This window comes from Thalassotalea agarivorans, from assembly GCF_030295955.1.
Classification (GTDB): Bacteria; Pseudomonadota; Gammaproteobacteria; order Enterobacterales; family Alteromonadaceae; genus Thalassotalea_D; species Thalassotalea_D agarivorans.
The window spans coordinates 692,057-749,727 of record NZ_AP027363.1; the positions used below are offsets into that span (position 1 = coordinate 692,057).

The 57,671-nt window shown below is 41.6% G+C and carries 46 protein-coding genes (2 of these 46 running past the window's edge); 23 read left to right on the top strand and 23 right to left on the bottom strand.

Annotated features, from left to right (window positions below):
* The 14 genes from QUD85_RS03230 to QUD85_RS03295 all read right to left on the bottom strand — a co-directional run.
* A protein-coding gene (locus tag QUD85_RS03230; protein WP_245732056.1) for a trimeric intracellular cation channel family protein crosses the window boundary here: on the bottom strand, positions 1–99 show its 5' portion. Its footprint begins 531 nt before the window's first position; the window shows 99 of its 630 coding nt (coding positions 1–99); it begins with the start codon at positions 97–99; its stop codon lies off the left edge, out of view.
* Positions 100–112: 13 nt separating this feature from the next.
* On the bottom strand, positions 113–490 hold the full coding sequence (locus tag QUD85_RS03235) for a rhodanese-like domain-containing protein (RefSeq protein WP_093327943.1): 378 nt from the start codon (positions 488–490) through the stop codon (positions 113–115).
* Positions 491–518: 28 nt separating this feature from the next.
* A complete protein-coding gene (gene mtnN / locus QUD85_RS03240; protein ID WP_093327941.1) occupies positions 519–1,229 on the bottom strand; it encodes a 5'-methylthioadenosine/S-adenosylhomocysteine nucleosidase in 711 nt (236 codons plus the stop codon).
* A gap of 133 nt (positions 1,230–1,362) precedes the next feature.
* Positions 1,363–1,893 carry a type II secretion system protein gene (locus tag QUD85_RS03245; protein WP_093327940.1) on the bottom strand — a complete coding sequence of 177 codons (531 nt, stop codon included), beginning with the start codon at positions 1,891–1,893 and terminating at the stop codon, positions 1,363–1,365.
* 2 nt (positions 1,894–1,895) lie between these two features.
* Positions 1,896–2,432 (bottom strand): prepilin-type N-terminal cleavage/methylation domain-containing protein, encoded by a 537-nt coding sequence (locus QUD85_RS03250; RefSeq protein WP_093327938.1) that lies wholly within the window; start codon positions 2,430–2,432, stop codon positions 1,896–1,898.
* Between the two features lie 122 nt (positions 2,433–2,554).
* On the bottom strand, positions 2,555–3,985 hold the full coding sequence (lpdA, locus tag QUD85_RS03255) for a dihydrolipoyl dehydrogenase (RefSeq protein ID WP_093327937.1): 1,431 nt from the start codon (positions 3,983–3,985) through the stop codon (positions 2,555–2,557).
* 165 nt (positions 3,986–4,150) lie between these two features.
* A complete protein-coding gene (aceF, locus tag QUD85_RS03260; protein ID WP_093327935.1) occupies positions 4,151–6,139 on the bottom strand; it encodes a dihydrolipoyllysine-residue acetyltransferase in 1,989 nt (662 codons plus the stop codon).
* A gap of 24 nt (positions 6,140–6,163) precedes the next feature.
* Positions 6,164–8,839, bottom strand: a complete 2,676-nt coding sequence (gene aceE, locus QUD85_RS03265) for a pyruvate dehydrogenase (acetyl-transferring), homodimeric type (RefSeq protein WP_093327934.1) — start codon at positions 8,837–8,839, stop codon at positions 6,164–6,166.
* Positions 8,840–8,941: 102 nt separating this feature from the next.
* On the bottom strand, positions 8,942–9,712 hold the full coding sequence (pdhR, locus tag QUD85_RS03270) for a pyruvate dehydrogenase complex transcriptional repressor PdhR (protein ID WP_093327932.1): 771 nt from the start codon (positions 9,710–9,712) through the stop codon (positions 8,942–8,944).
* Between the two features lie 601 nt (positions 9,713–10,313).
* On the bottom strand, positions 10,314–10,934 hold the full coding sequence (locus QUD85_RS03275; RefSeq protein WP_093327931.1) for a dUTP diphosphatase: 621 nt from the start codon (positions 10,932–10,934) through the stop codon (positions 10,314–10,316).
* A 91-nt stretch (positions 10,935–11,025) separates the two neighbouring features.
* A complete protein-coding gene (locus tag QUD85_RS03280; protein ID WP_093327929.1) occupies positions 11,026–11,247 on the bottom strand; it encodes a YgaP family membrane protein in 222 nt (73 codons plus the stop codon).
* Between the two features lie 10 nt (positions 11,248–11,257).
* Positions 11,258–12,541, bottom strand: coding sequence for a hypothetical protein (locus QUD85_RS03285; RefSeq protein WP_093327928.1), 1,284 nt, complete (start codon positions 12,539–12,541; stop codon positions 11,258–11,260).
* A gap of 29 nt (positions 12,542–12,570) precedes the next feature.
* The gene (locus tag QUD85_RS03290; RefSeq protein ID WP_093327926.1) at positions 12,571–13,368 is read right to left on the bottom strand and encodes an outer membrane lipoprotein-sorting protein; all 798 of its coding nucleotides are present in this window, start codon (positions 13,366–13,368) and stop codon (positions 12,571–12,573) included.
* Positions 13,369–13,377: 9 nt separating this feature from the next.
* Positions 13,378–15,915, bottom strand: a complete 2,538-nt coding sequence (locus tag QUD85_RS03295; RefSeq protein ID WP_093327925.1) for an efflux RND transporter permease subunit — start codon at positions 15,913–15,915, stop codon at positions 13,378–13,380.
* A gap of 110 nt (positions 15,916–16,025) precedes the next feature.
* Here QUD85_RS03295 and QUD85_RS03300 point away from each other — a divergent pair, with 110 nt between their 5' ends.
* Positions 16,026–16,337, top strand: a complete 312-nt coding sequence (locus QUD85_RS03300; protein ID WP_093327923.1) for an ArsR/SmtB family transcription factor — start codon at positions 16,026–16,028, stop codon at positions 16,335–16,337.
* A gap of 67 nt (positions 16,338–16,404) precedes the next feature.
* Here the strand turns inward: QUD85_RS03300 and QUD85_RS03305 are convergent, their stop codons facing one another.
* Both QUD85_RS03305 and QUD85_RS03310 read right to left on the bottom strand, forming a co-directional pair.
* Complete coding sequence (locus QUD85_RS03305; protein WP_093327921.1) at positions 16,405–17,523, bottom strand: beta-ketoacyl-ACP synthase III; 1,119 nt, start codon at positions 17,521–17,523, stop codon at positions 16,405–16,407.
* 151 nt (positions 17,524–17,674) lie between these two features.
* Positions 17,675–18,667, bottom strand: coding sequence for a GlxA family transcriptional regulator (locus QUD85_RS03310; protein ID WP_093327920.1), 993 nt, complete (start codon positions 18,665–18,667; stop codon positions 17,675–17,677).
* Between the two features lie 107 nt (positions 18,668–18,774).
* On the opposite strand from QUD85_RS03310, the gene QUD85_RS03315 reads away from it, so the two are divergent.
* The gene (locus QUD85_RS03315; protein ID WP_093327917.1) at positions 18,775–20,670 is read left to right on the top strand and encodes a beta-ketoacyl synthase; all 1,896 of its coding nucleotides are present in this window, start codon (positions 18,775–18,777) and stop codon (positions 20,668–20,670) included.
* A 206-nt stretch (positions 20,671–20,876) separates the two neighbouring features.
* Complete coding sequence (locus QUD85_RS03320; protein WP_093327915.1) at positions 20,877–21,242, top strand: hypothetical protein; 366 nt, start codon at positions 20,877–20,879, stop codon at positions 21,240–21,242.
* 143 nt (positions 21,243–21,385) lie between these two features.
* On the opposite strand, the gene QUD85_RS03325 is transcribed toward QUD85_RS03320, so the two are convergent.
* The 3 genes from QUD85_RS03325 to folE2 form a co-directional block, all read right to left on the bottom strand.
* Positions 21,386–22,801 (bottom strand): FAD-dependent oxidoreductase, encoded by a 1,416-nt coding sequence (locus tag QUD85_RS03325; RefSeq protein WP_093327913.1) that lies wholly within the window; start codon positions 22,799–22,801, stop codon positions 21,386–21,388.
* Positions 22,802–22,824: 23 nt separating this feature from the next.
* The gene (gene gltB / locus QUD85_RS03330) at positions 22,825–27,285 is read right to left on the bottom strand and encodes a glutamate synthase large subunit (protein ID WP_093327911.1); all 4,461 of its coding nucleotides are present in this window, start codon (positions 27,283–27,285) and stop codon (positions 22,825–22,827) included.
* Positions 27,286–27,767: 482 nt separating this feature from the next.
* Complete coding sequence (folE2, locus tag QUD85_RS03335; RefSeq protein WP_093327910.1) at positions 27,768–28,691, bottom strand: GTP cyclohydrolase FolE2; 924 nt, start codon at positions 28,689–28,691, stop codon at positions 27,768–27,770.
* A gap of 370 nt (positions 28,692–29,061) precedes the next feature.
* Here folE2 and QUD85_RS03340 point away from each other — a divergent pair, with 370 nt between their 5' ends.
* Positions 29,062–29,406 carry an Hpt domain-containing protein gene (locus QUD85_RS03340; protein ID WP_093327909.1) on the top strand — a complete coding sequence of 115 codons (345 nt, stop codon included), beginning with the start codon at positions 29,062–29,064 and terminating at the stop codon, positions 29,404–29,406.
* Between the two features lies 1 nt (position 29,407).
* Here the strand turns inward: QUD85_RS03340 and arcA are convergent, their stop codons facing one another.
* Together arcA and QUD85_RS03350 are read right to left on the bottom strand one after the other, a co-directional pair.
* The gene (gene arcA, locus QUD85_RS03345) at positions 29,408–30,115 is read right to left on the bottom strand and encodes a two-component system response regulator ArcA (protein WP_093327907.1); all 708 of its coding nucleotides are present in this window, start codon (positions 30,113–30,115) and stop codon (positions 29,408–29,410) included.
* Between the two features lie 276 nt (positions 30,116–30,391).
* Positions 30,392–31,435: a methyltransferase gene (locus QUD85_RS03350; protein WP_093327905.1), complete on the bottom strand. Its 1,044-nt coding sequence runs from the start codon at positions 31,433–31,435 to the stop codon at positions 30,392–30,394.
* 163 nt (positions 31,436–31,598) lie between these two features.
* Between QUD85_RS03350 and QUD85_RS03355 the strand changes: the two genes are divergently transcribed.
* From QUD85_RS03355 to QUD85_RS03415, 13 genes are all read left to right on the top strand, one after another.
* Positions 31,599–32,684 (top strand): succinylglutamate desuccinylase/aspartoacylase family protein, encoded by a 1,086-nt coding sequence (locus QUD85_RS03355; RefSeq protein WP_093328057.1) that lies wholly within the window; start codon positions 31,599–31,601, stop codon positions 32,682–32,684.
* 87 nt (positions 32,685–32,771) lie between these two features.
* Entirely contained in the window at positions 32,772–34,226 is a 1,455-nt protein-coding gene (locus tag QUD85_RS03360; protein WP_093327903.1) for a M16 family metallopeptidase, read from the top strand.
* Positions 34,216–35,577 (top strand): M16 family metallopeptidase, encoded by a 1,362-nt coding sequence (locus QUD85_RS03365; RefSeq protein ID WP_177168840.1) that lies wholly within the window; start codon positions 34,216–34,218, stop codon positions 35,575–35,577. The genes QUD85_RS03360 and QUD85_RS03365 overlap by 11 nt, the downstream gene beginning before the upstream one ends.
* Positions 35,578–35,618: 41 nt before the next feature.
* Complete coding sequence (locus QUD85_RS03370) at positions 35,619–35,921, top strand: hypothetical protein (protein WP_093327900.1); 303 nt, start codon at positions 35,619–35,621, stop codon at positions 35,919–35,921.
* Positions 35,922–36,007: 86 nt separating this feature from the next.
* On the top strand, positions 36,008–38,527 hold the full coding sequence (locus QUD85_RS03375; protein ID WP_093327898.1) for a TonB-dependent receptor: 2,520 nt from the start codon (positions 36,008–36,010) through the stop codon (positions 38,525–38,527).
* A 192-nt stretch (positions 38,528–38,719) separates the two neighbouring features.
* Positions 38,720–41,053, top strand: coding sequence for a beta-galactosidase (locus tag QUD85_RS03380; RefSeq protein WP_093327896.1), 2,334 nt, complete (start codon positions 38,720–38,722; stop codon positions 41,051–41,053).
* A 24-nt stretch (positions 41,054–41,077) separates the two neighbouring features.
* Complete coding sequence (locus tag QUD85_RS03385) at positions 41,078–42,232, top strand: mandelate racemase/muconate lactonizing enzyme family protein (RefSeq protein ID WP_093327894.1); 1,155 nt, start codon at positions 41,078–41,080, stop codon at positions 42,230–42,232.
* A gap of 5 nt (positions 42,233–42,237) precedes the next feature.
* Positions 42,238–43,533, top strand: coding sequence for an MFS transporter (locus QUD85_RS03390; protein WP_245732055.1), 1,296 nt, complete (start codon positions 42,238–42,240; stop codon positions 43,531–43,533).
* A gap of 36 nt (positions 43,534–43,569) precedes the next feature.
* Positions 43,570–45,879, top strand: coding sequence for an agarase (locus tag QUD85_RS03395; protein WP_093327892.1), 2,310 nt, complete (start codon positions 43,570–43,572; stop codon positions 45,877–45,879).
* Complete coding sequence (locus QUD85_RS03400; protein WP_093327889.1) at positions 45,872–46,852, top strand: SMP-30/gluconolactonase/LRE family protein; 981 nt, start codon at positions 45,872–45,874, stop codon at positions 46,850–46,852. Before QUD85_RS03395 ends, QUD85_RS03400 begins: the two co-directional genes overlap by 8 nt.
* 219 nt (positions 46,853–47,071) lie before the next feature.
* Positions 47,072–49,834 carry a TonB-dependent receptor gene (locus QUD85_RS03405; RefSeq protein ID WP_093327887.1) on the top strand — a complete coding sequence of 921 codons (2,763 nt, stop codon included), beginning with the start codon at positions 47,072–47,074 and terminating at the stop codon, positions 49,832–49,834.
* Positions 49,835–49,907: 73 nt separating this feature from the next.
* Positions 49,908–51,458, top strand: coding sequence for a tryptophan halogenase family protein (locus tag QUD85_RS03410; protein ID WP_093327885.1), 1,551 nt, complete (start codon positions 49,908–49,910; stop codon positions 51,456–51,458).
* A gap of 18 nt (positions 51,459–51,476) precedes the next feature.
* Complete coding sequence (locus QUD85_RS03415) at positions 51,477–52,217, top strand: SapC family protein (protein WP_093327883.1); 741 nt, start codon at positions 51,477–51,479, stop codon at positions 52,215–52,217.
* Here the strand turns inward: QUD85_RS03415 and QUD85_RS03420 are convergent.
* Positions 52,198–52,464 carry a hypothetical protein gene (locus tag QUD85_RS03420; protein ID WP_093327882.1) on the bottom strand — a complete coding sequence of 89 codons (267 nt, stop codon included), beginning with the start codon at positions 52,462–52,464 and terminating at the stop codon, positions 52,198–52,200. The genes QUD85_RS03415 and QUD85_RS03420 overlap by 20 nt on opposite strands.
* A gap of 25 nt (positions 52,465–52,489) precedes the next feature.
* Positions 52,490–53,089: a glycerol-3-phosphate 1-O-acyltransferase PlsY gene (gene plsY / locus QUD85_RS03425; RefSeq protein WP_218139577.1), complete on the bottom strand. Its 600-nt coding sequence runs from the start codon at positions 53,087–53,089 to the stop codon at positions 52,490–52,492.
* A 178-nt stretch (positions 53,090–53,267) separates the two neighbouring features.
* On the opposite strand from plsY, the gene folB reads away from it, so the two are divergent.
* The 6 genes from folB to msrA form a co-directional block, all read left to right on the top strand.
* Positions 53,268–53,624, top strand: a complete 357-nt coding sequence (gene folB / locus QUD85_RS03430) for a dihydroneopterin aldolase (protein WP_093327880.1) — start codon at positions 53,268–53,270, stop codon at positions 53,622–53,624.
* A complete protein-coding gene (gene folK, locus QUD85_RS03435) occupies positions 53,624–54,115 on the top strand; it encodes a 2-amino-4-hydroxy-6-hydroxymethyldihydropteridine diphosphokinase (protein ID WP_093327878.1) in 492 nt (163 codons plus the stop codon). The genes folB and folK overlap by 1 nt, the downstream gene beginning before the upstream one ends.
* 2 nt (positions 54,116–54,117) lie before the next feature.
* A complete protein-coding gene (locus QUD85_RS03440; RefSeq protein ID WP_093327876.1) occupies positions 54,118–54,921 on the top strand; it encodes an undecaprenyl-diphosphate phosphatase in 804 nt (267 codons plus the stop codon).
* A gap of 9 nt (positions 54,922–54,930) precedes the next feature.
* The gene (locus QUD85_RS03445; protein ID WP_093327875.1) at positions 54,931–55,767 is read left to right on the top strand and encodes a tetratricopeptide repeat protein; all 837 of its coding nucleotides are present in this window, start codon (positions 54,931–54,933) and stop codon (positions 55,765–55,767) included.
* Positions 55,768–55,777: 10 nt separating this feature from the next.
* On the top strand, positions 55,778–57,550 hold the full coding sequence (locus tag QUD85_RS03450) for a DUF885 domain-containing protein (protein WP_093327873.1): 1,773 nt from the start codon (positions 55,778–55,780) through the stop codon (positions 57,548–57,550).
* A 112-nt stretch (positions 57,551–57,662) separates the two neighbouring features.
* Positions 57,663–57,671, top strand: partial view of a peptide-methionine (S)-S-oxide reductase MsrA gene (msrA, locus tag QUD85_RS03455; RefSeq protein WP_093327872.1) — the 5' end (the start) only. 519 nt of this gene lie beyond the right edge of the window; the window shows 9 of its 528 coding nt (coding positions 1–9); it begins with the start codon at positions 57,663–57,665; its stop codon lies beyond the right edge, outside the window.

The window sequence follows — 57,671 nt, forward strand, 5'->3', positions numbered from 1 at the left end:
ATCAAGCTTATATCTGCCTGCCATTAATGCGCCAGACAACGCAAATACGGCTGTACCGAAAAGATCTAACCAATAAATAAATGAGGAAAAATATATCACTCGTTACCTTGCTTTAATGTAATAAACTCGTCGTTGGACGTTTTTGTTTGTTCCATTCAAGCATGTCGCCGGAAAGATGTCTAACATCAGTAAAGCCAGCATCTTGCAAGGCCTTTTCAGCTATTGCAGCACGGCGGCCAGAGCGGCAGTAAACAATAACAGGTAAGTCTTTGTATTCCGATATTTCGTTTATGCGATTGGGCAGGGTTTCATAATCGATATTGATTGCCTTTGGAATATGTTGCTCTGCATATTCCTGTTCAGATCTGACATCTAACAGCAAGATGTGTTGCTGTTGCAAATCAAGTAACTCTTGTTGCGAAACTACAGGTGTTTGCGCCAATACCAAGGTGCTTACAAAAAGCGAAAAAATTACTAAAAATCTTGTCATATTATTATAAACACCTTTATCTGTTTGATTAGTTTAGTGTAGTCGATGCCAATTGATTTAACATGTTGATCACTAATTGTGAACTATTTACTGACGCTGTCTCTAGGTATGCTTCAAAAGAGGTTGGCGATTCTTTACCAGCAATATCAGACATTGAGCGAATCACTACAAACGGCACATTGAATTGGTGACATGTATGTGCAATGGCTGCCCCTTCCATTTCTACAGCAGCCATAGTAGGGAAGTTTTTGCGAGCTTTTGCAATATCCTCATCGGCTGTCATAAAGGTGTCGCCAGTGGTAATAAGACCAACTAAGGTATTGATATCATTGAGCTCTGCGATGCCAGCTTTCGCCGCATCAACAAGCTTTGAATGAGGAATATAAGCGGGAGGATTGCCGGGTAACTGTCCTATTTCATAGCCAAAGGCAGTCACATTAACATCGTGGTATCTAACTTCACTACTAACGACAATATCACCTACTTTGAGGCTTGGATCGAAGCCACCGGCAGAGCCAGTATTGACGACATAATCAGGTGAATACTTGTCTATCAGTAGGGCGGTTGCAAGCGCTGCCGCTACTTTGCCGATACCTGATTGTACGAGCACAACCTCGCTACCATCAATTTCACCTTGATAAAAAGTAAAACCAGCGTGAGTGGTTGTTTGAACGTTAGACAGTTTAGATTTTAAAATGGCGACTTCTGGCTCCATCGCGCCAATAATTCCAGCTTTCATGTAATGCTCTGAATAGGGGTAAATATGAAGCGTATTATATATCTATCGAGAAGCAAGGACAAAGGAGAGAAAAGTTAATAATAGCTTCATAGCTCGAGCAACGAGTCAGCGTATTACTCTACATTTCTACAGATCAACAACCGCTGTCGACAATACCGGTTTTGGGCGCACTGCCATCTTCCGCATTGAAATAATAAACGTAACATCTATCTCTTAAACGGTAACCTTGAGGCCAAATAGCAACGACACCGCGTATACGGCTTGGGTTTACATCACTGGGCAATCCTGGGGCGTTTCTGCGGTTACCAGCGCCACAAAAGCGATCTTCTTCACAGACACTGTTAGCACGATCTTGGCGAAACTCCTCTCCCAGATCGATGGCATATCGCCACGCGCGATTCCAATGGCCTGCTATATAACCGCCGCGCACACGCACATTATTGCCATTAAGCCTCAAGTTACCGGTCGTGAGATTACTTATTAATGCTTTTTTGGCAACGAGTGCAGAAGTACTTTTTACTGAAGTTAACATGTTGCGCAACACAATGTCATTTGCATCATCTTTAATATTGATGAATTTAGGTAGTGCTACACTCGCCAGCAGACCAATAATGACAACCGCCACCAATAATTCTATTGTGGTAAAAGCTCTGATATTTTTCACGATTAACAACCTTCGTTTACAGACCCAATAAGCGGTGCGCTGCCGTCGCCGGCATTGAAGTAATAGGAATAACAGCGGTCACTGAGGCGGGTACCTTTTGCCCATATCAAAACGAGCCCTCGTTGACCACCCGTGCTGAAAGGAAGCCCAGGTGCATTACGTTGATTACCCACGCCACATAATTCATTAATGGTGCATTCTTGATTTGTTCGAGTAAAAGAAATTTCTTGTCCAACATTAAGCGCATAACGCCAAGCATTGTTCCAATGCCCAGCAATGTAGCCACCTTCGACATCAATATCCTCATCGCCAATTTCGATTTCACCATCGACAATATTAGCGATTAACGCTTTTTTGGCGACTAAAGCTGACGTGCCTTTAAGTGCGGCAACCACCTGCTTGTTAACAGCATCGCGAGCGTCATCTTGAATATTTATGAATTTAGGTAAGGCAACTACCGCCAATACACCTAATACGACAATGACGACGATTAGCTCTATTAACGTGAATCCTTTTGTGGGGGCATTTTGATACTTCATTCAACGATCTTAACAACTGAATTAAGGCTAGTGTATCAAGCTAGGGTTAAAAATAAAGCAATTATGTTAACAGTTTGTAATAAAAAAGCCGGCAAATGCCGGCTTATTCATTGATATATCTATTATTTTTTCTTTTTAACAGCTTTTGCATTTGGTAGGTCAGTAATTGAACCTTCAAATACTTCAGCGGCTAATCCAATTGACTCGTTCAATGTTGGATGAGCATGGATAGTTAATGCGATATCTTCGGCATCAGCTCCCATTTCAACCGCTAAGCCAATCTCACCAAGCATTTCACCGGCATTGATACCAACAATTGCGCCACCTAAAGTGCGGCCAGTATCTTTGTCGAATATAAGCTTAGTTTTACCTTCCATACGTGCAGAAGCAATTGCACGTCCTGATGCAGCCCAAGGGAAGTTAGCTACTTCATAGTTTAAGCCTTGCTCTTTCGCTTCGCGCTCAGTAACACCTACCCATGCAATCTCTGGATCTGTGTATGCAATTGAAGGAATAGCGCGCGGGTCAAAGATATGTTTCTTGCCAGAAATAACTTCTGCAGCAACATGAGCTTCATGTACTGCTTTGTGCGCTAACATAGGTTGTCCTACAACATCACCAATAGCAAAAATGTGTGGTACGTTTGTACGCATTTCATTTGATACATTGATGAATCCACGCTCATCAACGTTTACGCCTGCTTTGTCAGCATCGATTAATAAACCGTTCGGCTTACGACCAACAGCTACAAGGATTTTGTCATAACGGACAGGTTCTGCTGGTGCGTTTTTACCTTCAAAAGAAACGTATAAACCGTCTTTCTTAGCGTCTACAGCAACAACTTTAGTTGATAACATGATCTCTTTGAAACGAGGCTTGTTGTGCTTAGTGTAAATTTTTACAACGTCAGCATCTGCAGCTGGAACTAACTGATCTGCAAATTCTACAACAGACACGTTGGCACCTAATGAGCTATAAACTGTACCCATTTCTAAACCGATGATACCACCGCCTAGTACAAGCATTTCACCCGGTACATCTTTTAATTCAAGCGCGCCAGTTGAGTCTATAATGCGATCGTCTTCTGGAATGAATGGTAGGTTAACAACAGAAGAGCCTGCAGCGATAATTGCATTGTCGAAATTAACGGTTGTTGCACCATCAGCACCTTCTACAGCGATAGTATTTGGACCAGTAAATTTACCGTAACCGTTTACTACAGTTACTTTACGTTGTTTCGCCATACCAGCGACGCCGCCAGTTAGCTTACCTACAACACTGTCTTTCCACTCGCGAATTTTATCGATATCAATTTGTGGTTCACCAAAAGATACACCGTGTGATGCCATATCTTTTGCATCATCAAGTACCTTAGCAACGTGCAAAAGTGCTTTTGAAGGAATACAACCAACATTTAGACACACGCCACCTAAGTTTGAGTACTTTTCAATTAGTACAACGTCTAACCCTAAATCTGCTGCGCGATATGCAGCTGAGTATCCGCCAGGGCCAGAGCCTAGGACTACCACTTGAGTTTTAATATCGTTACTCATGCTAACCTCATTATATGTGTTTACTTTCTAAACACTAAAAATATGTGTTGTTTGTTTATAGGCCGGCAATTCTACTGAAAGACGGCCTAAAGCGCTATATTTTAATCAATAAATGTCGGTAAAAATGAAAGCTTTTAGCTAATACATCTTTTACCGACGATATTATTACAATACTAATTTACGAATATCAGTCATTACACCCGACAAATGGACAGCGAATCTTGCCGCAACGGCGCCGTCGATAACGCGGTGATCGTAAGAAAGCGACAGTGGCAACATTAACCTTGGTACAAAGTCTTTGCCATTCCACTTTGGTTTCATCTCTGATTTAGACACACCAAGTATTGCTACGTCTGGGGCATTAACGATTGGCGTAAATGCAGTGCCGCCGATACCACCTAAACTAGAAATAGTGAAACAACTACCTTGCATATCAGCTGCTTTTAGCTTGCCTTCACGCGCTTTCGCACTAATTTCTAGCAACTCTTTTGACAGCTCATAAATACCTTTCTTGTCAACATCACGAACGACAGGCACTACCAAACCATTTGGTGTGTCAACAGCTACACCAATGTGATAGTACTTTTTCATCACTAAGTGTTCGCCGTCTTCACTTAAGCTAGAGTTAAATACTGGGTATTCTTGTAAGGCATTGGCAACCGCTTTCATAATGAAAACGAGCGGTGTAATTTTGAAACCAAGCTTTTTCTTCTCACAAACAACATTTTGTTCTTTGCGGAACGCCTCAACTTCGGTGATATCCGCTTCTTCAAATTGCGTAACATGTGGAATCGTTACCCAGTTGCGGTGCAGGTTTGGACCTGAAATCTTTTGAATACGTGTTAACGCTACTTCTTCAACTTCACCAAACTTGCTGAAATCTACTTTTGGTTGGGCGATAACTTGCAAGCCACCTTCACCAGCGCTGACATTGCTACCAGCATTTGCTTTAGGGCGAGATAATTCATACTTAACGTATGATTGCACGTCTTCTTTGCTAATACGGCCTTTTCTACCCGTACCTTTTACCTTGCCTAAATCAACCCCAAATTCGCGCGCAAGGCGACGAATCGATGGCGACGCATAAATTGCGCCTGTTGATTTGATTTCACCTGCCGCAGGGTGGTGTGGCACAGGTGCTGCTTTTTTAGCTGCTTGCGCAGGCGCTTCTGCAGCTGGCGCAGGAGCAGGAGCCGGTGCTGGAGCTGCTTGAGCCGGTTGAGCAGAAGCAGCTGCTGAAGTTTCTAGTTTAATAACAAGTGTGCCTTCTGACACTTTGTCACCAACTTTAATAAAGACTTCTTTAACTGTACCTGACTCTGGACACGGCACGTCCATGGTTGCTTTGTCAGTTTCAAGGGTAATTAAACCATCTTCAGCTTCAACGCTATCACCTGCTGCAACAAGTACATCGATAACATCAACATTTTCGTCGCCACCAATGTCTGGCACAGCCACTTCAATTATTGCTGATGCTGCAGGTGCTGCAGCTGGCGCAGGTGCAGGTGTTTCTGCAGGCGCAGCCGCTGGTTGCTGTGGAGCAGATTCAGCAGCGCTTGTATTGCCGCCTGAAGTTTCTAGTTTGATAACAAGCGTGCCTTCTGACACTTTGTCACCAACTTTGATAAAGACTTCTTTAACTGTACCTGACTCTGGGCATGGCACATCCATGGTCGCTTTGTCAGTTTCAAGGGTAATTAAACCATCTTCTGCATCAACGGTATCACCAACAGCCACTAGCACATCGATAACATCGACATCTTCATCACCGCCAATGTCTGGCACAGCAACATCGATAATCGACGTTGCAGAAGACGCTTGAGGGGGTTGTTCTGCAGGAGCTGCTGCTGGCGCAGGTGCTTCAACAGGTGTTTCAGCAGGCGCTTCTTCAGCCGCCGCTTCAGTGGCAGCACCAGCACCTGTTTTCATTTCAGCAATAACATCGCCTTCAGAAATTTTATCACCTACATTCACTGAAAGTGCAGTTAGTTCTCCAGCGAATGGTGCTGGAATATCCATAGACGCTTTATCAGATTCAACCGTAACAATGGCATCTTCAGCTTCTAAATTGTCACCGATAGCAGCGCAAATCTCGATAACTTCAACTTCTTCGCCACCTACATCAGGGACTAGAACTTTTTGAATATCAGACATGTTTTATCCTCTTCTAATGCCTAGTTACGCGTAAAGCGGGTTGATTTTTTCTGCATCGATATCGAACTTCTTAATTGCTTCAGCTACAACTTTCTTATCAATGTCGCCTCGGTTAGCAAGTTCAAATAATGCGGCCACTACTACGTAGTTTTGATCAACCTCGAAGTGACGGCGCAAGTTTGCACGGCTATCACTGCGTCCAAAGCCATCTGTTCCAAGTACACGGTAGTCTGTATCAATATATGCACGCACTTGATCGGCATAGTTCTTAATGTAATCTGTCGCAGCAATAGCAGGACCAGCATCTGGCGTGATAACACCTGAGATGTATGGCTGCTTTTGTTCTGCTTCTGGATGCAACATGTTCCAACGCGTAGCTTCTTGACCATCACGAGCAAGCTCATTGAAAGAAGTAACCGAGTAAACGTCAGAAGATACGTTGTAATCTTCAGCAAGAATCTTAGCGGCTTCTCTCACTTGTTCTAAGATAGTGCCACTACCCATCAACTGTACATTTGCAACCGCTTTTTTGGGTTTAACAGTATCTAGTTTGTAAATACCTTTAATGATTTGATCGGCAACATCTTTACCTTCAGGCATTGCTGGATGCTGATAGTTTTCATTCATTAGCGTGAGGTAGTAGAACACATTTTTGTTTTCTTCATACATAACGCGCAAACCTTCTTGCACGATGACAGCTACTTCATAACCATATGTTGGATCGTAAGTTACACAGTTAGGAATAAGGCCTGCTTGAACATGTGAATGACCATCTTGATGCTGCAGACCTTCACCATTAAGTGTTGTTCTACCAGCAGTAGCACCTAATAAGAATCCTTTCGCTTGAGAATCACCAGCTGCCCATGCTAAATCGCCAACGCGTTGGAAACCAAACATAGAGTAATAGATGTAAAATGGAATAGTCGTCACATTACTCGTTGAATATGACGTACCAGAGGCAATCCAGGATGCCATTGCACCTAGTTCATTAATACCTTCTTGTAATACTTGACCTTTCTTGTCTTCACGGTAGTAGGCAACTTGGTCAGCATCTTGAGGTACATATTTTTGACCTTCATTGGCGTAAATACCTACTTGACGGAACAAGCCTTCCATACCAAATGTACGAGCTTCGTCAGGAATAATCGGTACAATACGTTTGCCAATTTTCTTGTCTTTTAATAACGCATTTAACACACGAACAAATGTCATTGTTGACGAAATTTGTCTGTCGCCACTGCCTTTTGTAATAGCATCGAATGCTTTTAATGAAGGAACTTCGAGTTGCTCATCAGCTTGTTGGCGACGAGCAGGCAATGAACCACCTAATGCTTCACGTCTTGCCTTCATATATTGTAATTCAGGGCTGTCTTCTGGGAAACGATAGTAAGGTAAATCTTCCAATTGCTCATCGCTTACTGGAATATTGAAACGGTCGCGAACGTATTTAACAGATTCTAAATCCATTTTCTTAACGTTGTGAGCAATGTTCAAACCTTCACCGGCTGAACCAAGACCAAAGCCTTTAACTGTTTTAGCAAGTATAACGGTTGGGCGACCTTTAGTTTTCATCGCTTTGTCGTAAGCTGCGTAAACTTTAACTGGATCATGACCACCACGGTTTAAACGCCAAATGTCTTCGTCAGACATATTGGCAACCATTGCCGCCGTTTCAGGGTACTTGTTAAAGAAGTTTTCGCGCGTATATTTACCGCCTTTTGCTTTACAGTTTTGGTATTCACCATCAACCGTTTCATTCATTAACTGTAAAAGCTTGCCTGACGTATCTCGTGCAAGTAATGGATCCCAGTAGCTACCCCAAATAACTTTGGTCACTTCCCAGCCAGCACCTCTAAATGTACCTTCCAATTCTTGGATAATCTTACCGTTACCACGAACAGGACCATCTAAACGTTGCAGGTTACAGTTGATGATGAAAGTTAAGTTGTCCAAGCTTTCACGAGATGCTAAACCTAATGCACCTAGTGCTTCTGGCTCGTCTGTTTCACCGTCACCAAGGAAACAGTATACGCGTTGATCAGAACAATCTTTGATGCCACGGTCAGTAAGATATTTCAAGAAACGTGCTGTATAGATTGCTTGTAGAGGACCTAAACCCATTGAAACAGTCGGGAATTGCCAAAAGTCTTGCATTAAGTGAGGGTGCGGATATGAAGATAGACCGTCACCATCAACTTCTTGGCGGAACTTGTCCATTTGAGATTCAGTAAGGCGACCTTCTAAGAATGCACGGCTATAGATGCCCGGTGAAATATGACCTTGTGCAAAGATAAAGTCACCGCCACTTGTTTCTGTTGGTGCTTTAAAGAAGTGGTTAAAACCAACATCATAAAGCATTGCAGAAGAAGCGAAACTACCAATATGGCCACCTAGTTCTAAGTCTTTCTTTGATGCTCTAAGTACAAGCATCATTGCATTCCAACGGATAGCAGCACGGATGCGCGCTTCGATTGTTAAATCGCCAGGCATGTTTGGTTCTTGCCCCGGTGGAATTGTATTTACATAAGCGGTGGTTGCATCGAACGGTAAATGAGTACCGCGACGTCTTGCTTGATCGATGAGTTTTTCAAGAATGAAATGAGCACGCTCTGGGCCTTCATTTTCTAATACTGAATCTAAAGATTCGAGCCATTCCTGTGTTTCTAGTGCATCGATATCGATGTTATTTTGCTCAGACATAATAGGTAGTGTCCTCGATAGTTTTTATTAAATTTTTCAAAACTGCTTTTAAGGATAGTTAAACTCTGAAAAATATCCTTAAATCAGCTAAATATTTGTACGCTAGAAGCTTTTACGTTGAATACGGCGAATAGAGCGCTCTAATCGGCTCTTTTCTTCGTTCGACTTTAATAAGGCTTCTTCAATAAATGTTAAATGACGATGACTTGCTCCCCAGGCCTTCTGGGGCTCTTTTGACAAGATCGCATTCAACAATCGTTCTCTGTAGTCGGTCATGCGACTAAACACTTCTGGGTGCTTCGACAACATGGCCAAATTCTTTGCAATGTTTTCTACAAGCAGCGGTGCTATGCTGCGCGCAACCTGCAAAATAACCGCGTTATGGGACGCAGCGCAGATAGCGAGATGGAATCCTAAGATTGCTTCTGCCTCTTTTTGCACATCTTGCTCTAGCTGTGCCGTACCAATAGCATCATGCTTAACTTGAATCTCTTGGTAATCGGCAGCCGTGCCACGCATCGCAGCGTAGTATGCCGACATACCTTCTACACCATGTCGAAACTCCAACAAATCAAACTGGGATTCACCATGATGCGCCATTAATTCAAATAAAGGATCTGATAAACCAGTTAATATGGTGTCTTTAACAAACGTACCACCACCTTGTTTACGTACCACTAATCCTTTTGCTTCCAACTTTTGAATTGCCTCTCGCAATGAAGGTCGTGACACTTCAAATTGTTTTGCAAGCTCTCGCTCTGCCGGCAGTTTTTCACCTGCTTTTAAACTACCTTCGATTATCATTGCTTCTAGCTCAGCTAGAATAACGTCAGATAATTTTGCTTGTTTTACGGGCTTTTTAAGCTGGCTCATGGCTGTACGTTCTTATTTATGGCTTAATTTTACTATTTTTATAATTGGTAAAATGGTAAGACCATTAATCAATTGTGCATACTAAATTAGCAAAATATGCCTTAAAAGTAAAACAAAACTAGTTGAATATTCGATCAATAGCAAAACATTTTTGTTGTTTTTAAACTGGTAGAACCACTAATAAACACAATGGTAAGACCAATATTGAGAGAAAGAATCACGCAATTTATGTAATTGAAAAGATGAGGAAGCACAGTGGGCCTGGTTAGCAATTTTACCCACTGTGCTAGATAGAGTTGTACGGAAAAGCAAATGCTAGAACCGTTGCAACTCTAGCCTGATAATCGAATTAGAGGCTCAATAACTACAGAGCGTAGTCCAAAGAACAACTCAAGCGCGTGTTAGATGCCAATAATGTGCCAAGAAGTTTAACTAGTTGAAATTAAAAGATTAAAAACTAGCGCCGTGAAGCTACTGTAAAATACTTAGACAGTCTTTGTCAGAACCATGACATAAATTAAGCCGTCATGAATAAAAAGTGCCAATTGAACGTTTATTCAATTGGCACTATATAGAACACGTGTTTAGCTATATTTATTAGCTAGTCAGGATAAGCTGACTCTAATGCTTGATAGACTTGCTGTTGAAAATCTTGTGCTGAAGTATCTAAAGTTGCTACAGCGTCGGCAAGGACTTCATTATCTTCTTTACCATGCCAAATTTTAATGTAGCTGCCATCCTTGTAGCCGTGATCTTGACGGAAAAAGTTTAGTGTATTTTTGCCAACGTATTGTCTAAATAACTCATCTAAATCCATATTCATTAGTTGCATACAATTTGCAAACGATGCGCCATCAAATGCCTTATTTGTTACTGCGTTTGATGCTAAAGTTTCTAGCGCTATTTTGAAATCACTTTCTTTATTTGCAGTTTCAAGTTCAATAGCTAACGAGGTTGCAATGCTATCTACGCTTTCACCTGTCATTAAGCGCAGGCTTAAACCAAAATGAAATATATCAACCAATTCAAGTTGAACTTGCGGTACGTCACATTCTTGATGTTTCCACCACTTCCAACCATGGTGATCTAACATTTCGGCACACTCGACCCAAATGGCACGATACCATTCATAACCATTTTCTCGCCATGTGTCGCTTACTCTCGTGTTCATAGCATCCTGCATGGAGAGCATTTGACGGATTTGACTTACAGCGTTAGACATTGACTTTGCTTCTCATAATATAAAAAAATCTATGTCGATAGTTTGCCTTGTTATGGCACGACAAACAACCCGACAAAGATACATTAACGCTTTATTTTTGCATTGCTAACTGTGCATTTGTTTTTAGCCCCAACTTTTTAAAAACAGTTGCTGCTGGGCAAAATCCTGAAAAAGAAAATTGAAACATGTTTAAACCAATAAATGCAGTAAAGTATGCAAAATTAGGGTGAACCCAAGTCGTTAATGCTAATGAGATGAGTACCATAATGCCGGCGAAACGGAACACCGCATTTTCTACAGATAAAGTATTCATTTTGAACCTCCTAATAATTAAATCGTGCTCTTAACCATACATTTGAGTTGTCTTCGTGTTGGCCAAAGAAAGTATGTAATTGTTTGCCTTGAAAAACATTTGCCCCTGCAGACAGGGACACGTTATCGTCATAGCGGTAGGTGACTGATGGTTTAAAGTAAGCATCTTTATCGCTTGGCGAATAGAAGACAAATAAATTAAGGGTCAGCTTTTGTTGCATTGCTGAATAACGCAGTCGAGTTGTCAGCATATGACGGTATTCATCTACGGCTTCAGCAACATTTGGATGGCTTGCAATATAGTTGTCATAATCATGGGTAAATTCGACGTAATATTGCAATCCAAGCGTTAAATTTTTAACAGCTTCAAACTCATAACCAGTTAGGAAGCGGGACTGGCTATTGGCAATGGAAGGATTACTTCCATTGCTATCTTCGACACTGTTATAGAAGGAGTATTCGACATTAAATATGCCACCACCTAGCGGTGATAGTGCACTTGCGCCCCAACTATTCATTTCAGGAAAGTAGGGAATACCTTGCTCATTTACACCAAGGGGTGATGTCCAAAACCCTTTGTAACCATAGAGCGCAACTTCAACGCCACTAATAGATGTAGCAAGTCTTGCACTAAATTGTGGGTCATCCGTTTGATCTACAATAAATGCATCACCTGGCGCTATGTTAGTGCCGTCAGCTGGCGAGTAGAATGCAAATCGCTCGCCATTTAAATATAAATCAGGTGCTAGTTTGTAGGTATATGCAAAGTCTAGTGTAAACGATTTATAGTAGCTTGTTAGGCGCAAGCTATCGGAAGGCGCCTTCAAATATTCGTCGTCACGACCTGCAAAAAAAGACTGCCAATCTTTGGGAAACAAGTCATTTAAAAATAGGTAGTCACCTGTTCCCCAAGTAAGTACTTGACGTCCAAGCTTTACATCAAGCGCTGAAAAAGGACTCGCAGCGAAACTTAACTCGCGCGTTTGCCATAAAGTATCCTCGAGCACGTTGTCGTAAAGTAAATCGCCTTTCGCCGTTAATTCGAAACTATCCCCGCTATAGTTTAGATCCAAGCGCGCTCTCAGTTCACTAAGTGATGATTGCGAAGCCACTATATTGTCGTGGATAAATAGCCCTTGTCCAGCCTCGAGAAAGCCAGAATAAGACCAAGGTGACTGGACCTCATCTTCCCATTGGTCATCACCCCAGTCGTCTTCCCACTTTTCATCCTCACTAAATGCCGTAAAGCTAATTAGCATGGCTAATGCAATTGCGCTTAATTTTCTGATAGTCACGTTCAAAAATCTCCGCGTATATGAAGCTGTTAGTTCAACCACTTTTTAGGAGGGTTTCTTAAGCTTCTTTCAGTGAAAACACTTTCTGGCAAGCCTACGTCATACTTTACATTTCTAAATTGCATTTCTGTGTAACTGTTGTCATTTAAATTGGTTATCTTTGAATGCAACACAGTAGCATGCCCTTGGACTTCTTTTGTTCTAAGCACATCCATTTTGCGTATTGCTTTACCTTGCTCGTTATAATAGGTCACGTGCATAGGGATAAATGTTTGTTTGTTGATGTGTGCGAGGTAATAAGCAAATTCAACCGACTTAGGATCTTTTGGTTTAGCTTCAACCACATAATGTGAATCTGTTGTTTCTTTTAATACAAAGTTATCTTCATTTGGGTTACGACCAGATACATCTTCATAGTAAAAGTGTGCACCAACAAAAGAAGTACGCTTGTCACCAGCAGAAATCCGTTTAACAAGATCTAAAGCGGGTAAATATAACCACCTATCATCGTCACCAACCGTATTTTTTCGTACACGAAATACGGTGCCTTTGACATCTGTAGGACGAGAGAAGAAAACTAACATGTCCTGATTACCCAAATCCTCTACATCTTTTCTCAGAATGGTGAATTGACGCATTTGCTTATTGCCGTTAGCGTCAACGATGATCATACGGGCTTGAGCACTGCCGTCGTCAGCGGCATAGTAAGAGACTAAATTAGACTGTTTTATGATTTCATTCACGTCACTTAGATCAGAAGCTTGAGCACTGAATATAGTGGCGGTCATTAAACCAAAAGTTGCTAGTGTTTTAATAAAAGTATTCATTTTCTACTCCTATAGTGTATTTGATATGTCAGCACGTTTTTTACCTTGTGTTACTACCAATAGTGCTGGCAGCAACACGAGAGTTACCAATGCCGACAACGCCATAATGCTTGCTAAGAAAAAGCCGACTGTGATGTAGGGTACCAATGGCGAAAGTAAAAGAGGGGTAAAGCCTATTGCAATAACAATGGCATTGCGGGAAATAGCTTTACTTGGTTCTTCAAACATTAAAATTAAAGCTTGAGTTAAGCTTCCCGTTTCTCTTTCTAGCTCTCTAGCGCGTTGTAAAAAGTGGATAGCGAAATCTACAGATAGACCAAGCGTTAGCGCAGAAAGTACCGCAATTGGCATGTCATATGCTTTGCCAAACCAGCCAATAAGGCCGTAAATCATAGTGATAGTAAAGGTTAAAGGCATCATCGCTAATAGACCGTACTTAAGCGATCTAAATAGCAGTACCATCATGATAAATACAATCACGAACGACGATAGTAAGCTTTCCATCATGCCGCTCACCATAGCATCTTGCCAGACGATATTAAGGTAAGATTTACCTGCCCAATCATATTCAATAGCCATAGGAGCCGGATTGTTAGCTATGTAACCTTCTACCCAGGCTACGACTTTTGTTGTGTGCTGATTATCACCACTGGTCATTTGAAGCCATAACAAAGATTGCTGATAATCAGTGGTAACAAAGTGCCATAAGTCTTGTGGTCTGTGTGAAGACTGATACTGCAATAAAGTTTGCGCAACTGCATCACTGCTATTGGGGATCACAAAGTCTTTTTGCTCGCCACTATTAAGTTCGCGGTTAACCGTTTTCACAATGTCGCTTAAGCCGTTTGCCTTGCCAATAAGGCCTGTTGCGACTAATTCATTTTGAAGTTGTCCCATCCAATTAAGCATCGCAGGATTTAAGAAGAGTTTGTTTTTACTCATTTCAGCTTCTACTAAATCGTATAATGCCGTTACTTGATCTGCTTGTTCGTCTTCAACTTCAAACGCTAAATCATCGATAGCCACTAATAGGCTCTGACTAAACTGCTTGTTATCCGCTTCAAATTGATTTTGGATAGCCGTTGTATCAACACCATGTTCATTTAGCGCTATTAAAGCTTGATTGAAAGCAGCGAAAGTCTGCTTATTGTCAGCAGGAGGTGCTTGCAGAACTAGCCAGGCATCGTACGTACCGGCAAAGTGCTCGTTAAGCACGCTGTCAGCAACACGAATCTCATGATTTGATTTGAACCAATTCACCGGATTATCGTTTATCTCGATTTTAGTAATACCTTGGATACTTACCGCAAGTAGCGTTAGAAAAACTAAAATAATCGCGACAACCTTGCTGCGAGCAAACTTACCGAGTTTTTCTAGGGCATTAGACAGTAGGCCTTTTTGTTCCATTCTAGTTACCGCTTCCTGCAATTTCGCTAAGTTTGCAGGGCTCAAACGAGAAATGTACGCTGGTAGGTAAGTAATTGTAATGAAAAAAGCTAATAAAATACCGGTACCAATAAATGCACCAAAGACTTTTACTGGTGGAATTGGCGTGAGCAACAGTGAGTAAAACCCGATAGCGGAAGTAATTGAAGTAAAGAGCATTGGGGTGTACAAATGTTTCATCACTTGTGTGACGACAGTTTTGGGATCGTCATCTTTTTTATAGTTATCGGCAAATTCAGACAACACATGCACCGAGTCTACTACCGCTATAGGCATTAAAAATATAGCGATCATTGAAGACATAATATGCACAGTAAAACCCATGCCAATAAGACTACCCATAATAATAAGAACGGTTGCCATGGCGACAACCATAGGCGCAATGATTAGTGGGATATTTCTAAAGAAGTACCAAAGTAAGAAAAAAATTGCGGCGCCAGCCATCGGAGCGGCGACCCCCATTTGTATAAACATTTCAACGCCAAACTGGTCTTCAGCTACCGGTAAACCAGTTATATGAAAGTCTAAATCGGAATTAATCGAAGCCGTAATAGCACGTACTTGTTCAGCAATTTGATAACTTAAATCTTTCGACTCGATAGGCACATATATAGCGATTGCTAAATCGTCACCTGATACTAACGTATTGTCTAGCATAGGCAGGCGCTTTACGAAGCCTTGAATTTCATTACTTGCAGCTTGCGACGTTGGTGCCTCTTTCATCAAGTATTCAAAACGAATACCGCCTCCTTCTTCCTGGCGTATGTTGTCTACTGCGCTAAGCGAAAGTAAATCATCCACAATAACACCATCAAGTTTTTCTATTTCAGCTGATAACGTATGCAATGTTTGTAAGTGCGCAGGAGTGAATATACTTGAATTACTTACCGCACCGACAACAATCATATCGCGCATAGCAAACGTGTTTTTAGTTTCGTTATGGAAAACTCGTGCAGGCGCGTTTTCGCTCAACATGTTCTCTGGATCGGTATCTATATTTAAATTAGGAATCATCGCTACAGCGGTGATGACGGCAATAAGTAAAATGCTATAAACAACTTTTGGTTTGGTCATAACAAATTGAAGAAGGCGGCTATACATGAAATTTTCCTATCCCGTATGCTAATTTTTACATTAGCATTTTCTAATATAAGTTGAATATTAGCACTTTCTAATATAAAATCAAGTCTTGACTTAAAGAGGGTATCAATATGCCAAAGCAATCCAACATAGATATAGCGCAAATGCGGGAGAATGCGACTAATGCAGCTGCCTTACTAAAGGCACTGAGTAATGAAAATAGATTATTGATCCTGTGTTACCTGGGCGAACAAGAGATGTCGGTGAGTCAGTTAAATACAGAAATAGATTTAAGTCAGTCTAGTTTGTCACAACATCTTGCAAGACTGAGACAAGATGGTCTGGTAAAAACTAGGCGAGAATCACAAACGATATATTATTCTATCGCTGATTCAAATGTAGTATCAGTAATAACGCATTTACAGCAGACATTTTGCCCATAAAAAAAGCCAGTTATACATTAACTGGCTTTTTTGTTTGCACGTGGCGGCGTAGGGTAGGTGCCGATTATTAGGTGTGCTCTATCACCAAACAGCCTGCTGAGTAACCTGCGCCAAACGAGCAAATAATGGCTTTGTCACCCCTCACCATATCATCATGGTGTTTATGGAAAGCAACGATAGAACCTGCTGAGGCGGTATTTGCATACTCATCTAAAATTGTTGGTGCTTCATGTGCCTCAGGATCACGCCCGAAAATTTTGCGAGCAACGAAGTTGTTCATATTAATGTTAGCTTGATGCAAAAACACACGCTTTAAGTCTGCAGACGTTAAATTGTTTGCCGCCATTTGGTCGTCAATGAGCTTATAGACCATGGGCAATACTTCTTTAAATACCTTGCGGCCTTGCTGAACAAAATACTTATCGTCGGAAAATTGCGAATCAGGGTCGCATTGGTTGGCAATACCAAAGTTACTTCTAATGTTGTTAGAAAAGGTCGTCATAGGTTGCTGCGACAATATTCTGAAACAGTGTTTACCTTTTGCATCTTCCTCACGTTCTATGACAACAGCTGTGGCGACATCACCGAAAATAAAGTGACTATCTCGATCTTTGTAGTTTAACTGCGCCATGATAAATTCAGGGTTCACTACCAGCACTTTGTTTGCCGTACCGGCGTGAATTGCGCCCATAGCGTTCATAATACCGAAAGTAGCTGAAGAACAAGCGACGAGAGAGTCATAAGCCCAACCATTACAACCTAAAGCTTGTTGTATTTCGATGGCAATTGCCGGATATGCTCGTTCAGTATATGAACAAGCGACAATCACAAGATCGATATCCTCTGCCGCAACATTGGCATTTTCGAGCGCTTGTTTGGCGGCTGCAACCCCCATTTCTGCTTGGTAAGAAATCTCGTCATTTCCACGCTGTGGAATAATTGGGTGCATAATGTTGGTATCAAGTACGCCTTCTTTAAACATAATATGGCGATTTTTAATGCCTGACGCTTTTTCGATGAATTCGCTTGAGGAATGTTTCAGTGCTTCAATGTCGCCGGCTGCAATAGCGTCTTGATTGGTTGCATTGAATTCGTCTACAAACTTGTTAAAGGAGGCAACAAGTTCGTCATTGGATATTTTGTTTGGTGGCGTAAATAAGCCACTTCCACTAATTACTATAGCCATCTAAATTTTTTCTTTTACGCATATAATGAAGTTAAGTATACCGAAATTCGATAAAAAAGCCGATAAAAAGCAGGAATTAAGCCGGTATCAATCTGTAACCTTTGGATTCGTTATAGCTTGATAAAAAAATCATGAGTCATCTGTTTGCTAGTTAGCCAAACAGTTTTTTTCTAACGCGTTTCCTGTATTCACTGGGCGTTTGATCTAGTTGTCTTTTGAATAAGCGGGTAAGGTAACTTTGATCTTGATAACCTACTTCCAAGGCAATTTCCTGAATAGATAGATTAGTAGAGCTGAGCAAGTCTTTAGCAAGCTCTATACGAAGCTGCTGCCAATGAGAGAGCAAAGAATTGCCTGTTGCTTGTTTGAATCTGCGGGACAAAGTTCGAGCGCTGACATTAAATTGAGAAGCCAGTGATTCGATATCTTCGGGGGATGACATATTTTGCTGCATCCAAAATTGAATTTGCGCAATCAATTCATCTGGGTGCCGATCTCCTACCCCTTCAAGATAGCGTTGTTCTTCGTATGGTTTCCTGATCTCGTGAGAAAAATTAAGCTCTACTTGGCGTGCTGCCTTATCGCCATAGATTTGCGCGATTAAGTGCACGATGATATCACCTAATGCATTTAAGCTCGCTGCACAATATATGCGTTGGGATTGCGTGATAAAAAAATCAGGTTTTAAGTCGACCAATGGATAACTGCGTTTAAACTGTTCGACATAATGCCAATGAGTAGTCGCAGCTCTGCCATCGAGTAATCCCGTTTCAGCAATAAAACACACGCCAGTGCCGCCGCCAATGAGTGTTGCCCCTTGTTGCCAACTTTGTTCAAGCCAATGAATCAGTTTAGGGTGCTGCTTAATAAGCGGCCTGGGATTTCGCCATAGGCTTGGTATGAAAATAAAATCAGCCTTTTCACTATGCTCGAAGGTTGTTTCAGGCACTAATCTAATCAGCGCTCTGGTAGATACCGGTGCATCGTTTTCTGCCAGCATTTGCACATTTAATCTTTTAGCGTTTTTATCTGTACGCCTTGCTATCGCTTCTCCTGCGCGCAGCATTTCTACCGGTAAACTTGCGCTTGTGGCTAGCATGTCATCATACAGCACCAATGCGACGTTAATCGTATCTTCGACCATTTTGTGCACTTTTGTCCTTTTTGTCTTAATTTTTGTCTTTTTTGGCTGATAAAGTCAAGATCTCAGCCGTTAGTATTTAGCTGTCTCATCATTCTTTTAGGATTTTTATGAAAGCGTTACCTCTTATTGTTGGCATGGGTGGTATTAATGCCGCCGGTCGCACCTCGTTTAACCAGGCTTTCCGCCGCATTGTTATCGATAAATTAACTGATACGGCAAGACAAGAAACCTTTGTAGGGCTGGCCTGTTTAATGAATTTAGTTAGCTTCGATGGTGAACAATACGTTGATGCGGAGGGTAAGGCATATCAAGCGGATGAAATTGAAGCGGCCTTTAAACAAGATATTTTAGAAGGCACATTAATCCGTCGTATAGAAAAAACACATTTTGATGTTGACGCGACACATTGGCAACGATCAATGGCTTTATCACCAAAAGATGGTGCAATTACTTTTAACGTAAAAGCCAAAGAATTACCGCAGCCAACGCCAAGTAGCTGGGTTGTGAATGACATTGGTGATGGCATGGTTTCTGTTGAGATAACAGAGTCATTGCTTATCAAACACGACAGTTACATGGACAATCCGATCAAAGCCGCAGGGCAATTACCTAGCGGTTTAGATATATCAACAATGTACAACAGTCGTTACCAACCAAGAGGTTTACAAGCGACAATTTTTGCCGCCACAGATGCAATCCGTTCTACAGGTATTGATTGGGACGTTATTGTTGATCAGGTATCACCCGACCATATCGGTGTCTATTCTTCGTCAGTTGCCGGCCAAATGCAGTCAGAAGGTTTTGGTGGTTTAATTAAAAATCGTATGAAGGGCGATCGCGTAACGACCAAAAATTTGGCACTTGGTCTAAACACCATGCCGACAGATTTTATTAATGCCTACGTAACCGGTAATGTCGGTACTACGTTTACGTCTTCTGGAGCGTGCGCTACCTTCCTATACAACCTCAAAGCTGCTGTACAAGATATTCAAGCAGGTCGCGTTCGCGTTGCAATTGCAGGTAGTAGTGAATGTGCTATTACGCAAGAGGTTATCGAAGGCTTTTGCAATATGAGTGCCTTAGCGAATGAAGAGAATCTGAAAAAGCTTGATGGTGCGACAGAAGCAAACTGGCGTAAAACAAGTCGCCCATTTGGTAAAAACTGTGGATTCACTATTGGCGAAGGTGCGCAGTATGTTGTGCTTATGGACGATGCCTTAGCTGTTGAACTAGGTGCACATATTCATGGTGCTATTCCAGACGTGTTTGTTAACGCTGATGGTGTTAAGAAATCAATTACCGCACCGGGACCTGGTAACTACATTACTATGGCTAAATCGGTAGCACTGTCAAAAGCTATGTTAGGTGAAGAATCGATCCAGCAGCGAAGCTTTGTCATGGCCCATGGTTCGAGTACACCGGCAAACCGCGTAACGGAATCACATATATTTCACTTAGTGGCTGAATCATTCGGTATCGAAAATTGGCCCGTAGTAGCGCCAAAAGCATTTGTTGGCCATACCATAGGACCAGCAAGTGGCGATCAGGTAGCGCTTGCAGCTGGCGTGTTTGAAGAAAACATTATGCCAGGCGTTACTACAATCGATGAGGTTGCTTCTGACGTATATGATCAACACCTCAACATTGCATTGGATCATTGGCAGTGTCCTGATATGGATGTTGCGTTTATCAATTCAAAAGGTTTTGGCGGCAATAATGCAACTGCGCCGATGCTATCGGGTAAAGTTGTCTCTCAAATGCTGGCGAAACGTTATAGTGAGCAGGCGTTGTCTGATTATGCAGTTAAATTAGAAAAAACACAGGCGCAGCGCATGGCCTATAAATCAGCAGCTGATAATGCACAATTTGATTTAATTTATCGTTTTGGTAAAGGCATGATTGATGAAGCCGGCATTCAATTAGATCAAAAACAGCTAACGATTCCTGAATTTAAGCATGCAATTGAACTACCTCAGGACAACCCTTACGGCGATATGATGTAGTTGTTATACGCAAGATGACAAAAAGGAAATGGCGTAATGTTAATTTACGCCATTTTTTATTTAGGTTCATATAAATCTATGTTTATTATTGGAAAATTGTTTATAAATTAGGTTTAATAGGTTTTGTTAGTACGAAAAATAACCACCTTTGTGGTGTTAGTTGTACTTGATATGTCTGTATTACTCACATAAGAAAAGGAATAACAATGAGTCAAGAAGCACAAGATGAATTAGTCAATCAAATCTATAACCATGCAGCCGTCCTGATGAAAAATGGCAAATCACGAGATGATATTGTTCATTCATTGGTTGAGCAGGGAGTCGATACTGAATCTGCCAATTTTGTTGTGTCAGATTTAGAAAAAGTGCGCAAGCAACAAAAGTTCGAAGCTAGTAAGAAAAATATTGGTATAGGTGCTTTATGGTGCTTAGGTGGGCTTGCTGTGACTGGAGCGACATATAGCGCAGCTAGTGGCGGTGGTACATACGTTGTGGCCTATGGTGCAGTCGTCATTGGCGCCGTACAATTTTTGATTGGCCTTGTGCAATATTCCGCGAATAAACCTAATTAGTAACAGGTACGAGGAACTTGATATCTTTTATCACGTAGCTCGAACCCCTTGCCCTGTAGCAAACAATCCTTAGTACTTAGTTTCTTTATAAAAAAAGCCCGCAGTGATTAACTAGCGGGCTTTTTCATGAATTAGTGTTAAAACTAACTTAGTAAATAATCGAGGACACCGATTGCTGCTTTTCGACCTTGATCTATGGCTGTGACTACCAGATCAGAGCCTAACACCATATCGCCGCCGGCGAAGATGTTTTTGTTGCTTGTTTGCAACGCAAACTCACTATTATCCACTGCAACAACGCGCCCTTTAGCATCAATTTCTACACCTGCGTCAACCATCCACTGTGGAGGACTCGGTTGGAAACCAAAGGCGATAACAACGGCATCTGCTTCCATAACAAACTCGCTACCTTCAATCGCTTCCGGGCTTCTTCGACCATTTGCATCAGGTTGACCAAGTTGTGTTTTAACAAATTTAACGCCAATCGCATTGCCATTATCATCAACGGCAATATCAAGTGGTTGAATGTTAAATTCAAAATTAACACCTTCTTCTTTAGCGTTTTGTACTTCTCTTGGCGAACCAGGCATGTTGGCTTCGTCACGTCGATAGGCACAAGTCACGCTAGTGGCGCCCTGTCTAATTGAAGAACGCACACAGTCCATCGCTGTATCGCCGCCACCTAGCACAACCACTTTCTTGCCTGAGAAATTAACGTATGGCTTAGCGCCTTCGGTAACGCCCATGATGTGTTGTGTGTTGGCAATTAAAAAGTCTAGTGCGTTATATACGCCAGGCGCTGATTCATGTTCAAATCCACCCGTCATATCTTTGTATGTGCCTAATGCTAGGAAGACAGCATCATATTCATTACTGATTTCTTCAAAGCTAATATCGCTGCCAACATTGGTGTTAAGCACAAATTCAATACCCATGCCTTCAAAAATTTCGCGACGCTTTTTGATCACTTCTTTTTCAAGTTTGAACGAAGGGATACCAAAGGTTAACAGGCCGCCAATTTCGCTATGTCTGTCGTAAACAACACAGTCAACACCGTTTCGTGTTAATACGTCCGCACAAGCAAGCCCCGCTGGACCAGCGCCGATAATGGCTACACGTTTACCGACCTTAACGACGTTAGAAAGATCTGGTTTCCAACCCATCGCCATGGCGGTATCAGTAATGTATTTTTCAATATTACCTATGGTAACCGCACCAAACTCATCGTTTAGCGTACAAGCGGATTCACATAATCTGTCCTGCGGACAAACCCTGCCGCACATTTCTGGCAAAGAGTTTGTTTCGTGACAAAGATCTGCCGCTTCCATAATTTTGTCTTGCGTTACCAGCTCTAACCATTGCGGAATGTAATTGTGTACTGGACATTTCCATTCACAATAAGGGTTACCGCAATCTAAGCAGCGATCAGCCTGACCTTGGCTTTGCTCGCTGCTCATTGGTTCATATATTTCGACGAAATCAATTTTACGTGTATCGATTGGCTTCTTTGGCGGATCGATACGTTTTACGTCTAAAAATTGATAAACATTGTTACTCATATCTGTTTCTTCCTCATTCCGCGTTATTGTGCTTGAACGCGAAGTTCTGCAGATGAACGAACTTGGTGACCTAATAATGCATTAACGTCAGCCGCCTTCGGTTTTACTAATTTAAAGTGAGGCGCGAATGCGTCGAAATTCGCTAAAATTTCTTGTGCACGTAAACTGCCTGTTTCTTCAAAATGTTGATTAATAATGCCGCGTAAATGTTCTTGGTGAATCGCTACATCTGCGACAGGCATCATCTCGATTGATTCATTGTTTAGTCGAATCTCTAAGTCGTCTTGTTCGTCTAGTACGTATGCGAAACCGCCTGTCATACCAGCACCAAAATTCACACCAACTTGACCTAATACGGTAACAATACCGCCTGTCATGTATTCACAAGCATGGTCGCCCGTGCCCTCAATTACGGCATGCACACCCGAGTTACGAACTGCAAATCGTTCACCAGCACGGCCGCAACCAAACAGCTTACCGCCAGTTGCACCGTATAAACAAGTATTACCCATAATCATCGTTTCGTGACTTAGATAATCAACACCTTTTGGTGGCTTGATGGTTAACTTACCACCAGTCATCCCTTTACCGACATAGTCATTGGCATCGCCAGTAAGTGTCATCTCTAGACCACCTGCATTCCATACACCAAAACTTTGTCCGGCCGTGCCTTTTAAGAACACTTTAATTGGGTTAGACGCCATACCTTGGTTGCCATGATGACGAGCAATTTCACCCGACAACGTAGCACCAACACTACGATCAGTATTGCGGATATTAAAGCGATACTCACCACCGGTAGAGTGGCTAACTGCTTCAGAAGCCGCTTTGACCAACTGTTGATTCAACTTGCCTTCGTCAAACGGAGTATTAATCTCTGTTTGATGCAATGCGGTATTCTCGCCTGCTACTACTGGTGCAATAATTGGCGATAAATCTAATTTTTGCTGCTTAGCGCTTATCCCTTGCAGAGGCTTCAACAAGTCTGTTCTACCAATAATGTCAGTTAAGCTAGCGACGCCTAGCTGCGCTAGAATCTCACGTACATCTTGAGCAACAAACTTAAAGTAATTCATCGCTTGCTCTGGTAAGCCTTTAAAATGATTCTCACGCAACACGTCATCTTGCGTAGCAACACCAGTTGCACAGTTGTTTAGATGACATATTCTTAAGAACTTACAGCCTAAGGTCACCATTGGCGCGGTACCAAAACCAAAACTTTCAGCGCCAAGAATGGCTGCTTTAACAATATCTAAGCCCGTTTTTAAACCACCATCTACTTGCAAACGCACCTTGTGGCGTAAGCCATTTTCTACCAATGATTGGTGAGCTTCAGCTAGGCCCAGTTCCCAAGGTAGACCGGCATATTTTACTGACGTTAGTGGGCTAGCACCGGTACCGCCATCGTAGCCAGAAATGGTAATAAAATCAGCGTATGCTTTAGCAACACCAGACGCTATAGTGCCAACACCTGGGCCTGACACAAGCTTAACGGAAATAACCGCTGTTGGATTAATCTGTTTTAAATCGAAAATAAGCTGAGCTAAATCTTCAATTGAGTAGATATCATGATGCGGCGGTGGCGAGATTAAGGTAACACCCGGCACTGAAAAACGCAGTTTTGCGATAAGTGGCGTTACTTTATCACCTGGCAATTGGCCACCTTCACCCGGTTTTGCACCTTGCGCTACTTTAATTTGTAAAACATCTGCATTAACTAGGTAATGTGCGGTAACACCAAAACGGCCCGAGGCAATTTGCTTGATGCGCGAATTTTTCACCGTACCGTAGCGTTTTTCGTCTTCACCACCTTCACCAGAATTTGAATAACCGCCGAGTCTATTCATAGCAATCGCCAGCGCTTCGTGAGCCTCAGGCGATAGGGCACCAATTGACATAGCAGCACTATCAAAACGCTTATAAAGTTCTGTTTCTGGTTCTACTTTTTCGATGGCAATTGCTTCGCCATTGCCTTCAAGCTTTAATAAATCACGAATTGTCGCGATCGGGCGGTTGTTAACTTCGTCACGGTAGGCAATATAATCGTCATATTTTCCGCTTTGTACTGCTGTTTGTAGATACTTAACAACATTCGGGTTGTAGGCATGGTATTCACCACCATGAACGTACTTTAATAGTCCGCCATGTGCCATCTTTTGATGTGGCAACCAAGCTTTGCGAGCAAGGTTAATATTGTCTTGTTCGATATCTTCAAAATTCGCACCTTGAATACGACTTGGCAGATCAGGGAAACACATCGCCATGATATCTTGATGCAAACCAACCACTTCAAATAAGCCCGAACAACGGTAGCTAGCGATGGTTGAAATACCCATTTTAGAAAGTATTTTTAGTAAACCTTTGTTAATACCATTTCGGTAGTTAACAACAGCTTCACGCGCTGACAGATTAATCTGTCCTTGTTCAACTAACTGCTCTACAGTTTCTAATGCTAAGTATGGGTATACAGCGGTTGCACCTAAGCCAAGCAATACTGCAAACTGATGAGAATCCCTAACAGACGCAGTTTCAACAATAATGTTTGAATCACAGCGCAACTGCTCGTCAACTAAACGTTTTTGAATAGCGCCAACAGCCATTGCCGCAGGAATAGGTAATAAGCCTTGCTGTAAATTTCGATCTGAAAGCACCAATACTACGGTGTTTTGATTACGAACAAGATCTTCTGCTTCGTCACATAAACGTGAAATTGCTTGTTGTAACCCTTCGTCAGGATCGTAATTGAGCGTTAACGTATCGCTTCGATAATGCTCAGGATCGAGATCACGCAATTGCTTAAGGTCGGTATACATTAGTACTGGTGTATCAAATAAAATACGGTCAGCTAAACCGGTCGCCTCATTAAACACGTTGTGCTCTCGACCAATACATGTGCCCAACGACATAACATAGCGTTCACGTAACGGGTCAATTGGTGGGTTAGTGACTTGCGCAAATTGCTGGCGGAAATAATCGTATAAACTACGTGGTTGGCTTGAAAGCACCGCAAATGGTGTGTCATCACCCATAGAGCCTGTTGCTTCTTGACCGTTTTCCGCAAGTACCTTAACCACTTGCTGAATTTCTTCATACGAATAGTTAAACAACTTGTGGTATTGCGACATCTCAATATCGCTAAATGCACGCTTACCAATTAATTCGGCATCTAAATCACTAAAAGGTACAAGACGGCGAATATTGCTGTCTAACCATTGGCGATAAGGGTGACGCGATTTAAGGTCATTATCGATATCATTTGAATGAAATACTTTGCCAGTATAGGTATCTATAGCAAGCATTTCACCAGGACCTACACGTCCTTTTGAAATAACTTCATCTTCGCCGTATTCCCAAATACCAACTTCTGACGCTAGCGTGATAAAACCATCACGTGTAATGACATAACGCGCTGGACGCAAACCGTTACGGTCTAGGTTACAGGCAACGTGACGACCATTGGTCATTACGATACCGGCTGGTCCATCCCAAGGCTCCATATGCATAGAGTTAAATTCGTAGAACGCTCTTAAGTCGTCATCCATCAGAGGGCTGTTTTCCCATGCCGGTGGCATCAACAAACGCATTGCACGGAATAAATCCATACCGCCCGCTAAAAATAGCTCAAGCATATTGTCCAATGACGACGAATCTGAACCGGATTCATTGACAAATGGTGCACCGTTTGACAAATCAGGAATTAGCGGCGACTGAAAACGGTAAGTACGAGCTCGTGCCCATTGACGGTTACCTTTAATGGTATTGATTTCACCATTATGTGCTAAGTATCTAAATGGTTGCGCTAAATGCCACTGCGGAGATGTGTTTGTTGAAAAGCGCTGATGGAAAACACAGATTGCACTTTTCATACGAATATCAGCTAGGTCGAGATAGAAGTTTGGCAAATCTACTGGCATAACAAGCCCTTTGTAGATAGTGACTAAACAAGACAAGCTAGCAATATAGAATTTCTCATCGTTAATACGCTTTTCTGCACGACGACGTGCCATATATAAACGTCGTTCTAGGTCACGATTACGCCAACCTGGTGGTGCATTAACGAAAACTTGAGCGATATGCGGCACATTACTTTTTGCAATGTCGCCAAGCATGGATTCGTCCGTTGGCACATCGCGCCAACCAACAACAGTAAGAGTTTCATTGGTAAGCTCTTCTTCTAAAAGAGCTTTGGTTGCAGCCGCAACTTCTGGATCGCGGTTAAGAAAAATCATCCCGACGGCATACTTTCTACCAAGTTGCCATTGGTTTTCTTCGGCAATCGCTCGGAAAAAGGTGTCAGGTTTTTGCATCAATAGTCCGCAACCGTCACCGGTTTTACCGTCGGAGTTTATTCCGCCACGGTGTTGCATGCGGTCAAGGGCAGCAATAGCTGTTTTGATAAGCTTGTGACTTACTTCACCTTCTTGGTGAGCAATAAGGCCGAATCCACAATTATCTTTTTGCACGCTATGGTCATAAAGCTGCATGTTGTTTCTCCTAACTTTGTTCGAACAACTTATTAGCAGGTTGTTACAGGCTGATGACGTTATAATTTGTTTGTGTTCAGCCTAGCTGAGAATAAAATTATGCAATTAATGCATAATTACCCTGCTTTTTTGGAAAAGTGAACCATCTAGACTAAACATTTATACAACAAACGTCAATAAAAATAGAGTATTTGCTCGTAGTTTTATTTCAATTTTTGTAGTTTTTTATAATATCTTGATTTTGTTGGGTTTTATAGCTGTGTAGTTGTTTTTTCGGCCGTCTAGGCCATAAAGAATAACCAATCTGCTATAAGATATAGCAGAGTTGTAGGGCAAAATCGCGTCAGTTCAAACCTTTCAAATGTAATTTTATTACAGAAATAATAGGGGTTAAGTGGTTTTAATGTAAGTGAATGACATTCAAAAAAAGTGAATAAAAAAGCCGGCATTTAGCCGGCTTTTAAACAAGGTATTGTGTCTTATTACGGGGTATAACCGTCAGCAACGCCCTTTGTAGTAATGCTCACGGCATCATGGGCATGCAAGGATTCGTAATGGTTAATACGAACCCAAAAATCTTCAACTGACTTCTGTTGATTCAAACTATGCTGAATTTTTCTAGCGGCATCTTCACAGAACATTAAGTTTTGTCCGTTGAGACGCGCGAACTCTTGCTCATCTTCACGTTTTACTGCCGCTTGCACAGGAGTTTGTAAAGTATTTTCCAGTAAGTCGATTAGTTGTACGATTGGAAAATGCGCTAAGTCGCTTGGTAACTTAACCTTTACTTGCGCCACAGAGCGTTGGCTATGCGGGGTTGCATTAATACCATCGGTCGTGCCTAACCAGGCTAATACATCGTCTTTACTTATCTGTTCATCACTAAATTGTTCTGTAAAAGCATTTTGAATTAATTGACGTGCCAAAGCAGCTGAACACGGGCAAGTTGACGAGTAAGTGACGTCAATAGCAAGTTCAACACTCAAATTACCTTGCATAATCTGACCAACGACAGTGATAGGATAGGCTTTCCATCCTTCTTTACCGCTGATAAGTGATTTACGGCGTAAATGGTAATCAAAGGTAATAGCTACCTTAGCGCTGTCGCTCAAGTCACTGTGGCTCGAAATAAACGCATTTAATACATGTTGAAGCGCTGCTGGGCACAGGATTTGTTCACCAGACATTTCATCAAGTGCCAAGTACAAGCGAGACATATGAATCCCTTTTGCTTGTGGCGGCAATAGATTAACAAAAGCGTCTATAGAGGTGGTAACTACTTGAGGTTGTTGGCCTTCACTGCTCACTTGCAGTGGCATTTCGATATTGCTCATTCCGACCCAGTCTAATGTACCTTCTGATAAGGCTTGGCTATGGTTGGCAATATCTGGCATGGATGATGACATTTAATCTCCGCAATTTTAGCTATTTAAGAGTATCGGTATACTCGGTAGTCGGGTGTTGCAACCGACTCCATTTACTTTCTAGTACCAAGCAAAATACTTGATAAAAACAGTCGGCTATTTTGACTTGTTTCTACGTTAAAAGCAACGAAATAGCTCACTTAGATTGTAATAAAATTAATCACTTCGCACTATTTTATAGCCTTTTAGGGCTGCTCAAATACACTACCGATTAGAAGATTAACGCCATATAAATTTAAAATTCTTGCACAAGAATATGAATAAGCTGATTGATCTCGGTTGCTTTTCGTAGTTTATTTAACGAATATGGGGAAGAGGATAAAACGGTCTCTTGGAGTTGTTAGGGAATATTATGGAAAAACTTCACTTAGATGAAGCCCTACTAGAGGGTTACTTAAGTCGTTTGGGTAAGGATACAGTCGTGAAAATGCTTGATTTGTACCTAAATCAAGTAGAGCAGTATTTATCGGATATCACCAAAGCCGCTACTTCAAGTGATAATTCAGACTGGACAAATGCTTGTCATAAGATGAAAGGGGCAGCGGGTAGTGTAGGGCTGTTGAAAGTTTATCAGTTGTCAGCCGATTGCGAGAAAAGCGCGTTATCTGCAACGCAAAAAGCGCAACTGGTTGAAAAAATGGCGGAAGAAAACAATCAAGCCATCGCTTTTTTCAAACAATGGCTTGAGTCGGTATAAACTACTCTGCGTCTAACGAACCAATAAAACGATAGCCTTCACCGTGAATTGTGTTGATAAATTCAGGGGCACCATCAATTGATTCAAAATGCTTACGTAAACGGCGAATAGTTACGTCTACTGTACGATCGTTTTCACGAAGGTCACGGCCTGTCATTTCTTTAATCAGTTGCTGACGAGTAACGATTTGACCAGCGTTGTTTATTAACAATCTTAACGCACGGTACTCGCCTCTTGGAATCGCAAAAATGTTGCCTTCAGGCGATGTCATTTGGCGAGAGTTTCCATCTAAAACCCAGCCATCGAAACTAATGATAGCTGCTTCTGATTCTGTTTTAGTTTGGTTGATACGATTAAGAATATTGCGCGCACGAATGGTTAACTCACGAGGGTTAAATGGTTTCGTAAGGTAATCATCAGCGCCAATTTCAAGACCTAAAATTTTGTCGATATCGCTGTCGCGACCAGTCAAAAAGATAAGACCTGCATTATTACTAGCAGTTAACTCACGCGCAAGTAACAATCCATTTTTACCAGGTAAGTTAATATCCATGATGACCAATTGAATATTATTATTTTGTAATTGTTGGTCCATCTGCTCGCCATTGGCGGCTTCTAACACATTGTAACCTTCTGCTTCGAACAGATTCTTAAGGTTAAAGCGTGTTACATCTTCATCTTCAACAATTAAAATATTAATTTTTTGCATGTTTAACTCGTTTACTACTGCCTAACGGGTGTCAAAAATAAGTTAATAGAGCAAGGATTTATGTTAAAAAAATATTGCCCTAAAAAAGTTAGTGGGCTATCAAAACATAATTTCGAATAGACTGCAAATAGCAGAACAATCAACTGCCTACGAGCAGTTTTTCGCTAAGAATATGAAATGTTAGCGTTTTTCGAAAAAGTTTCGTAGCAAGTGGTGTTAGTATAATAAAAATATTTTTAACTAACTGTTATAAACTTGTATATAGATACGTCATTTTTATCTATTTGTACAAAAATAGATACTAAAACCTTGTGCTTGATCAAGAATGTCGACGTCACCAAAATGTTGCTTGAGTATGGGCGGATATTTTAAAAAGCTATTGGCGACAATTGTCATCGTTCCTTGCTTATTTAGACATTTTTTAGCGCCATGCAAGAATTGCTCAGTTGCCTGATAATGAGTTTTTATGCCCTGATGAAAAGGAGGGTTTGATACAATATGCTCATATCGCTCTTTGACATTACCTAAACTATTGGAGGCGAAACATCGACCTAGTACACCATTATTAGTCATTGTTTTTTCTGCGCTTGCAAGAGCTAATGCGCTAACATCGAGAAGTTCTACTTGTGTCGCTGGATATTTTAAAGCGATGTAACTTGCAATAACGCCCGCACCACAACCGAAATCCAATGTTTTACCAGCCATTTTCACAGGTAAGTTTTCAAGTAACAATGCGGTGCCTTTGTCCAAGTTCTGTTGACTAAACACCCCTGGCAGAGCCGATACTACAAGTGACACATCATTTAATGTAATACGGTATTGTTCAAACCATTCGTTGATATCAAAGCTTGGCAATTGCGGCTGAAATTTGCCATAGAACATCATGCAGTGTCTAGCCGCGTCTATTTTATTGCACATCGATAGCAACGCATTTGTTAGCTTAGGGGCTGAGGCTACGCCACCTTTTTTCTCACCCACTATGATAATTTCCGCTTCTTCTTCAATGTAGTTGGCTAAAGAAGACAATGTATAAGTAAATTCGCGTTTACTTTTTGGAAAGGCGATAACGATTAAATCGTGTTTTACATCAGCATTGCCTGTATACGCGGCGGCGAAACTTGCATGGCTAATCTTGTTTTGCTTTTGATAGCTTTGATACAAATCGAAGCGTGTCGAATGGCAATGAATACTTGCTTCTGGAAAGTGCTCATTAAATGCAGAGAAGAACCCATCACACTCGATATCAATAAAGAGAGGCGTTTTACTTTCTAAGTAATCAATATTTCGCAACAGGACTTGATTAGTATTTGCAATGCTCATAGGTGCGTCATTGTGTTCGTTTCGGCTATTTTACCTTGTTCTTTCTTGCTCTGACCATATTTTTTTATAAAGGATGAATTATGCCATCGGCTTGGCTACAATGCCCTTTTAATTGCTTGTTTTTTAGGGAAATGGTGTGAGCTTTAGCAAAGAAGTGATTCACATGGGGGAGCTTGCCAGTGGTGCGGCGCTTACCGTGCCTGTTTATAGAATAAAGGGAAATGGTACTGGCCCTAATGTCTACATACAGGCGAATATGCATGGCGCAGAGGTGCAAGGAAATGCTGTTATTTTTCAGTTGCTTGAGCTCCTTAGGGACACACAACTAAAGGGTGATATAACACTCGTTCCTTATGCAAACCCAGTAGGTTGTAACCATAAAAATGGCGAGTACACGCTTGGCAGGTTTGATCCCATTACTGGCGTTAATTGGAATCGTATGTACCATTTTGACGATTCTTATATCGAACAGTTTGCGCAACAAAACCATGCAACTGATGTTGAAAAAATTAAACACCAATTTCAACAACGTATGTTACAGGCAATTGAGCAAAAGTTAGAGCACAATCAGTTTGGCTTAACTACGGGTCAACGCATTGCCTATCAATTGCAATATATGGCGCATCAAGCAGACATTGTATTAGATCTCCACACAGGTCCCATTTCAAGTAAGCACCTTTATTGCCCTGAATATGCGGTTGAAAGTGCAAAATATTTTGATATTCCACATACCATTTTGATTCCCAATAGTTTTGCCGGCGCCATGGATGAAGCAACTTTTTGTCCTTGGTGGACGCTAACTGATGCCTTTGCAGCACAGGGTAGGGCGGTTAACTTTGAAAAGGAAAGTTTTACTGTTGAACTAGGTTCTCAAGAACTGATCGATTTAGAAGTGGCTAAAGAAGATGCAAAAAGCATTCTTAGCTACTTACGCTATAAATCAGTACTGACTGATGAGCAGTATCAGCCAAGCAACATGACACGTTATGCCTGTTGGTTAAAAGACTACAAAGCGTTTTATTCGCCAATGGGTGGCATGGTGGATTATTTAGCTGAGTTTGGCCAACCTTTGCCACCTGGCGAACCGTTAGCAAGAATTCTTAGAATGGATAATTATGGCGATGGCGATCCGTTGCACTATTTGACGTTAGACAAAACAGTGATCCCTATTTTACATTTCGCATCAGCTAGTGTTAACCAAGGAACTGAATTGTATAAGGTATTTACTGAGTACTTCGAATTACAATAATTTGACCTGACAGTCGTATAATTTGTTGTCGCTCAGCGCTAATGTTTATATAGTGCTATATACCTAGTCTTAAGGGCATCAAATCGTTTGAGACAAATTAAGCGGTTAACCTTAGTATTTATCATCTGCATTTTTCAGGGCTGCTCTGAACCTGAGGATGTTGCGCGCGAGCAGTCGCCGTCTGAGCAAGCACCTACACAAGACCTGATCGATTTAATCACACGAGAAACAGCGCTAAAAGCACAAGCCGACCATTTTATTCCAGTAGAGCATTATCAACTGGACAATGGGATGAAGGTTGTTTTGTCCAAGGATCCAAGAGCGTCTGTGGCATCGTTGTCATTCTATTATGGCGTGGGTTATCGCAATGAATCCATTGCCCAAACAGGTGTTTCTTCTTTGGTTCAATCCATAATGATGGATGCAAAGCTCGGCGATGAACAGGTGACGATTGCTGCGTTAGCTCAACAATTAGGTGCAAAAGTCAATGCGTCTGTGCGTGAAGATTTTAGCGCTTACTATGCACAAATGCCGGGTTACAAGATTGAGCCTTTCATTTGGGCACACGCGAAACAACTTAGTCATCTCTATAGCCAAGACTATAACTTGCTGACTCAGAAACTCGCGCTAAAAAAGCAACGTCAATATCATCAGATGAATCCTTTATATGGCTTTCCTTGGCACTATTTAAAAATGCTCGCATATAGAGATGCGGAATCCAAGCGTAGTCTGTTTACGACACCTCAAGAAAAACTTGATAAGCCCTTGATAAACAAGTTTGTGTCAGAGCGCTATCAAATGAACAACGTAACTTTAGTTGTTACCGGTAACTTTGATCCAATTTGGGTAAAATCTTTAGTAAAAAGCTATTTCACTGATTTTAAGCGCGAAAAGTCTCTAGAAGAACTAGTAGAAACGCTAATTTCGCCAACGGTTGCATCTCAAACGAAAACGCTTCCCAGTATACCCAAAAACGCCTATGCCGTTGCATTTCATATGCCCCAAAAAGACAGTAAAGACTATTTAGCGATGTGGGTAGTGAGTCAATGGCTGCTTAGTAAAGAAGGCGACCTTGCAAAAGTGTTTATTGATAAATATCAGATCACCAATCAAATAGAGGGCGGTATTAATTTTCTTAGTGGTTTTCACTTTTTCAATCGAGATCCCGCTTTGCTCACATTTAGCTTTATTGCGGAGAAAGCAGTCTCTTCAGCGCAAGTAACCTCCTATTTTGATGAAGCATTGTCGCCTTTAATGCAGGGCGCTCTAACAAGTGACCTTTTGCGAGAAATGAAAGTTGCATGGCGAGTTGCCTACTATAAAAGGTTGGAGCAAGATGGAGGCTTGTATCGAGGTGAATTGTTGGCGAGTCTACTTGCCATGGGTAAAGAGCCTAGAGTCATCAATGATATTGAAAGTCAGGTCAATGCACTAAACAGCGCCGATATCGCAAATGCGATGCGTCAATATGTTGCAAACAATAAGAGAATCTCTTTAACCGTAACGCAGCAAAGTGATAATGGTGGCGAAAATGAAAACTAGTTTGCTCGTACTCACTTTCCTCATCCAAATCTGTATTTCATGTTTTGCTAATACAAAAGAGCAAGCGCCACTGGGGTTAAAGCCGCAAGATTTTAGATTACCTCCGATTCGCTCTTTAACATTAGCAAATGGATTAAAAGTGAGTTTTATTCAGTGGGGGCGAACACCGCTGGCAAAAGTGGCGCTAGTGTCAAATACTGGGCAGGCTTTCTGGCAACAAAACCCTGCAGTGCCGCTTGTTGCCTATTACTTAATGGCAAACCATAGTTTAAGCAAAATTGATAAACAAAAGTTAGCAAATTATGGCGGACAACTATCGTTTCAGGTAGGTATTGAACAAAGCGCTATTACTATTGAAGTGGTTACAGAGTATTCGGCTGAAACTGTACGTTTGCTGGCGAAATCTATGCTAAGCAGTCAGTTTTCTCAAGCCCATCTTACTGAGGCGAAAGACGCGCTAGCAAAGCAGTTGCTTTCAAAAAATGCGATTAATGCTGAGCGATTACAAAAAATTGCCTTTCAAAATGTGTTTCTGAATCATCCTTTACAACTCGCTATGTTGACCAAAGAGAGTATTCGAAACGTTAATTTGGCCCAGGTACAAAACTTTATTTCACAAGCTATAGAGCCTAACAGCAGTCATTTGTATGTTGCCGGGGTGCTTGAGCAGGATGAAATTGCCGGTTCCATTCAATCGGCATTTGGACGATGGAAGTTTGGTCAATCAACTAAGTTACCAGAGCTGAACCTAGCCAAAAAACCTAATATATCGATTTATAAAGACGACACCATGAACAACGTTATTGTATCGGTAGCGCTAGCCGCTCCTCCTCTAAGTAGCGAAGGTGCAATAACATTGTCCATTTTAAAGCAGTGGGTAGATCAACATTTACGCCAACAGCTTAGCGATGTTGCTTTGGTAGATGATTTTCATAGTCAATTGTACTTCACCACGATGCAAACTGTCTGGGTAATGAGTGTTAAGACGCACCCAGAGCAGGGAGCAGGAGCCCTTTCTCGTATAGTGAAAGGGCTGGCTTTTATCAGAGAAACAACACCCTCTCCTAGCACACTAACTCGTGCTCATGCGAATGCAAGCAGTGCTTTTTTGTTCAAACTCCAAGATAGAGAAGATGTTATACGCGCGATATCATTGATGCACTTGCACCAATTGCCGGTGAAATTTCTTGCTCAATACGTTTATCGCATGTCGCAAGTTAAAGGCAAATCGGTGAAAGCTTTAAGCCAGTTAATACTGGCAGATCAAAAACTCCATGTTATTGTTATTGGTAACACGCAAGTTGTAATTCCCGCATTAAAACAATTACCTGAGCTTAAGCAATATTGGTAAATTTTGTTGGAAACTGTTTCCAATTGTTATACTATCACGTCATGAAAAAGCGTGGCCTTTATTGTTCAATTAAAAAACAACAAGCATTAAGTTTATTTTTGCTTGTCGCTACGCTATTGCTTTTCATTTCGCATAGCAGTCACGCTGAGCCTTTCGAGCAATCACAAGTTCCACATCATTGTTATGTGTGTAAGCAAATTTTAGACGATAAGCACGTTAATCTGAACGTTGCCCCTGTTGCCGCGCTTATACAGTATGACAACTTTGTTACACTATCTCAGTCTGTTGATGTTGGCGTTGATTATTTATACGCCCCTGTGCGTGCGCCTCCTCACTCTCTTTAATTCTTTCACAATAATCCAATTATTAAGTTTCATGCAGTGCCACGATGATGGCGAACTGTTGTTATATATTTTTAAAAGAGTAGAAAATGAAAAAGTCTAAATTAGCGAATGCTATTTCCGCTATTGTAACTGTGGCTGCTACTGCTGCTGCACTTCCTGCATTTGCGGAAAATATTTCAGGTGTTGTTAAGAATTCACAAGGCGAAGCAATTGCGAATGCTCGCGTATCTGTACATGCGGGGAAACACTCCACCGTTACAAATGAACAAGGTGAATTCAGCTTAGAAGGCATCAAAGCGGAGGAAATTGAACTTCATGTAGAAGCGAGCAATTATGTGCACGTTAACCAGAGCTTCAATTTATCCAACGGTGATGTATCGGGCGTTTCGCTAACTATGTCTCCAACAGTAATGGAAATTGTTGATGTTTATTCAACACCATTGCACGCCTCTTCAATAGAATCTGCGCAACCAATCAACGTTTTGGCTGGTGAAGAATTACGCGCGAAACAGGCATCTACACTTGGTGAAACACTTAAGTATGAAGTGGGTGTTCACTCTACTTACTATGGTCCGGTATCTAGTAGTCCAGTGATTCGTGGCCTAGAAGGCGGTCGTGTGGTTATAGCACAAAATGGTTTAGATGTAGGTGATGCGTCTCGTGTTGGCCCAGACCACGTGGTAACAACAGAATCATTAACAGCGACACAAATCGAAGTATTACGCGGACCTGCAACATTATTTTACGGTAGCGGTGCTATTGGCGGTGTTGTTAATATAGTAGATCACCGTGTACCAAGCAGCAGCGACACTGAATTTGAATGGCAGCTTGGCCATAATACTGTCGCTGAAGAAAATCATGCTGCAATCAACTTACAAACAGGCACTGAAAAATTTGCATTCCATGTAGACGCTTTCTGGCGTGATGCTGACGACTATAAAATTGCTGGTCCTGCAGAGCTTGAAGAAGACCATGAAGAGCATGAAGCACATGAAGGTGAAGAGCACGATCATGAAGAGCATGGTGAAGAAGGTACATTAGAAAATAGCTCAAGTAACAGCCATGGCTATACTGTGGGTGCAAGCTATCTGTTGGACAACGGTTTCTTCGGCATGTCATACGGCCGTTTAGAAAAAGAATACGGTATTCCAGGTCATAGTCACGGTCACGAAGAAGAGGTACATGCAGACGAACATGCAGGCGAAGAAGCGGAAGCACATGAAGAGCACGAAGAAGAAGGTGTAAGTGCGAAGATGGTACAAGACCGAATTCAATTTATCAGTGAATTAGGTTTTGATGGCAATTTCATTAATGGATTAAACCTTAAAGCTGCCTACACTGACTACCAACATCAAGAAATTGAAGAAGGTATGGTTGGTACTAGCTTTAAAAACAAAAGCTCCGAGTTCCGCGCAGATATCTTCCACAGCCCTATCTGGGGTTTTGATGGTGTTTGGTCTATTCACGCAAAACACAGTGACTTTGAAGCGCTAGGTGAAGAAGCATTTACACCGCCGTCAGAAACAACAGCTATTGCGTTAGCATGGATTGAAGAAAAGCATTTTGGTGACGTATTGTTGCAATTAGGCGCTCGTGTAGAGCATGTTGAAATCGATGCAATGCCGTTTGAATTAGAGCACGAAGAGCATGAAGGTGAGCATGCTGGTGAAGAACCAGATGCGCATGAAGAGCATGATCATGACGAAGACTTTGCACACCAGGACTATACGCCGGTAAGTTTATCTGCTGGTATTGTTTGGGATTACACGCAAGGCTATAACATTGGTCTTTCAACTTCATATTCTCAGCGCGCTCCCTCGGCGAGTGAGTTATTCTCAGCAGGCCCACATATCGGTACTAATAGCTATGAAATCGGTGCCTTGTATGAAGTGCATGAAGAAGGTGAAGAAATTCACATTGAGCCTCATCATGGCAATATAGAATTAGAATCATCGGCTAATATCGACTTAACTTGGCGCAAGTTTGAGGGTGATTTCGGTTTTGTTATCAGTGCTTACTATAGCCAAGTAAATGACTTCTTCTACCAAGAAAATACAGGTTTGTATTTCGAAGAGCATGGTCACGACCATGGTGGTACTGAACCAGAGCTCGTTGCTGAAGAAGAGCATCACGGTGAGGAAGGGCATGAAGACGGCTTACCAATTTACCAATGGGTACAAAGAGACGTAGAGCTTTATGGTTTAGAAGCTGAAGTTAAATATCGTTTGACTGATAATCTAACCTCTAGCTTATTTGGTGATTATACGGTTGGTAAATTAAAAACAGGTGAATACTTGCCGCGTATCTCACCAATGCGCATTGGTGGCCAACTAACATACACTGCAGAGTCTTTTGATGCAGAACTTGGTTTTAATCATTACTTTGAGCAAGACAAAGTTGCTGTTGATGAAACAACAACAGATGCATACACATTAGTAGATGCACGCTTTAACTACCATCTAGGTGCGTTTGACCAAGATATCGTTTTATACGTAAAAGCTGAAAACTTGTTAGATGAAAATGCACGTGTGCATACCTCATTTATTAAGAATGTTGCGCCATTGCCAGGCCGTAACTTCGGTTTAGGTATTCGCGGTAGCTTCTAAAACAGTTTAAGAAAGCTATTTGAAAGCCAGCGCAAGCTGGCTTTTTTGTGCCCGCTTTCCGAGGTTTTTGGCTGATATCATGTTGATATTTCTAGATTAATTTTATGAATTAATGACTAAAGTATAAAGAGTGTTGATTGTGAACTGTTAACAATATAAGCTAAGGTTAAAGAATAATCACCAAGTGCTTTTATGTCATATCAACAAATTACAACAAACAAAAAAATTATTGCCACCTTGTTGGTTTTGCTATCCATTAGTGGTTGCGAAAACGCTGGAACACAAACGCCTAAACAAAGCGAGCCTAGTGTTTCTCAAACTCAAGATGTATTTGAAAATGAAGTTGTTCTAACGCAACTAGTTAATACGCAAAGTGCCGATTACTTGGAATGGGTTGCCAGCAATACCAGCCATTTTAGCCATGATGATAAGTCGTTTACCATCGGATTTCTCGCTAACGAAAACATCTCTAAAATGACAATAAAACCCAATAAGCCTTGGGATTTAACCGCATATTCCCCTTACAACCTAGCTTTTGATATCGTTAATGAATCAACAGAATCAGTTCATCTTTATTTATCACTAGAAAACAAAGACGGTGACATTCAAAGTCGCTCAATCAGCTTACCGCGTGAGTTTTCAGGTACTGTTTACTTTCCTTTAACTGGCAAAGAAGCCGAAACAGAAACAGGTTTTTGGGGAGATATGCCACCTTGGAATACACAAGATCAGCTGATGATTTGGCGCTCGTGGCGCGCTGCACAAGTCGATTTATCACAAATATATGCACTTAACTTTTTTACCATTGGTTTACTTGATGATAAACAGGTAAAAATTAGTGATATTCGTCTGCGCGAAAATCCAGCGAGTGACCCGCAGTGGATGAAAAATGTATTAGATCAATACGGTCAAAATGCTCGCGTTCATACGCCATTGCATATCAGCGATGATGAAACCTTGTTGCAAAATACAAAGCAAGAGTTAGCCGCTCTCGATTCTGCGCCCGCAGATGAAACGCGTTCTATCTATGGCGGCTACAAAAATGGTCCTAAGCTTGAGGCGACCGGGTATTTCAGAACGCAAAAAATCGAGGGTAAATGGTGGATGGTTGACCCTGAGGGATATATCTTCTTTTCTCATGGTCCCGCTAACGTACGCATGGCAAATTTATCCACACTGACAGGTGTCGATTTCAAAGATGATTCTGTAAGACATCGCAGCGCAGATGAGCTAACGCCAGAAGATTCTATGGGTGTTGTCACTGTGTCAGAAAAGGTGCGTGAATCTCGCTATATCGCATCAACACTAAGGCATGATTTGTTTTCATGGTTGCCAGAATATGACGCGCCTTTGGCAAAACATTACAGTTACAGACGATCTACTCACAAAGGAGCGATGCCTCACGGTGAAACCTACAACTTTTATCGCGCCAACTTAGAAAGAAAGTATGGCGAAAGTTTTATGGACAAGTGGTACGACGTAACACTGCAAAGAATGAAAAACTGGGGCTTTACCTCATTTGGTAATTGGGTTGATCCAAACTTTTATGACAGAAAGCAGGTACCTTACTTCGCTAATGGATGGATTATTGGTGACTTTAAAACATTGTCTGGAAAAGTGAATCATTGGGGGCTAATGCCAGACGCATACGATCCTGTATTTGCTGAGCGAGCCAAAGCAACGATAGAGGCTATAGCAAAGGATATAAAAAATTCACCTTGGTGTGCCGGTATCTTTATCGATAATGAAAAAAGTTGGGGAGAGCGTGAAGGCAGTGTTGAAGCACGCTATGGCGTTATTCTAGATGCCTTGTCAAAAAATGCACAAAACAGCCCAGCTAAACAAGCATTTACAGGCTATTTAAAAGCAAAGTATTCATCTATTGATGCGCTAAATCTTGCTTGGCAAACGGATATAGAAAATTGGCAAACGTTTGAAAACGGCGTTGAATTTGAAAGCTACACACAGGCGCATGTCGATGACTTGTCTATGTTGCTAACACGCTTGGGCGAACAATACTTTACCGTTGTTCACGATACGCTAGCAGATATTTTACCTAATCATTTATACATGGGCGCACGCATGGCTAACTGGGGTATGCCGGATGAAATCATCAAAGCATCTGTTACCTACTCTGACGTATTAAGTTTCAATATTTATGAAGATGGCATGCAAGATCACTACTGGCAATTTCTAGAGCAGGTAGACCTACCGGTTGTTATTGGTGAGTTTCACATTGGCACGGCAACAGATTCTGGCATGTTCAACCCAGGTATCGTGCATGCAAGTGACCAAGCAGATCGTGCTAGAAAATACAAAGCGTACATGCAAAGTGTATTGTCTAAGCCATACATGGTGGGCGCTCATTGGTTCCAGTATGTTGATGAACCTATTACGGGTCGTGCATTTGACGGTGAAAACGCCAACATCGGTTTTGTAAATGTTACTGATACGCCTTACCCAGAAATGATACAAGCGGTGAAAGAAGTAACATCAACCATGTACCAAAACAGACTCGAAAAATAAGGCTATATACGACAAGGGCAGGCTATGAAAATTACCAACATCAAAAGTTATCCCGTGTGGTTAGGTTTTCGCAATATTTGCTTAGTGAAAGTCGAAACAAGCGAAGGTATCTATGGGTGGGGGGAATCTGGTCTTTCTGGTCGAGAAAAAGCAGTTGTTGGCGCAATAGAGCACTTTAAACAATTTCTAATTGGGCAAAGTGCTTTGAACATTGGCAAGCTTTGGCAAGAGATGTATCGAAGCCAATATTTTGAGGGCGGGCGAGTACTCGCCGCCGCTATCTCTGCAATTGATATTGCCTTACATGATGTCTTAGGGAAAAAACTCAAAGTGCCTGTATATCAGCTGCTTGGTGGCAAACAACGCGATGCTATTCCTTTGTTCGCAACAGCAACTTCACCCTATGATGCCCGCTTATTAGATGAGGTTGCAAAGCTTGCTGATGACGGCTGGCAGGTAATCAGAACCACAACGGGAGTGCATGGAACGCCTGACAAGGCTACGCAATTTTGCTCGAGGCAATCACTTGCTGAGGTGGCAAAGTTAATGACACAAATTAGAGCTGATATCGGCGAACAAGTGGTACTTGGTATTGATTATCATCACCGGTTATCGGTGCCTGAAACGGCTTCGTTTTGTCAAAAAATGCCCCAAGGTACTTTGGACTTTATTGAGGAGCCTATTCGCGCAGAATCGCCAGAAAGTTATCAAACATTGCGTCAAATGATAGATGTACCGTTCGCCATAGGAGAGGAATTTACCAGTAAGTGGGATTTTGCACCTTTTATCAACCAAGGCTTGGCTGATTTTGCTCGTATCGACATCTGTAATGCCGGCGGATTTACCGAAGCAATGAAAATTGCAGCTTTATGTGAAAGCAAGTACATCGACATGATGCCACATAACCCGCTTAGTCCCTTATGCACGGCTGCTTCTGCACACTTCTGCGCCGCAATTAATAATGTTGCTTGGTTAGAATGGTTGCCCTACAAACAAGCACAGGACGCGTTTGATAGTGTGTTTGAACATACCTTACAGCATTCCAATAACGCCCTAGTTATTTCAGATTGTCACGGCCTTGGCATTGACATCAATGAAAATAAACTAAGCAAATTATCTTTTAATTATTGGGAGCCTCCTAGGCTTATTAAACCTGATGGTAGCTACCAAAATTGGTAAAAGCGATGAGTAAAAAATTAACACCAAGAATGGGCAAGTTTAAGGTCCTAGCATTGATATTTGTTAGCGTTGTTATCAATTATATGGATCGCACAAATATTTCAGTTGCAGCCAGCGCAATGTCGGCGGATTTAGCGTTGACACCTATTGAAATGGGTTTGATATTTTCTGCGTTCGCTTGGACCTATTCCATCATGCAGATTCCAGGCGGAATGATAGTTGATGTTGTAAAGGTGCGAATCCTATACCCCTTTATTCTTATTGCTTGGTCCCTAGCGACTCTGGTTCAGGGTTTAGTAAGTTCTTTGTCGGCTCTAATTGGCTGCCGAATGGCAATAGGTTTGTTTGAAGCACCTTCTTACCCTGCCAATAATAAGATAGTTACGCAGTGGTTTGATACGCAAGAACGCGCTGGCGCTATTGCTGTATACACGTCGGGGCAATTTATCGGTTTGGCTTTTTTGATGCCTGTATTAGCGTTAATCCAATCGTATTTTGGTTGGCGAGGATTGTTTATAGTATCGGGGCTTATTGGCATTGTATGGGCGGCTATTTGGTACATGTTTTATCAAGAACCAAGCGAACAGACACAGCCCAAAAGTATTAAGGAGAATGTAAGCGCAGAGCAGGCGAGCTTAACAGAAGACCACTGGATGAAGCTCAAATTTGCATTCACTCAACGCAAGCTTTGGGGGATTTACATCGGGCAGTTTTGTTTAGGTGGCACGATGATTTTCTTTCTTACCTGGTTTCCCACCTATTTAACTGAATACAAGGGAATTGGAGAGCTGAAAACAGGATTTTACGCTTCCATTCCGTTTTTAGCAGCATTCTTTGGTGTATTGCTCTCAGGTTTTTTGTCTGATTGGCTCGTGCGCAAAGGTTATTCAAATGAAATTGCCCGTAAAACACCAATAATCGTAGGTCTACTGCTATCAGGCACGATTATTTGTGCCAATTTCGTTGACAGTAATGCCGCTGTGATTTTCTTTTTGTCACTAAGTTTTTTCGGTAATGGACTAGCGTCTATTAACTGGGTCTTTGTTTCACTTATTGCACCCAAAAACATGGTTGGCTTAGTTGGCGGTTGTTTTAATTTTATTGGCGGTTTGGCCGCTGTAATCGTACCCCTTTTAATCGGTGTTTTGTCTCAAGATGGTGATTTTAGATTTGCGCTAGCAATGATAGCGTCCCTCGCTTTAGTTGGGCTTTGTTCATACATATTCTTAGTGGGAAAAGTTGAACAAATCCAAGCACCCGATTTTACCTTGGAAAGAAAAACGGCCTCTTTTGGCAACTAGTAAATTCAGCGATCGATGTTGAGTAAAGGAAAAGTTATGAAACATATAAGTGCAGCAAAGGCATCAGGTATTATATTTTCACTGGTTACCACTCTTTTTGTGTCTGGATGCGAAAATGGTCACCAAAAAAGAGATGCAATAGCGCAAAATAGTAACGTTATTTTTGATTTTGAAAGTGAGCATTCACTTGCTTCTGTGCAATTGGAGCATGCAGCTAAATCGCTTATGACCAACCAAGATGGCAAAGGTTTATCAATTCAATTTGATAGTAAGGCCCATCATCAATCATCGGTATCTTTTCAAGCGGATAGTGCTTGGAATTGGACTCAATACAAAGACTTTGGTGTTGCGCTCGATATATCCAACCCTAATAAGTCATCAGCGTTCGTCTACATATCAGTTACCGATATTCATGGTGCATCCCATAACCGCAGCGCTGTTATACCGGCGCAGTCACAAGACACTTATCTAATCGAGTTGGCAGGCAAAGATTTACAAGTAGAAAGTGGCATAAGAAGTAACCCACCGAGTTGGCCCAATAAGTATCAGTCGATTATCTGGCGCTACGGCAATAAAAATATTGATTTGGCAAATGTTGCGGCAATAACGTTTAAAGTGATTGGCGTTAACGAAGATAAAACCTTGGTATTTGACAACATTACGCTGGTTGAAGCTGAAAACATTGATACTAATTACTTAACCGGTCTAGTGGATAAGTATGGTCAAAATGCGAAACGAGATTTTGAAAATAAAATTAGCTCGGATCAAGAATTGTTGGCCATTTCACAAAAAGAACAGGCGTTGCTAACCAATAAAAATTTCGCTGATCGCGGAAAGTACAATGGTTGGAAAGATGGTCCAAAACTTAATGCAACAGGTTTTTATCGAGTAGAAAAGTACCAAGGAAAGTGGTCGTTGGTAGACCCAGAGGGGTACCTCTTTTTTTCGAATGGCTTAGCTAATGTGCGAATGGCAAATACTTCAACAATCACTGGTTTTGATTTTGACCAGAACTATATTGTTCAACGTGAGCCAGGGGACTTAACGCCAGAAGATTCAATCGGATTGAATAGAGCGCCCAAAAAGGCTTGGCCCACTCGTTACAAAAGTTCACCACTTAGAGCGGATATGTTCAATTGGTTACCCAACTATGAAGATCCTATGGGGCAACATTATGGCTATCGTCGAGAAGTACATTCTGGTGCGGTGGAGCGAGGTGAAACATATAGCTTTTATCAAGCCAATTTAGCCCGAAAATACCAAACAGATGATGTTGATTTGGCACAACAAAAGTGGCGTGAAACTACCGTTAAACGCATGCAATCATGGGGGTTTACCTCATTTGGTAACTGGATTGACCCAAGCTATTATCAGATGGAAAACTACCCTTATTTCGCCAATGGCTGGATTATAGGTGATTTTAAAACGGTTAGCAGTGGCAACGACTACTGGGCGCCACTCCCTGATCCTTTTGACTCAGAATTTGAGCAACGAGCACGCGTAACAGTAAAACAAATCGCTAAAGAGGTGAATAACAGCCCATGGTGTATTGGTGTTTTTATTGATAATGAAAAAAGTTGGGGACAAATGGGATCAATTAGATCGCAATATGCGATACCGCTTAACGCGCTTACACTTGACGCCAATAGCAGCCCAACTAAAGCGCATTTCACTGCCTTACTTAAACAAAAGTACGTTGATATAAGTAAGCTCAACAAAGCTTGGGATAGTCAAATTGCCGATTGGGACGCTTTAGATAAAGGGATAAGCATTGAACAGATTAATGAAGCAATGGTTAGCGACTTGTCTACGATGTTGTATGAGTTTGGCTTACAGTATTTTCAAGTTGTCGACCGTGCCATGCAAACGTATATGCCGAATCACCTCTATATGGGGGTTAGATTCGCTGATTGGGGTATGACGCCTGAACTAAGGCAAGCAGCCGCAGAGGTTGCTGATGTGGTAAGTTACAACTACTACAAGGAAGTCATCAATGACGATTTTTGGCAGTTCCTGGAAGCTTTAGATAAACCTAGCATAATAGGAGAGTTTCATAATGGAGCTGTTGATTCCGGTTTGTTAAATCCAGGTTTGGTGCATGCTAGCGATCAACAGGACCGTGGCAAAAAATATGCAGAGTATGTTAACAGCGCCATTGATAATCCGTATTTGGTCGGTACGCATTGGTTCCAATACATTGACTCGCCATTAACAGGTAGAGCATTAGATGGTGAAAATTACAATGTAGGCTTTGTCTCTGTTACCGATATTCCTTATCAGCCGCTAGTAGACGCAGCCAAAGATGTAAACAAAAACATTTATAGCAGAAGGTACACTAATGAATAGGTTGAGTTTAGTTCTCTTTGGTTTTTTACTTGCGCCATTTGCAGCGCTGGCGAACCTAGAGAGTGATGAAAACTCGAAAGCTATATATGAAATACATGATCAATCTGTATTAGAAATACTCGATACTACAGCTAATTATGATGTGATCGCGTCAGGATTTGCATGGGCAGAAGGACCGCTTTGGGTAGCAAAGGGTAATTATTTACTGTTTTCTGATATACCGAATAACAAAGTTTATAAGTTCTCACCCGAACATGGCTTAAGTGAATATTTATCTAACAGCGGCTATTCAAATGGACTGTTGTTAGATAATCAAGGCAGATTAACATTGCTTCAATCGCGCAGCCGCGTGGTTGCACAAATGAATAGCGACATCGATACGCCAAAAGATGAATTTAATGTTGTAGCAAAGTCTTTTCAGGGCAAGCGTTTTAACAGCCCTAATGATGGTGCTTTGCACAAAAATGGCAGCATTTACTTTACTGATCCTCCATATGGTTTGCCAAAACAGTTGGACGATCCGAGCAAAGAATTGAGTTTCCAAGGTGTCTACCGCTTGTTACCAAATGGCGAAATCACCTTACTCGATAGTTCATTAACGTTTCCAAATGGGATTGCTTTGTCTACTAAACAAAATGCGCTGTTTGTCGCAGTGTCAGATAAAAATCAGCCTATTTGGTACAGATATGAACTTGACCAACAAGGTGATGTTACCGCAAAGCGCGTACTCTATCGGCCAAGTCAAAATGACGGTGAAATAGGTTCGCCAGATGGATTGAAAGTGCATAGTACCGGTATTGTATTTGCAACAGGTCCCGGCGGAATCTGGGTGCTGAGCGAACAAGGGAAGCTTCTAGCGCGAATAAAACTGCCAGGTTTTAATGCCAATTTAGCATTCAATGAAAACGAATCAATGTTGTACATCACAGCTGATAACGAATTAAGGCAGCTCAAACTTAATCAGCCAAAATAACTTAGCAACACATCGCTATTTTTTAATTGTTTTAACGCGCTTTCATTTTTTTACCGATGCAATAGTAAACTATATTTCGTTAACCACTTGTTGATTGTTAACAATTAATAGTTTACTGTTTGTTAAGGTTTGTGCAATAAAAATACAATGTCACGTTTATTCACAAACTTTACAACAAGGATTTAACAACAACTTTTTGCGTACTAGCATGGGGATAAAATGAAAAATACAAATTTCAAGCTCAACTCCGTGTTACTTGCAATGTTGGTTGCAACTCAAGCAACGGCACAAGATGAAAGTGCAGCTGAGTCAAACGACGTTGAAGTCATTCAAGTAACAGGGATCGCAAGTTCATTAACAAAATCAGCAGCGCTGAAACGTGACGGCACGGGTGTTGTCGATGCGATATCGGCAGAAGACATCGGTAAGTTTCCAGATACAAACCTTGCTGAATCTTTACAACGTATTACCGGTGTATCGATTGACCGTGTCAACAACGAAGGTAACCAAGTTACTGTTCGTGGTTTTGGGCCAAGCTTCAACTTAGTAACGTTGAACGGCCGTCAAATGCCTAACTCTTCAGCACTTGCTTCAGCTGGTATTTCTCGTAGCTTCAACTTTAACGAAGTGGGAAGTGAGTCTGTATCTGCTGTTGAAGTATTTAAAACGGGTCGCGCAGATATCAATTCAGGTGGTATTGGTGCAACAATAAACATCAATACATTGAAGCCGTTTGATTTCGATGGTTTTACCGCATTAGCGAGTGTTAAAGGCGTTGTTGACACTAGCGTGGAAACGGGCAGTAGCGTTACACCAGAAATTTCTGGCATGGTGAGCGACACGTTTTTAGACGATACGTTCGGCGTATTGTTGTCATTATCACACGCTGTGCGCGACAGTCATACTGACAGAATTGGTACCTCAGGTAACTGGAGTACAGGTTATCCAGGTCAGGTAGCAATTGATAAATCAGCAATCGATACTTCACTAAACCCAGATCAAAATACTTGGGGTGTACCAACCGTTGATCTCGATTCACAAAACACTGAGCGTACCCGTCAAAATGCACAACTTGTGCTTCAATGGGCGCCTACTGACAGCTTAGTTGCGTCAGTTGACTACACGTTGTCTCGTTTAGACATAAACAGCAGCATGAATCGTACAAGTTTTTGGTTCGATAATATTGAAACGGGCACAGCAGACGTTAACGGAACGATTATCAATCCTGCTCGCCAAAATGATGAATTAAATTTCTGGGCGTGGGAATATGCCTATGAAACTGAAAATGATTCAATTGGCTTAAACCTCGAGTGGCAAGCTACTGATTCATTGAGTTTTACATTCGATGTACATAACTCCACTTCTCATGCTAACCCTGGTGCATTACCTGCGGAAAGCATCGCAAACTTGAAAAACCCATTTGGTGCAGCTGCGCCAGTGCATATCGCGGCAGATTTTTCAGGTAACATCCCATCGGTATCTTATGATGATTCAGCTTTACCAGGCGGTGCATTTGATTTAGCTAATATTGAAGGTGATTTGTATCAAGAGCGTGGTTACGAAATCAAAAATACCATCCAACAAGTACAGTTAGGTGGTACGTGGGAACTAGAAAACGATTTTGGTCTGCAAGCTGTGCACTTTGGTGTATCTAATACCAATTATGATGTAGACACTAAAAATATCTATGGCGCTAACTTTGGTTTAGGTAATGGTGCTATGGATATCAGCGAACTAGACTTGTCCTTTTCTCCAGGCGCCATCGGTTTTGAACAGCGCTCTAGTTATAGTGCAGACCAATTCTTAGCATTGGTTCGTGAACAAGGCTTGTTAAATGAGAAGGGCATTTCCACTAACGGTATTGAAGAAGCAACAACTGCCGCTTATGTTTCTGTAGATTTTGAAACAGAATTGGCAAGCATGATCTTCAAAGCTAATTTAGGTGTTCGTTATGAATCAACCGACGTTACGTCTTACTCAATTGAAAACCCAGTAGTTGGGTTCAACTGGATTACGCCGCTTGAAATGTCGAAGATTCGCGCCGCTGATTCACAGTCTAGTGAGTTAGAAGGGGATTATACAAATACGCTTCCTAGCATGAACCTAAGTTTGGAAATTACCGACGACTTGGTCACTAGATTGTCATACAGCACGACAATTTCGCGCAGTAATATTGATGCAATGTTCCCTGCTACGTCACTTAACAATCACTTTTCCGGTGGTCCGTTTAGAGCGTCGCAAGGTAACCCTAGCTTACTACCATTTGAATCAGACAACCTAGATTTGTCACTTGAGTACTATTATGGTGAAGGCAGCTATGTATCTGCGGGTTATTACCGTAAGGAAGTGGATAACTTTATTGGGATTGGTGAAGAAGACCGCACAATTAGTGGTCCAGATGGTGTGCTTACAGACCCTAGCGTAAACCCACGTGGCACATGTCCTGACGGCTCTGTCGCTAATCCAAACCCAGATTGTGTGTCTCAGCCAGGCGATCCAGCGATTGTTTGGGAAGTTACTACACCAATCAACCAAGACAGTACAACAGTTGATGGTTGGGAGCTAAATGTTCAGCACATGTTTGGTGACTCAGGTTTCGGTGGTATTGCAAATTACACCATTGCTAATACTGATGATGAGTACAATCCATACAGCTTAACCAATGATTTTGCCGTTACAGGTTTAAGTGATTCCGCAAACTTAGTCGCGTTTTATGAGAAAGACGCGATCTCTGTTCGTATTGCTTATAACTGGCGTGATGACTTCTTACTATCAGGCGGTGTGTCACCAGTATTTACTGAAGCATATTCACAGATAGATATGTCTGCTAGTTATGATATTAACGATGCCTTATCTGTGTTTGTCGATGGTATTAATATCACTAATGAAAGCACCAGACGTCATGGCCGCTTTGCAAATCAAATTGTTGATTTCGAAGAATATGGCGCACGTTATAGTGTAGGTGTTAGAGCAAAATTCTAATTCATCATTGCAAAGTACGTGGGAGCTAGGAAACTAGCTCCCATATTTTTTAGCGTATTTAGTGGAAGGCTTCATGACAAATATTTCACACATTGTCATCGTTGGTGGTGGTTCTGCCGGCTGGCTGAGTGCAGGTATTATTGCCGCTAAACTCAAGCAATCTGTAGCATCAGGCTTTACAGTAACGCTGATTGAATCCAATACAATTGCTTCAGTGGGGGTTGGAGAAGGCACCTGGCCAACCATGCGAAGTACACTAAAAAATATGGGAATAAGCGAAACGGAATTTATCAAACAGTGCGATGTTTCTTTTAAACAAGGCGCAAAATTTGCTCGTTGGAGAACAGGTAAACAAGACGACTATTACTATCATCCGTTGGTGCTACCTCAGGGGTTTGAACAACTAGATTTGGTGCCCCATTGGCAAGCAAGTGACTCGCCATTGTCTTTTTCTGAAATGGTGTGCCCACAAGAAAGTCTTTGTGAACAGGGGCTAGCGCCTAAACTCATTACAACACCAGAATATAGAGCTGTAGCAAATTATGCGTATCACATGGACGCAGGTAAATTTGCCACTTTTTTACAACAACATTGCGTTGAAAATTTAGATGTTCATCATATTGTTGATGACGTTGTCGGTGTTAACAAAACAGATAGCGGTGATATTTCTTCTTTGGCTACGGCTAAACACGGACAAATAAAGGGTGATTTATTCATTGATTGCACCGGTTTTAAAGCTTTGCTTATCGGCGAGCATTTGAATGTGCCGTTTGTTTCGTGCAACGAAACGCTTTTTGTTGATCAAGCTTTGGCTATCCAAGTGCCTTATCAGCAGGAAAATAGTGCGATAGCTTCTCATACTATCTCTACGGCACAATCAGCTGGCTGGATTTGGGATATAGGTTTGCCTACTCGTCGCGGCGTAGGTCATGTTTATTCAAGCCGACATGTCGGTGAAGATCATGCGTATCAACAGTTGATGCAGTACCTGTCAGGGCAGGTGGATAAGCCTGAGTCACTTGATGTTAAGAAGATTCCTATTGAAGCGGGTCACCGCGCACAATTTTGGAAGAACAACTGTGTTGCGATTGGCCTTTCTGCGGGCTTTTTGGAGCCACTTGAAGCCTCAGCTTTATTGTTAATCGAAATCTCAGCGCAAATGGTAGTAGATCAATTGCCTACCAATAGGCAAGTCATGGACATTGTTGCCAAACGGTACAATGAAACTTTTACCTATCGTTGGGCTAGGATTATTGATTTCTTGAAGTTACATTATTGTTTAAGTGAGCGCACAGATAACCCTTTCTGGATAGAACATAGGGATCCTTCTACCATGTCAGAACGCTTACAAGAGCAACTCATGCTTTGGAAGCACCAATTTCCTTCTGATGCTGATTTTGAATCGGCACTAGAGATCTTCCCAGCAGCAAGTTATCAATATGTTTTATATGGCATGGGCTTTCGTACGCATCAGAATCCGCTTGGGCGCTCGCAGCAAAGTATTGATCGCGCACAAATGGCGTTTAAGAAAAATATTGCGGAAACACAGCAGATGTCTAACGTATTGCAGAGCAATCGTGATTTACTAGAAAAAATTTATAAATATGGTTTACAAACCATATAGCAAGCATAGGAGTATTCAATGACCAGCTTTGTACCTTTAGATAAAAATGTACACGCTAAAACACGTGTCCTTACTGGTCGCGGTGAACAATTTGGCGAAAACAAACATTTGGTACCTATCATTGCAGATGAAGTAAACAACCTAGCGCTAGAGTATCCCATTTGTTTTATCAAAAATAACGCGACTGGCCAATTTGGTTTACAAGTAATGTTGGGTTTTGAACCCGAGGAGAACCTGTTTCTTGAAGGGGAAAACTGGCAGGCAACTTATATTCCACTGCATTTGTTGCGACAACCCTTTATGGTGGCAGTAAACGCTGAAGAGGGCACATTGCCTTCTGCAGACAATACCGTGATCACCATTAATATGGAAAGTACCAGAGTTCAGCAAGAACAAGGGGAAGCACTATTTGATGAGCAGGGCAATGCGTCGCCATTTTTAGACAACATTAATCACATGCTGTCAAACCTAGTCAATGGTATGGTGCGCACAGATAAGTTCATTGAAACCTTGTTAGCTCACCAACTTATTGAAGAAGTTCATGTCAATGTAACGTTTGAGGGTGAACAGCCTAAGCGCTTTGAAGGAATCTATACTGTAAGCGAGAAAACCCTTACTGAGCTAGATGCAAAAACATTGCAGCAATTGAACAGTAAAGGGTACTTGCAAGCATGTTATGTCATTTTAGCGTCAATGGGCAATATGCAAAAATTGATCGCTAAAAAACGTCAGCGTACAGCTAATTCGTTAACTCGCTAACAAGTTCACCAAACCATACAGCAAAAGCAAAACTTCGTTCTTGCTTTTGCTCTTTTCTGCGCGCCTTAGCATGTAGTTCCATACAGCGTTTAAATATGGCATCAGAACCATCTTTTAAGGGTTCGCTGTTTTCACCATAAGCGGTTTTGTTGCAATGTTCTACATCGTCGCTGTGGTGAGCAGTAGAGGAGCAACCAAAAATTGCACTAACAAAGATGATAGACGTTATATATCGTTTTATTGTCATTGTATTCCTTTACGTTTTGGGGAGCTTAGTCTTTCTCTTGTTTTTCGCCAAGGGTCAGCTTACTTTCGGTGCCTTTTATTAGTCTTACAATATTGTCTTTGTGACGAAAAATAATTAAACCAGCTAGCATCAATACGGGATAGACATATTCGGGTTTAAGCAAGTACGTATACAAGGGGGCTAACGATACAGTCACGATTGCCGCTAAGCTAGAATATCGGGTACTTTTTGCGACTAAAAACCAGGTAATGATTAGTAAAAAGGCAAGATCCCAACCGATAGATAACAGCGCGCCAAAAGCAGTTGCTACCGCCTTTCCTCCTTGAAAGTGGAAAAACAACGGGTACATGTGCCCCATGCAAGCGGCTATGGCAACAAAGCCTAATTGAATTGGTTCTAACCCAAGTAAAAAGCCGCCATAAACGGGAATCGTCCCTTTTAATATATCGAAAAACAATACTGCAGCTGCCGTGGCTTTATTGCTAATTCGCAATACGTTTGTAGCGCCAGGGTTATTTGAGCCTTCAGTGCGAGGATCTGGTAAGTTGAGCATGCGACAGATCAAAATTGCGCTCGATATCGACCCTACGATATAAGCAGCAGCAATGATTAATATTGTCAGCATCAACAACATGTAACAGAGTTCCTCTTCAAGATTGCACAATATAGCGTCAATAGTGCCACTTAGACACTAGTTTTTCCACCGTAGCGCAGGTAAACTTTGGCACTATTACAAAATAAGGGGCATAGTCTACGTTGTTTTCAACAAAAAGTGCTCCGATGATCGCCACGACGAGGTGTGTATGGACAAAGTGTTTATACAAGGCTTAAGCATTCAAACAACTATCGGCTTTTATGCTTGGGAAAAAGAGATCAAACAAACACTTATTATTGATTTGGAAATGGGCTGGAATACACAATTAGCTGCTGAAAATGATGAGTTAAATAAGACCTTAGATTACGCAGATATTTCAGAAACGATCGCTACATTTGCCAATAATAATCCGGTTGATTTATTGGAAACTTTAGCAGAGCGCCTGGCAAATTACTTGATGGCAGAGTATCAAATCCCTTGGCTTAAATTACGTATTGCTAAACCTACCGCGGTTCATAACGCGCATGCTGTAGGCGTTGAAATCGAGCGTGGTAAAACCTTCTAATGGCAATAATTTATATCTCGCTCGGCACTAATATTGACCGTGACCATTATCTCGAACAGGGGTTATTGGGTTTAGAGCAAGCGTTTGGCCAACTAACGCTGTCATCCTTGTTTGAAAGTGCTTCTGTCGGTTTTAATGGTAGTGATTTTTACAACATGGTGATTGCCGCAGAAACCGAGTTACCGATAGCGCAAGTGGTGACCACATTAAAAGACATCGAACGAGCAAATGGCAGAAAACCGAGCGCTAAAAAGTTTAGTTCACGCACATTGGATCTCGATTTGTTGTTGTATGACGACGTTGTTACAGAGCAGCCCATTCAATTGCCACGCGCAGAAATTACTGAAAATGCCTTTGTATTGTGGCCACTGCAAGAATTAGCAGGCGCTTTACTGCACCCCGAGCTTAACATTAGTTACGATGAGTTATGGCGTAACTATGACAAATCAAGCCAACAACTAAGGATAGTGCCATTTAATTGGCAAAGATAATTATGTCGACTTTAGAAGCCATTTTACTCGCGATAATTCAAGGACTCACAGAGTTTCTGCCAATATCTTCATCTGCGCATTTAATATTGCCTTCGCAATTGTTAGGTTGGCAGGATCAAGGGTTAGGTTTTGACGTAGCGGTGCATGTGGGCACCTTATTGGCAGTCATGCTTTATTTTCGAAAAGAGGTTGGCACTATGTTTGTTGCTTGGCTTGAAACGTTTAAGTCAAGACAAGTATCAAGCTTTGATGGCAGGCTAGCTTGGTGGATTCTGTTTGCGTCGATACCAGCAGGTTTGTTTGGATATTTTGGTAATGATTTTATCGAAACACATTTTCGCTCTGCGCTTGTTATTGCTGCAACAACCATCGTATTTGGTGCATTGTTAGGCTTTGCTGATATTAAAGCGAAGCAAAATGTTGATGTTGAGAAACTTGGTTTTAAAGGAGCGATGATTATCGGCTTTGCTCAGGCTATTGCGCTTATTCCAGGTACCTCTCGTTCAGGCATCACTATGACTGCAGGCCTTATGTTAGGACTTTCTCGCGACAATGCCGCCCGTTTTTCCTTTTTGCTATCAATTCCCGTTATTGCGATGGCCGGTGGGTATTTAACGTTAAAAATGCTAACGGGAGAACATCATATCGACTACAGTGTATTAGGTTTAGGAAGCTTGATTGCATTTATTAGTGCATATGCCTGTATTCACTGGTTTTTAATCATAGTTAATAAATTGGGCATGATGCCATTTGTTATATATCGCTTGCTGTTGGGCGCGGTATTACTGTGGTTTGTATTTTCATAGGAAAGCTTTATGACGGCGTTAACGCTAGAAAATTTTCAACAAGTAGTGCTTGAAGACTCGAAAGAAAAACTGATTCTGATTGCTTTTTGGGCGCAGCAAGTACCAGAAAGTATTGAACTAAGAGACAAACTTTCAAGCGCGGTCGCAGGTGTTAGTGAACATTTAACTTTCGCTACCGTTGATTGCGAACAACAGCAACAAATAGCGATGCAATTTGGCTTACAAGCGCTGCCTACTATTGTGTTAATTAAAGATGGGCAACCGCTTGATGCATTAGCAGGACCGCAGCCAGATGAGGCTGTTTCTGCCTTTTTGCAAAAGCATTTACCTAAACCTGAAGATGGATTGTTGCAAAAAGCAAAACAATCTATGGAAGAGGGTAACGTCAATGAAGCATTTACGCTAGCACAGCAGGCGTTTGCTATTGATGACACACGTGCTGATATAAAATTTGTTTTGATTGATGCTTATATCCAAACTGGCAAGCTTGTCGAAGCTAAAGCGCTGTTAGAGACCGTTACAATGGTTGACCAAGACGGTACCTACAAAGCGTTACTATCCAAACTAGAACTTGCTGAAGAGGCGTCGCAATCGCCTGAAATATTAGCTTTAGAGCAAGCCAGTGCGGAAAATCCGGATGATGTGGCAATAAAGCGACAACTAGCGACTCAATATAGTCAACATAATCGCCAAGAAGAGGCGTTGGCTATATTGCTTGCATTAGTGCAAAAGGATGGTCAAGATAACGAGAGTAAACGCTTACTTTTAGATGTGTTAAAGGCATTGCCGGATGGCGACCCTTTAGCTGCAAAATATCGACGTAAACTCTACGCACTTATGTATTAATGGTACCTTGATGAAGACTAAACTACTCAACCTTACTTTTTTGTCTACCTTTATTGTGGCTTGTTCAAGTGGCCCGCAACAGATAGAGGAAGATGTTGTTCAATCACAGAGCAGTGAAGATCTAGCAAGTATTATTGAAGATCATTGGCAGCACCAACTAGATACAAACCCTAGTTTGGCCGCCAGTTTTGGCGATGAAGATGCTGCATCCGAGCTGCCGGATTTGTCTCCTGACTTTTTAGAAGAAAAGTTTGACGATGAGCAAGCGTTACTTGAACGCGTTAAAGCGCTCGATACAGCGACGTTAACGAGTGAAGAGAAAATCAATGCGCAAATACTGACGTATCAATTACAAAATAGCGTTGATAATTACACCTATCTAACCCACCAAATGCCTTTAACGGCGGAAAGTGGCTTTCATGCCAGTATTGCATACATAGCACGTAAACCGCGTAAATCGATAGAGGATTATGAAGATTACTTGGCTCAGTTAGATGCATTGCCAGAGTATTTCGACCAGCAAATGTTTTGGATGCGACAAGGACTTGCGATAGGTAATACGCAACCGCAGGTCGTATTAAATGGTTTTGAAGATTCTATCAGCGCATTCATTGTTAATGTTGAAGATAGTGTTTATTACCAACCGTTTAAGAATATACCTGACAGTATTTCGCCTCAGCAAAAGCATGTATTAGTGCAACAAGGCAAACAAGCGGTTAAACGCAATGTGTTACCTAGTTACCGTGCGTTTTATACCTTTATGACCGAAGAGTACATGCCGGGCGCTCGCAAAACTATTGCCGCTAGCGAGTTACCTAATGGCGCATCGTTTTATCAAAATCGTGTAAATTACTTCACAACGTTAGATATTTCTGCCGATGAAGTACATGAGATTGGGGTAAGCGAAGTCGCTCGTATTCGTGAAGAAATGGCGAAAATCATTGAGCAAGTTGGCTTTGACGGAAGCTTTGAAGAATTCCTAACGTTTTTAAGAACGGACGAAAGGTTCTATCCAAAAACAGCTGAAGAGTTGTTAAAGGAAGCTGCTTACATATCTAAAAAAGCGGATGCCATGTTACCTAAGTATTTTGGCAAGTTACCACGTACACCATACGGTATTAAGCCTGTGCCTGCGGAAATAGCGCCGAAATATACGACCGGCAGATATGCTGGCGCAAGTTCAGATACTGAAGCCGGTTATTATTGGGTTAATACTTACGCATTAGACAAGCGTCCGTTATATGAAATGGAGGCGTTGACATTGCATGAAGCGGTGCCGGGGCACCATCTACAGATTTCATTAAATCGTGAGTTAACTTCGTTGCCTAACTTTAGACGTTACAGCTACATATCTGCCTTTGGTGAAGGTTGGGGCTTATACGCAGAATTCTTGGGTAAAGAAGCCGGTTTTTATAAAGACCCATATAGCGACTTTGGCCGTTTAACGTATGAAATGTGGCGAGCAGCGCGATTAGTTGTAGACACTGGCATGCACTCGAAAGGGTGGACACGTCAACAGGCGCTTGATTTTATGGCGGGTAATACAGCGTTGTCTATGCACAATGTAACCACTGAAATCGATCGCTATATCTCTTGGCCTGGACAAGCGTTGTCTTACAAAATTGGTGAACTTACTATTCGCCGTTTAAGGACTAAAGCTGAAACCGAACTGGGTGATAAATTTGATATCAGAGCGTTTCATGACGCGGTATTAGTAAACGGTTCTGTGCCCTTATCCGTGCTCGAACAGCAAATCGATACCTTTATCGAACAAAACAAATAACAAAAAGCCCGCGTCAGCGGGTTTTTTATTATTAAAGTGTTCAAAAACTTCTAGACGTCTAAACGTCTGTTTGTTAGTATTGCTAACGTTAAAAGTAAAAGAGTAATTCATCATGGCAAAA

Coding starts and splice junctions, on each gene's coding strand:
- folK (WP_093327878.1), top strand. CDS start 53,624: ATGGCAATAATTTATATCTCGCTCGGCACTAATATTGACCGTGACCAT.
- QUD85_RS03445 (WP_093327875.1), top strand. CDS start 54,931: ATGACGGCGTTAACGCTAGAAAATTTTCAACAAGTAGTGCTTGAAGAC.
- QUD85_RS03310 (WP_093327920.1), bottom strand. CDS start 18,667: ATGGTCGAAGATACGATTAACGTCGCATTGGTGCTGTATGATGACATG.
- QUD85_RS03395 (WP_093327892.1), top strand. CDS start 43,570: ATGAAACATATAAGTGCAGCAAAGGCATCAGGTATTATATTTTCACTG.
- QUD85_RS03410 (WP_093327885.1), top strand. CDS start 49,908: ATGACAAATATTTCACACATTGTCATCGTTGGTGGTGGTTCTGCCGGC.
- QUD85_RS03355 (WP_093328057.1), top strand. CDS start 31,599: ATGGGGGAGCTTGCCAGTGGTGCGGCGCTTACCGTGCCTGTTTATAGA.
- QUD85_RS03305 (WP_093327921.1), bottom strand. CDS start 17,523: ATGGCTATAGTAATTAGTGGAAGTGGCTTATTTACGCCACCAAACAAA.
- mtnN (WP_093327941.1), bottom strand. CDS start 1,229: ATGAAAGCTGGAATTATTGGCGCGATGGAGCCAGAAGTCGCCATTTTA.
- QUD85_RS03350 (WP_093327905.1), bottom strand. CDS start 31,435: ATGAGCATTGCAAATACTAATCAAGTCCTGTTGCGAAATATTGATTAC.
- folB (WP_093327880.1), top strand. CDS start 53,268: ATGGACAAAGTGTTTATACAAGGCTTAAGCATTCAAACAACTATCGGC.
- arcA (WP_093327907.1), bottom strand. CDS start 30,115: ATGCAAAAAATTAATATTTTAATTGTTGAAGATGAAGATGTAACACGC.
- aceE (WP_093327934.1), bottom strand. CDS start 8,839: ATGTCTGAGCAAAATAACATCGATATCGATGCACTAGAAACACAGGAA.
- QUD85_RS03250 (WP_093327938.1), bottom strand. CDS start 2,432: ATGAAGTATCAAAATGCCCCCACAAAAGGATTCACGTTAATAGAGCTA.
- QUD85_RS03400 (WP_093327889.1), top strand. CDS start 45,872: ATGAATAGGTTGAGTTTAGTTCTCTTTGGTTTTTTACTTGCGCCATTT.
- aceF (WP_093327935.1), bottom strand. CDS start 6,139: ATGTCTGATATTCAAAAAGTTCTAGTCCCTGATGTAGGTGGCGAAGAA.
- QUD85_RS03405 (WP_093327887.1), top strand. CDS start 47,072: ATGAAAAATACAAATTTCAAGCTCAACTCCGTGTTACTTGCAATGTTG.
- QUD85_RS03295 (WP_093327925.1), bottom strand. CDS start 15,915: ATGTATAGCCGCCTTCTTCAATTTGTTATGACCAAACCAAAAGTTGTT.
- gltB (WP_093327911.1), bottom strand. CDS start 27,285: ATGCAGCTTTATGACCATAGCGTGCAAAAAGATAATTGTGGATTCGGC.
- QUD85_RS03290 (WP_093327926.1), bottom strand. CDS start 13,368: ATGAATACTTTTATTAAAACACTAGCAACTTTTGGTTTAATGACCGCC.
- QUD85_RS03375 (WP_093327898.1), top strand. CDS start 36,008: ATGAAAAAGTCTAAATTAGCGAATGCTATTTCCGCTATTGTAACTGTG.
- QUD85_RS03315 (WP_093327917.1), top strand. CDS start 18,775: ATGAAAGCGTTACCTCTTATTGTTGGCATGGGTGGTATTAATGCCGCC.
- QUD85_RS03385 (WP_093327894.1), top strand. CDS start 41,078: ATGAAAATTACCAACATCAAAAGTTATCCCGTGTGGTTAGGTTTTCGC.
- QUD85_RS03440 (WP_093327876.1), top strand. CDS start 54,118: ATGTCGACTTTAGAAGCCATTTTACTCGCGATAATTCAAGGACTCACA.
- folE2 (WP_093327910.1), bottom strand. CDS start 28,691: ATGTCATCATCCATGCCAGATATTGCCAACCATAGCCAAGCCTTATCA.
- lpdA (WP_093327937.1), bottom strand. CDS start 3,985: ATGAGTAACGATATTAAAACTCAAGTGGTAGTCCTAGGCTCTGGCCCT.
- QUD85_RS03450 (WP_093327873.1), top strand. CDS start 55,778: ATGAAGACTAAACTACTCAACCTTACTTTTTTGTCTACCTTTATTGTG.
- QUD85_RS03280 (WP_093327929.1), bottom strand. CDS start 11,247: ATGAATACTTTATCTGTAGAAAATGCGGTGTTCCGTTTCGCCGGCATT.
- QUD85_RS03380 (WP_093327896.1), top strand. CDS start 38,720: ATGTCATATCAACAAATTACAACAAACAAAAAAATTATTGCCACCTTG.
- QUD85_RS03340 (WP_093327909.1), top strand. CDS start 29,062: ATGGAAAAACTTCACTTAGATGAAGCCCTACTAGAGGGTTACTTAAGT.
- QUD85_RS03365 (WP_177168840.1), top strand. CDS start 34,216: ATGAAAACTAGTTTGCTCGTACTCACTTTCCTCATCCAAATCTGTATT.
- QUD85_RS03275 (WP_093327931.1), bottom strand. CDS start 10,934: ATGTCTAACGCTGTAAGTCAAATCCGTCAAATGCTCTCCATGCAGGAT.
- QUD85_RS03390 (WP_245732055.1), top strand. CDS start 42,238: ATGAGTAAAAAATTAACACCAAGAATGGGCAAGTTTAAGGTCCTAGCA.
- QUD85_RS03415 (WP_093327883.1), top strand. CDS start 51,477: ATGACCAGCTTTGTACCTTTAGATAAAAATGTACACGCTAAAACACGT.
- QUD85_RS03320 (WP_093327915.1), top strand. CDS start 20,877: ATGAGTCAAGAAGCACAAGATGAATTAGTCAATCAAATCTATAACCAT.
- QUD85_RS03325 (WP_093327913.1), bottom strand. CDS start 22,801: ATGAGTAACAATGTTTATCAATTTTTAGACGTAAAACGTATCGATCCG.
- QUD85_RS03370 (WP_093327900.1), top strand. CDS start 35,619: ATGAAAAAGCGTGGCCTTTATTGTTCAATTAAAAAACAACAAGCATTA.
- QUD85_RS03235 (WP_093327943.1), bottom strand. CDS start 490: ATGACAAGATTTTTAGTAATTTTTTCGCTTTTTGTAAGCACCTTGGTA.
- QUD85_RS03300 (WP_093327923.1), top strand. CDS start 16,026: ATGCCAAAGCAATCCAACATAGATATAGCGCAAATGCGGGAGAATGCG.
- plsY (WP_218139577.1), bottom strand. CDS start 53,089: ATGCTGACAATATTAATCATTGCTGCTGCTTATATCGTAGGGTCGATA.
- QUD85_RS03420 (WP_093327882.1), bottom strand. CDS start 52,464: ATGACAATAAAACGATATATAACGTCTATCATCTTTGTTAGTGCAATT.
- pdhR (WP_093327932.1), bottom strand. CDS start 9,712: ATGAGCCAGCTTAAAAAGCCCGTAAAACAAGCAAAATTATCTGACGTT.